At 69.6% G+C, this 57671-nt stretch carries 48 protein-coding genes and 2 pseudogenes (1 of these 50 only partly in view); 23 read left to right on the top strand and 27 right to left on the bottom strand.

Annotated features, from left to right (window positions below):
• The first annotated feature begins 295 nt into the window (after positions 1-295).
• The 5 genes from M2157_RS18080 to M2157_RS18060 all read left to right on the top strand — a co-directional run bounded on the left by M2157_RS18080 (position 296) and on the right by M2157_RS18060 (position 4296).
• Positions 296-979 carry a transglycosylase SLT domain-containing protein gene (locus M2157_RS18080; RefSeq protein WP_280862816.1) on the top strand — a complete coding sequence of 228 codons (684 nt, stop codon included), beginning with the start codon at positions 296-298 and terminating at the stop codon, positions 977-979.
• Between the two features lie 126 nt (positions 980-1105).
• Positions 1106-2449 carry an AI-2E family transporter gene (locus tag M2157_RS18075; protein ID WP_280862815.1) on the top strand — a complete coding sequence of 448 codons (1344 nt, stop codon included), beginning with the start codon at positions 1106-1108 and terminating at the stop codon, positions 2447-2449.
• A 154-nt stretch (positions 2450-2603) separates the two neighbouring features.
• Positions 2604-3422 (top strand): MarR family transcriptional regulator, encoded by an 819-nt coding sequence (locus M2157_RS18070; protein ID WP_280862814.1) that lies wholly within the window; start codon positions 2604-2606, stop codon positions 3420-3422.
• 42 nt (positions 3423-3464) lie between these two features.
• Positions 3465-3863 carry a roadblock/LC7 domain-containing protein gene (locus M2157_RS18065; protein WP_280862813.1) on the top strand — a complete coding sequence of 133 codons (399 nt, stop codon included), beginning with the start codon at positions 3465-3467 and terminating at the stop codon, positions 3861-3863.
• Between the two features lie 4 nt (positions 3864-3867).
• On the top strand, positions 3868-4296 hold the full coding sequence (locus M2157_RS18060) for a hypothetical protein (RefSeq protein WP_057609978.1): 429 nt from the start codon (positions 3868-3870) through the stop codon (positions 4294-4296).
• A 20-nt stretch (positions 4297-4316) separates the two neighbouring features.
• Here the strand turns inward: M2157_RS18060 and M2157_RS18055 are convergent, their stop codons facing one another.
• From M2157_RS18055 to M2157_RS18035, 5 genes are all read right to left on the bottom strand, one after another.
• Positions 4317-6659 carry an FtsX-like permease family protein gene (locus M2157_RS18055; RefSeq protein WP_280865725.1) on the bottom strand — a complete coding sequence of 781 codons (2343 nt, stop codon included), beginning with the start codon at positions 6657-6659 and terminating at the stop codon, positions 4317-4319.
• A complete protein-coding gene (locus tag M2157_RS18050; protein ID WP_280862811.1) occupies positions 6656-7342 on the bottom strand; it encodes an ABC transporter ATP-binding protein in 687 nt (228 codons plus the stop codon). Before M2157_RS18050 ends, M2157_RS18055 begins: the two co-directional genes overlap by 4 nt.
• Complete coding sequence (locus M2157_RS18045) at positions 7339-7863, bottom strand: PadR family transcriptional regulator (RefSeq protein WP_059204631.1); 525 nt, start codon at positions 7861-7863, stop codon at positions 7339-7341. Before M2157_RS18045 ends, M2157_RS18050 begins: the two co-directional genes overlap by 4 nt.
• Positions 7864-7968: 105 nt before the next feature.
• Positions 7969-8250: a hypothetical protein gene (locus tag M2157_RS18040; protein WP_280862810.1), complete on the bottom strand. Its 282-nt coding sequence runs from the start codon at positions 8248-8250 to the stop codon at positions 7969-7971.
• The gene (locus M2157_RS18035) at positions 8247-9164 is read right to left on the bottom strand and encodes an SPFH domain-containing protein (RefSeq protein ID WP_280862809.1); all 918 of its coding nucleotides are present in this window, start codon (positions 9162-9164) and stop codon (positions 8247-8249) included. Before M2157_RS18035 ends, M2157_RS18040 begins: the two co-directional genes overlap by 4 nt.
• Positions 9165-9398: 234 nt before the next feature.
• Between M2157_RS18035 and M2157_RS18030 the strand changes: the two genes are divergently transcribed.
• Positions 9399-11750, top strand: a complete 2352-nt coding sequence (locus M2157_RS18030; RefSeq protein ID WP_280865724.1) for a transglycosylase domain-containing protein — start codon at positions 9399-9401, stop codon at positions 11748-11750.
• Positions 11751-11809: 59 nt separating this feature from the next.
• Here M2157_RS18030 and M2157_RS18025 read toward each other — a convergent pair whose 3' ends face one another.
• From M2157_RS18025 to M2157_RS18010, 4 genes and pseudogenes are all read right to left on the bottom strand, one after another.
• Positions 11810-13939 carry a SpoIIE family protein phosphatase gene (locus M2157_RS18025; protein ID WP_280862807.1) on the bottom strand — a complete coding sequence of 710 codons (2130 nt, stop codon included), beginning with the start codon at positions 13937-13939 and terminating at the stop codon, positions 11810-11812.
• Positions 13940-14234: 295 nt separating this feature from the next.
• Positions 14235-14929: pseudogene (locus tag M2157_RS18020) on the bottom strand (DUF402 domain-containing protein).
• A 72-nt stretch (positions 14930-15001) separates the two neighbouring features.
• On the bottom strand, positions 15002-16405 hold the full coding sequence (locus M2157_RS18015; protein ID WP_280865723.1) for a class II fumarate hydratase: 1404 nt from the start codon (positions 16403-16405) through the stop codon (positions 15002-15004).
• A gap of 43 nt (positions 16406-16448) precedes the next feature.
• Positions 16449-17066: a hypothetical protein gene (locus tag M2157_RS18010; RefSeq protein ID WP_280865722.1), complete on the bottom strand. Its 618-nt coding sequence runs from the start codon at positions 17064-17066 to the stop codon at positions 16449-16451.
• Positions 17067-17413: 347 nt separating this feature from the next.
• Between M2157_RS18010 and M2157_RS18005 the strand changes: the two genes are divergently transcribed.
• Positions 17414-17743, top strand: a complete 330-nt coding sequence (locus M2157_RS18005) for a hypothetical protein (protein ID WP_280865721.1) — start codon at positions 17414-17416, stop codon at positions 17741-17743.
• A gap of 29 nt (positions 17744-17772) precedes the next feature.
• Here the strand turns inward: M2157_RS18005 and M2157_RS18000 are convergent, their stop codons facing one another.
• Complete coding sequence (locus M2157_RS18000) at positions 17773-18348, bottom strand: CGNR zinc finger domain-containing protein (protein WP_280862802.1); 576 nt, start codon at positions 18346-18348, stop codon at positions 17773-17775.
• An 88-nt stretch (positions 18349-18436) separates the two neighbouring features.
• On the opposite strand from M2157_RS18000, the gene M2157_RS17995 reads away from it, so the two are divergent.
• Positions 18437-19609, top strand: a complete 1173-nt coding sequence (locus tag M2157_RS17995; RefSeq protein ID WP_280865720.1) for an epoxide hydrolase family protein — start codon at positions 18437-18439, stop codon at positions 19607-19609.
• A 240-nt stretch (positions 19610-19849) separates the two neighbouring features.
• On the opposite strand, the gene M2157_RS17990 is transcribed toward M2157_RS17995, so the two are convergent.
• Positions 19850-21520 carry a fumarate hydratase gene (locus tag M2157_RS17990; protein WP_280865719.1) on the bottom strand — a complete coding sequence of 557 codons (1671 nt, stop codon included), beginning with the start codon at positions 21518-21520 and terminating at the stop codon, positions 19850-19852.
• A gap of 166 nt (positions 21521-21686) precedes the next feature.
• On the opposite strand from M2157_RS17990, the gene M2157_RS17985 reads away from it, so the two are divergent.
• The gene (locus tag M2157_RS17985; protein WP_280865718.1) at positions 21687-22403 is read left to right on the top strand and encodes a DUF1707 domain-containing protein; all 717 of its coding nucleotides are present in this window, start codon (positions 21687-21689) and stop codon (positions 22401-22403) included.
• 174 nt (positions 22404-22577) lie between these two features.
• Complete coding sequence (locus tag M2157_RS17980) at positions 22578-22952, top strand: WhiB family transcriptional regulator (protein ID WP_079072149.1); 375 nt, start codon at positions 22578-22580, stop codon at positions 22950-22952.
• A 92-nt stretch (positions 22953-23044) separates the two neighbouring features.
• Here M2157_RS17980 and glpX read toward each other — a convergent pair whose 3' ends face one another.
• Positions 23045-24079, bottom strand: coding sequence for a class II fructose-bisphosphatase (glpX, locus tag M2157_RS17975; protein WP_037719931.1), 1035 nt, complete (start codon positions 24077-24079; stop codon positions 23045-23047).
• 127 nt (positions 24080-24206) lie between these two features.
• Here glpX and M2157_RS17970 point away from each other — a divergent pair, with 127 nt between their 5' ends.
• Positions 24207-24728 carry a DUF4245 domain-containing protein gene (locus tag M2157_RS17970; RefSeq protein ID WP_280865717.1) on the top strand — a complete coding sequence of 174 codons (522 nt, stop codon included), beginning with the start codon at positions 24207-24209 and terminating at the stop codon, positions 24726-24728.
• Positions 24729-24787: 59 nt separating this feature from the next.
• On the opposite strand, the gene M2157_RS17965 is transcribed toward M2157_RS17970, so the two are convergent.
• From M2157_RS17965 to xseA, 3 genes are all read right to left on the bottom strand, one after another.
• Positions 24788-25378 (bottom strand): malonic semialdehyde reductase, encoded by a 591-nt coding sequence (locus M2157_RS17965; protein ID WP_057609993.1) that lies wholly within the window; start codon positions 25376-25378, stop codon positions 24788-24790.
• A gap of 138 nt (positions 25379-25516) precedes the next feature.
• Entirely contained in the window at positions 25517-25753 is a 237-nt protein-coding gene (locus M2157_RS17960; protein WP_280862797.1) for an exodeoxyribonuclease VII small subunit, read from the bottom strand.
• A gap of 9 nt (positions 25754-25762) precedes the next feature.
• Positions 25763-26971, bottom strand: a complete 1209-nt coding sequence (gene xseA, locus M2157_RS17955; RefSeq protein ID WP_280865716.1) for an exodeoxyribonuclease VII large subunit — start codon at positions 26969-26971, stop codon at positions 25763-25765.
• A 150-nt stretch (positions 26972-27121) separates the two neighbouring features.
• On the opposite strand from xseA, the gene M2157_RS17950 reads away from it, so the two are divergent.
• Together M2157_RS17950 and ppgK are read left to right on the top strand one after the other, a co-directional pair.
• On the top strand, positions 27122-28132 hold the full coding sequence (locus M2157_RS17950) for a 4-hydroxy-3-methylbut-2-enyl diphosphate reductase (RefSeq protein WP_280865715.1): 1011 nt from the start codon (positions 27122-27124) through the stop codon (positions 28130-28132).
• A 29-nt stretch (positions 28133-28161) separates the two neighbouring features.
• Positions 28162-28905 carry a polyphosphate--glucose phosphotransferase gene (gene ppgK / locus M2157_RS17945; protein ID WP_280862795.1) on the top strand — a complete coding sequence of 248 codons (744 nt, stop codon included), beginning with the start codon at positions 28162-28164 and terminating at the stop codon, positions 28903-28905.
• Between the two features lie 41 nt (positions 28906-28946).
• Here ppgK and M2157_RS17940 read toward each other — a convergent pair whose 3' ends face one another.
• Positions 28947-29465 carry a DUF6542 domain-containing protein gene (locus M2157_RS17940; protein ID WP_280865714.1) on the bottom strand — a complete coding sequence of 173 codons (519 nt, stop codon included), beginning with the start codon at positions 29463-29465 and terminating at the stop codon, positions 28947-28949.
• Positions 29466-29642: 177 nt separating this feature from the next.
• Here M2157_RS17940 and ychF point away from each other — a divergent pair, with 177 nt between their 5' ends.
• Positions 29643-30731 carry a redox-regulated ATPase YchF gene (gene ychF / locus M2157_RS17935; RefSeq protein ID WP_280862793.1) on the top strand — a complete coding sequence of 363 codons (1089 nt, stop codon included), beginning with the start codon at positions 29643-29645 and terminating at the stop codon, positions 30729-30731.
• A gap of 211 nt (positions 30732-30942) precedes the next feature.
• On the opposite strand, the pseudogene M2157_RS17930 reads toward ychF, so the two are convergent.
• Positions 30943-31534 (bottom strand): annotated as a pseudogene (locus M2157_RS17930) (ISAzo13 family transposase); the annotation flags it as partial.
• A 325-nt stretch (positions 31535-31859) separates the two neighbouring features.
• On the opposite strand from M2157_RS17930, the gene M2157_RS17925 reads away from it, so the two are divergent.
• From M2157_RS17925 to M2157_RS17895, 7 genes are all read left to right on the top strand, one after another.
• Complete coding sequence (locus tag M2157_RS17925; RefSeq protein ID WP_280865713.1) at positions 31860-32009, top strand: hypothetical protein; 150 nt, start codon at positions 31860-31862, stop codon at positions 32007-32009.
• 102 nt (positions 32010-32111) lie between these two features.
• Positions 32112-33479, top strand: a complete 1368-nt coding sequence (locus M2157_RS17920) for a helix-turn-helix domain-containing protein (protein ID WP_280865712.1) — start codon at positions 32112-32114, stop codon at positions 33477-33479.
• Positions 33480-33566: 87 nt separating this feature from the next.
• On the top strand, positions 33567-34655 hold the full coding sequence (locus tag M2157_RS17915) for a hypothetical protein (protein ID WP_280862777.1): 1089 nt from the start codon (positions 33567-33569) through the stop codon (positions 34653-34655).
• A gap of 65 nt (positions 34656-34720) precedes the next feature.
• Complete coding sequence (locus tag M2157_RS17910) at positions 34721-36346, top strand: condensation domain-containing protein (RefSeq protein WP_280865711.1); 1626 nt, start codon at positions 34721-34723, stop codon at positions 36344-36346.
• Positions 36343-37629 carry an ATP-grasp domain-containing protein gene (locus M2157_RS17905; RefSeq protein ID WP_280862775.1) on the top strand — a complete coding sequence of 429 codons (1287 nt, stop codon included), beginning with the start codon at positions 36343-36345 and terminating at the stop codon, positions 37627-37629. The genes M2157_RS17910 and M2157_RS17905 overlap by 4 nt, the downstream gene beginning before the upstream one ends.
• A gap of 99 nt (positions 37630-37728) precedes the next feature.
• Positions 37729-38604 (top strand): fumarylacetoacetate hydrolase family protein, encoded by an 876-nt coding sequence (locus M2157_RS17900; protein WP_280862774.1) that lies wholly within the window; start codon positions 37729-37731, stop codon positions 38602-38604.
• A gap of 20 nt (positions 38605-38624) precedes the next feature.
• Entirely contained in the window at positions 38625-39179 is a 555-nt protein-coding gene (locus M2157_RS17895) for a DUF2087 domain-containing protein (protein ID WP_280865710.1), read from the top strand.
• Positions 39180-39260: 81 nt separating this feature from the next.
• On the opposite strand, the gene M2157_RS17890 is transcribed toward M2157_RS17895, so the two are convergent.
• From M2157_RS17890 to M2157_RS17845, 10 genes are all read right to left on the bottom strand, one after another.
• Positions 39261-40751, bottom strand: a complete 1491-nt coding sequence (locus tag M2157_RS17890; protein WP_280862772.1) for an AMP-binding protein — start codon at positions 40749-40751, stop codon at positions 39261-39263.
• Between the two features lie 101 nt (positions 40752-40852).
• On the bottom strand, positions 40853-41050 hold the full coding sequence (locus M2157_RS17885) for an MbtH family protein (RefSeq protein WP_280862771.1): 198 nt from the start codon (positions 41048-41050) through the stop codon (positions 40853-40855).
• Positions 41051-41061: 11 nt separating this feature from the next.
• Entirely contained in the window at positions 41062-42360 is a 1299-nt protein-coding gene (locus M2157_RS17880; RefSeq protein WP_280865709.1) for a glutamate synthase-related protein, read from the bottom strand.
• The gene (locus M2157_RS17875) at positions 42357-43373 is read right to left on the bottom strand and encodes an asparagine synthetase A (RefSeq protein ID WP_280865708.1); all 1017 of its coding nucleotides are present in this window, start codon (positions 43371-43373) and stop codon (positions 42357-42359) included. The genes M2157_RS17880 and M2157_RS17875 overlap by 4 nt, the downstream gene beginning before the upstream one ends.
• A complete protein-coding gene (locus M2157_RS17870; protein ID WP_280868224.1) occupies positions 43370-44638 on the bottom strand; it encodes a methylaspartate mutase in 1269 nt (422 codons plus the stop codon). The genes M2157_RS17875 and M2157_RS17870 overlap by 4 nt, the downstream gene beginning before the upstream one ends.
• A gap of 95 nt (positions 44639-44733) precedes the next feature.
• Positions 44734-45240 (bottom strand): cobalamin-dependent protein, encoded by a 507-nt coding sequence (locus M2157_RS17865; protein WP_280862768.1) that lies wholly within the window; start codon positions 45238-45240, stop codon positions 44734-44736.
• Entirely contained in the window at positions 45234-46232 is a 999-nt protein-coding gene (sbnB, locus tag M2157_RS17860) for a 2,3-diaminopropionate biosynthesis protein SbnB (protein WP_280865707.1), read from the bottom strand. Before sbnB ends, M2157_RS17865 begins: the two co-directional genes overlap by 7 nt.
• Entirely contained in the window at positions 46225-47238 is a 1014-nt protein-coding gene (gene sbnA, locus M2157_RS17855) for a 2,3-diaminopropionate biosynthesis protein SbnA (protein WP_280862766.1), read from the bottom strand. Before sbnA ends, sbnB begins: the two co-directional genes overlap by 8 nt.
• An 87-nt stretch (positions 47239-47325) precedes the next feature.
• Positions 47326-54879, bottom strand: a complete 7554-nt coding sequence (locus M2157_RS17850; protein ID WP_280865706.1) for a non-ribosomal peptide synthetase — start codon at positions 54877-54879, stop codon at positions 47326-47328.
• Between the two features lie 36 nt (positions 54880-54915).
• Entirely contained in the window at positions 54916-55443 is a 528-nt protein-coding gene (locus M2157_RS17845) for a phosphopantetheine-binding protein (protein ID WP_280862764.1), read from the bottom strand.
• A 187-nt stretch (positions 55444-55630) separates the two neighbouring features.
• On the opposite strand from M2157_RS17845, the gene M2157_RS17840 reads away from it, so the two are divergent.
• Both M2157_RS17840 and M2157_RS17835 read left to right on the top strand, forming a co-directional pair.
• Positions 55631-56896 (top strand): MFS transporter, encoded by a 1266-nt coding sequence (locus M2157_RS17840; RefSeq protein WP_348541831.1) that lies wholly within the window; start codon positions 55631-55633, stop codon positions 56894-56896.
• A gap of 98 nt (positions 56897-56994) precedes the next feature.
• Positions 56995-57671, top strand: partial view of an alpha/beta fold hydrolase gene (locus M2157_RS17835; RefSeq protein WP_280862762.1) — the 5' portion only. 46 nt of this gene lie beyond the right edge of the window; 677 of the gene's 723 nt are visible here — the first part of the coding sequence; the start codon lies at positions 56995-56997; the stop codon falls past the right edge of the window.

Below are 57671 nucleotides of genomic sequence, written 5' to 3'. Positions count from 1 at the left end.
TGAGCTTTCACACGCAACTCAGAATTGCCACCCGGCGTCCGGTTACGGCAGAGTCTCATTCCTGTCAGGCCCCGCATACGACACACCTGTACCCCCAGCGGTACGGCACCACAGCAACACCACCCCAACTCCACAGCGTCGTCGTATGCCGCCCGCGCACCATGCGGCGCTCCCGCGAGGGAGTTGCCCACCGGGCCCGTGCCTCCCGTGACCCCGTTAGTTGGGAGGCCAGTGTCTAGGGGCACGATTGCGTCCGCCAGGGTCACCGAAGCGGGCGATGCTGGAAGGAAACCGTGTGAGCCCGATTTCGGTCCGGGGATTCGCAGTGGCCTCCGCCACCGCGGTCACCGCTGTAGGAAGCGTTGTCGGAGTTGCCTCCGGCAGTGTCGCGCAGCCGAACGACGCCGAGACGACGGCAGCCGACACGACGCTCCTGGCGGACATCCCCGCGGGTGAGCAGGCTCAGGTGCAGACCGCGTCCCTCACGCAGCAGGCCGACACCCAGGCCATCGCCGCGGACGCGAGCGCCAAGAAGATCGCGGAGGAGTCGGCGCGCAAGGCCGCCGCCAAGTCCGCGATCGAGAAGAAGGAGGCCGCCGAGCAGGCGGCCAAGGAAGCCAAGGAGCGCGCCGAGGCCAAGGAAAAGGCCAGCAGGAGCTCCTCCAGCTTCCCGGTCCAGAGCTCGTACACCATCGCGCAGATCCAGTCGATGGCTGCCTCGATGGTGCCGAGCGGGCAGTTCCAGTGCTTCAGCAACATCGTGGACCACGAGTCCAGCTGGAACTATCAGGCCGTCAACGCCTCCTCCGGTGCCTACGGTCTCTTCCAGGCCCTGCCGGGCTCCAAGATGTCGTCGGTCGGCGCCGACTGGCAGACCAACCCGGCCACCCAGATCAAGTGGGGCCTCAACTACATGGACAGCCGGTACGGCAGCCCCTGTGAGGCCTGGTCGTTCTGGCAGGCCAACCACTGGTACTGAGCGCGCCCGGCTCTCAACCTCGCGAAGCCCCTCCCCGTCCTAGGGGGAGGGGCTTCTGCCATGTACGGTCGGACCGGACGACTCCAGGGGGGAGTGGTGAGGAGAGACGGGGGAAGAGGACGGATCATGTCGCGAGTGCCAGGGTGGCTCGGTCGGATCGGAACCCGACTGACCGATATGGGTGAGCGCTTGGACGAGCGCCGCGCGGAGGTGGCCCGCGAGGAGGCCGAGGCCGACTCGGCCGAGCAGCCCGAGCGCCGGCCGAGGAAGCCGTCGAGCGCCGCCTCCCGCGCGCCCGTCGTGCTGGTCCCCCGCCCCGATCCGGCGCAGGCCGTGCCGTGGGGCGTACGGGTCGCCGCCGAGGCCGGCTGGCGGCTCCTGGTGCTCGCGGGCACCGTCTGGGTGCTGATGCGGGTCATCAGCTCCGTACAGCTCGTCGTCTTCGCCTTCGTCGTCGCCCTGCTCATCACCGCGCTGCTCCAGCCGACGGTGGCCCGCCTCATGCGGCACGGCGTCCCGCGCGGGCCCGCCACCGCCCTCACCGCGATCCTGGGCTTCGTCGTGATCGGCCTGATGGGCTGGTTCGTGACCTGGCAGGTCATGGAGAACATCGACGACCTCTCCGACCAGATCCAGAGCGGCATCGACGACCTGCGCAACTGGCTCCTGAAGAGCCCCTTCCACGTCACCGACAAGCAGATCAACCAGATCGCCAAGAACCTGCGGGAAGCGGTCGGCGCCAACACCGACCAGATCACCTCGGCGGGCCTGGAGGGCGTCCAGGTCGTCGTGGAGGCGCTCACCGGCATACTGCTGACCTTCTTCTCCACGCTCTTCCTGCTCTACGACGGCCGGCGCATCTGGGCGTGGACGCTGAAGCTGGTCCCCGCGGCCGCCCGGCCCGCCGTGGCCGGCGCGGGACCGCGCGCCTGGCGCACCCTGACCGCCTACGTCCGCGGCACGGTCCTCGTGGCCCTCATCGACGCCGTCTTCATCGGCATCGGCATCTACTTCCTCGACGTCCCCATGGCCGTCCCGCTGGCCGTCTTCATCTTCCTGTTCTCGTTCATCCCGCTCGTGGGCGCGGTCGCCTCCGGAGCGCTGGCGGTACTCGTCGCGCTGGTCACGCAGGGAGTGTTCACGGCGGTGATGACCCTCGCGGTGGTCCTCGCCGTCCAGCAGATCGAGGGCCACATCCTCCAGCCGTTCATCCTCGGCCGCGCGGTGCGCGTCCACCCGCTCGCGGTCGTCCTCACGGTCGCGACGGGTGGCATGGTGGCCGGCATCGGCGGCGCGGTGGTGGCCGTACCGCTGGTGGCGGTGACGAACACGGTGGTGAGCTACCTCAAGGCGTACGCCGAGGAACAGGCGGAGCCGTCCGAGACCGAGGACGAGGCAGTAGCGGATGAACAGGGTCCGGCGGAACCTCTCCCGGACCTTGAAAAACCTGTCTCGGATTCGGTCAAATGAGCGCCGAACACAATGATTTGAGCAGCCCGCGAACTCAACTTCCGTCAACTAGCGGCAGGTAGGAAACCAGCCCCCGGAATATGCGTCCGGACTGATACACATTCCCTCCTCAGCGCTACGCATCAGGCGTATGTGCGAGGCGGCGGGGGATGTGATGTCGGGCCACGAACACCTGGCACAGGCCCTGGCCGCGTGCGGCCGTGACGGCTTCACCGGAGAGCTGCGGATCACCGGGACACCCGGTGGCACCTTCCACTTCGGGGACGGCCGGGTGGTCGCCGTGGAGTCGCCCGGCGCCCCGGGTCCCGAGGCGCTGCTGCTGCGCTCCGGGCGGGTCAGCGGCGAGCAGTGGGCCGAGCTGGTGCGGGAGTCCGGCGGTTCGCGCTGGCCGGCCACCGCGCTCATCGCCCACGGCTACGCGGGGGCCGCGCAGCTGCGTGTGGTGTGCGCGCTGGCCCTGCACGACGCCGCGTTCGCGATGGCGGCGGGCCGGGTGGAGGACTGCGAACGCCACCCCACCGCGGAGCCGTTCGCGCAGGTCCCACTGGGTGAGCCGCCCCTGCGGCTGTTGCACGACGCGGTCCGCAGACTCACCGCCCTGGCCGCGCTGCCGCACCCGGTGCACCCCGACCGGGAACGGCCCGTGCGCTCGGGCACGGAGGGCGCATCAGGGGCCCTGCGGCGCGAGCTGCTCACCCTCGCCGACGGCCGCAGTACGGCCCGCGACCTCGCCTTCCGGGTCGGGCGCGGTGTCTACACCGTGACGGTGGAGGTCGCGCGCATGCTCGACGAGGGGCTCCTGGTGTGCGCCGGTCCGCCCACACCCGTCGCGGTCCGCTCTCTTCCCGACGGCCACGAACTGCGGCCTCGCACGCCCACGCCCGTGGAGCAGTCCCCGTCCCCGGCGAGAACCGATCTGCCCCGCCGAAAACCCGGCAGCTTCTTCCGACTCCGAAACGGAACACCCAAATGAAAAAGCCGATCAGACGTGACCAGAATTAGGGGAGTTGAGTAAATGGATCACAAAGCCCTGGCGCTCGAAATGCGTGGTCTGCGCGAACAGGTCACCGGAATCACCGACACCGCGGTCGCCGCCGCGGACGGACTGCTCATCGCCGCGGACACCGCCGACTCGATCGACCCGGAGGGCCTCGCCGCGCTCGCCGCGGCCGGCCTCGGCCTGGCCCGGCGCACCGCCGACGCGACCGCCCGCGGCACGCTGCGCCGGACGGTGACATACGGCAGCCACGGCTGCGCCGCCTTCTACGCCGTCGGTGACACCGCCCTGATGGTCGTGGTCGGCGACGAGGGCATGGACGTGGACCACCTGCACCGGGCGACCCAGCCGACCCTGAACCGGATCGGCTCGATCCTCACCGACAAGGCGACCGAGAAAGCGCCAGAAGGAGTCTGAAGGGATGGCGACGAAGCGTATGACCTCAGGTTTCTCCGACCAGGTGATGGGCCTGGTCAAGTCCCTTCGCACCGACGCCCCCGACTGTGTGGCGTCCGGTGTGGTCGACATGTCCACCGGCATGCTGCTGTCGTACGAGACCGTCGAGAACCACCCGCCGGAGGTCCTGGACCTCCTGGCGGGTGCGACCCTCGACCTGTTCCAGGGCCGTACGGTCGTGATGATCGAGGACGTCTTCAAGGAGCGCCGCGGGGTCAGCAGTGACAACCACTTCTTCCAGGAGATCCTGGTCAACAGCGAGAACCTCACGCACCTGTTCGTGCGGCTGAGCGAACAGCAGGACGTCGTGGCCGTCGTGGTCTGCCGCAAGTCGGTCAACGTCGGCATGCTGTTCGCCCAGGTCCGGCGGGTGGTGAAGGAGTACAGCCTCTAGTGGACCCCGGCTGCGGGCGGTTACTCCGTCCGCAGCCCGTCCGGCCGCATCAGCCTCAGCAGCGGCGGCAGGCTCAGCACCGTCACCACGATGACCACCGCGGCACCCACACCGGTCATCGACAGCACGCTCGGCCAGTCCACCCGGATCGTGGTGTCCGTCATCCGCAGCAGGACCGCGCCCAGCGTCAGCCCCACCACCGAGGCCAGCAGCAGCCCGAGCGTGACCGGGATCGCCGTCTGCCACAGCACCGACAGGCTCAGGGTGCGCCTGCGGGTGCCGAAGGCGACCAGCGCCGACAGCAGTTTCTTGCGCTCCCGCAGCTGCTCCAGCTGGGAGACCAGCAGGCTCGCCCCGATCAGCGCGAGGACACAGGCGGCGCCCACGAACAGGCCGGTGCGGATGGAGTCGTAGCGGTCGTTGCGCTCGAACGACACCCATTCCATCGGCTCTTCGAGCGGGTTGATGCGGACCGCCGTGTTGCGTACGTACTCGCGCGCGTCCGGCCGCGACTCGTCGAGCCGCAGATAGATCTGTCCGCGTACCCCCGGCGCGACCGTCGAGGACAGGGCGCTCGGGGTGATCAGGAGGCCGCCGCGTTTGTAGCCCGTCGGGTCCACGACGGAGCGGGCCTGCTTGACGTTCTTGGGCAGGGTCCAGGCGACCGGCTTGGTGTTCTCGGAGCCGTCGGAGGTCTCGGTCTCGAAGTAGAGTGTCCGGCCGGGCTCGGCGGTCAGGGCCCCCTCCTCGCCGTCGTCCCCGCCGCCCTGCAGGACGAAGGAGTCGCCCTCGCGGCACGAGGGCAGTGCGGCGATCTCGCGCAGCGACGCGCAGTCGGCGACGGTCACCCGGCTCCAGCGCGCCTCGTCGCCGGGCCCGTCGGCGACGTACCCCTCGCCGAACGCGTACACCTTCTCCACGCCCTTGGTCGCGGAGAGTTCCCTCGCGGTCGCGGCGAGCGTCTTCCCGTCCGGCACGCTCACCTGCATCTGCGCCCGTGAGACGTCGTAGCCGGTGTTCTTGGTGTAGTCGCCCTCGACACCCGCGAACAGCATCTGCAGCGCGATCGCCCCGGCCACCGCGACCGCGATGCCGTTGACCATCCGGGCCGCCGTGCCGCTGCTCAACTGGAGCCTGCGCACGGCCAGTTGCCAGGACAGTGCGCCCGCGCCCAGCCGGGCCACGACCGCCTCGACGATCCACGGCAGCAGCGCGGTCACGCCGACAAGGAGCAGGATGACACCGCCGGTGACGAGGTACTGGTTGAAGTCGCCCTCGTCGCGGCCCTGTCCGACCATCGGGTAGAGCATCGCGAGTCCGGCCAGCGGCAGCAGCAGCCGCCACCACAGCCGCCGTCGTGCGGGCTTCGCCGTACGCACCACGCCGAGCGGCTCGATCACCACGCCGCGCAGGGCGAACAGCGTCACCATGACGGCCGCGGCGGGCACCGCGAGACCGACCAGCAGGGCCAGTGCGGGGGAGGGGTTGAGGTAGCTCGGGAACACGCTCATCCCGAACACCTCGACGGAGCCCGCCACTTCGCGTCCGATCAGGAAGAACCCGGTGCCGAGGACCAGCCCCAGCACCGCTCCCGCGAGCGCCTCGCCGGCGGCGATCCGCCGGGTCGAGCGGCCGTCGGAGCCCACCAGGCGCAGGGCCGCGAGCCGCCGGTCGCGCCGCTCGCCGCCGAAGCGCACGGCCGCGGTGATGAACACGGCGACCGGCATCAGCAGGACGACGAAGACGACGAGGATCAGCAGGAGCATGACCGGGTCGGTGCGCTCCGGGGTCGGGTTCGGGTTCCCGAAGCGGTCGATCCGCTCGATCCGGCCGCCGTCGTTGCCCTGGGACGCGAGGCCCTCGGCGCCCCGGTAGTAGGCGAGTTCATGGGAACCGATGAGCCCGCTCTCGCCGATCGTGCCGACGATCCGCTCGGGCAACCGGTCCCGCAGGAGCCTGCCGTCGCCGGACTCCAGCAGCTTCTTCAGCGCGGGGGAGACGACCATCTCACCGGCCGCCGGGAACGCCCCGACCCCCGGCGGCAGTGGCGCCTTCGGTCCCTCGGGCTCCAGCTCCCGGCCGCGGACGCTCAGGTCCCGGAAGGTGGTTCCGGTGGCCGCGACCAGCAGGGTGTCGGCCGCCTTCGGTATGACCTTGTCGCTGAACGTGATGTCCGTACGGGCGTCCTCCCGGTCGTGCCGGACCGCCAGGGCGCTCGGCAGCGCGGTGGTCAGCAGCAGCAGCGCCACCCCCAGGCCCACGCCGACCGCGGTCAGCAGCGCCCGGACCCACCCCTCGCGTCCGCCCGCGAAGGCGAACCGGACCCCCATGGCGAGGTCTCGCCACCACTGCCTGAGACTCATACGACCCGCTCCATGTCCCGGGACTTCCCGTCCCGTACGACGATCTCGCGGTCGGAGTAGGCGGCCACCCGCGCCTCGTGCGTGACGAGGACGACGGCCGCGTTGGTGGACCGGGCGGCCTCGGTGAGCAGGTCCATGACACGCTCACCGTTGAGGGAGTCGAGCGCGCCGGTCGGCTCGTCGGCGAACAGCACGCGCGGGTTGGTCACCAGGGAGCGGGCCACGGCCACGCGCTGCCCCTGGCCGCCGGACACCTCACCGGGCCGCTTCTTCCTCAGGTCGTCGACCTCGAGGCGTTCCATCCAGGCCAGCGCCGCCTTCTCGGCCTCCTTGCGGGACGTGCCGTTGAGCCGCAGCGGCAGCGCCACGTTCTCCACGCAGGTCAGTTCGGGCACGAGCTGCCCGAACTGGAAGACGAACCCGAACTCGGAGCGCCGGAGCGCACTGCGCTCGGCGTCGTTCATCGTGGCCATCTCCCGGCCGTTGTAGGTGATCGAGCCCGAGTCGGGCGTGACGATCCCGGCGAGACAGTGCAGCAGGGTCGACTTGCCGGACCCGGAAGGGCCCATCACGGCGACGACCTCGCCGGGGTGGATGGAGAACTCGGCGCCGTCGAGCGCGACGGTCGGACCGTAGGTCTTGCGCAGCTCGTCGGCCACGAGCAGGGAACCGGCCGGGGTCACTTGACCACCACCTCCGCGAGCTTGTCGAGACGCGCGGCGGTGAGCTCCAGCCAGCGCAGGTCGGCTTCCAGATGGAACAGGGCGTGGTCGCAGATCAGCTGGTCGGCGAGGTCGCCCTTGCGTTTGCGGTCGGTGAGGATGCGCATCATCCGCAGGTGCTCGGCGCGCTGGTTGTCGAGGATGTCGCCGGCGTTGCGGTGCGTGAGCAGCGCGAGGACGACCTTGGTGTACAGCGTGGACTGGAGATACGGCTCGGGCTTCTCCGGCGTCGCGAGCCACCGCTGGACGTCGGTGATCCCGGCGTCGGTGATGGCGTACCGCTTCCGCTCGGGGCCGCCGCCGGGCTCGATCCCGTCGACTTCGACGAGCCCGTTCTTCAGCAGCCGCGACATCGTCGAGTAGACCTGGCCGTAGTGCAGCGGCCGGTCATGACCGAACTTCTCGTCGAAGGCCCGCTTGAGGTCGTAGCCGTGGCGGGGCCCGGACTCCAGGAGCCCTAGGAGGGTGTGACCGATGGACATGGAAGGGACTGTACATGCGGTGTATACCCGCCATGTATACGCAGGGTGTTTACGGCAGATCCCCACGTGAGGAGCCGCAGGTGGCGGCCGATTGTCACGGTTGTGCTACGGGCCTTCGGGTGGCCGTTCTTTGGAGGTTTGTTCTCTGGAGGGCTGTTCTTTGGGCGGCCGTCCCCGACGCGGCAGCGGCCCGGTGTCACCAGGAAGCCGGCCGGTCTCCTTCAGCGCCCGGCGCAGCAGGAACTCGATCTGCGCGTTCGCCGACCGCAGCTCGTCCCCGGCCCACCGCGCCAGCGCCTCGTACACCAGCGGGTCCAGCCTCAGCAGCACCTGCTTGCGCTGCTGAGGCCGCCGCTCGGGGGAGCCCCCCTCGGAAGGTGTCGTCACTGGTAAAGGGTCCCGGTGTTGAGAACGGGCTGCGGGGCGCGGTCGCCGCACAGCACCACCATCAGGTTGGACACCATCGCCGCCTTGCGCTCATCGTCCAGCTCGACGATGTCCCGCTCGGTGATCCGGGCGAGCGCCTCCTCGACCATGCCGACCGCGCCCTCCACGATCTGCCGCCGGGCCGCGACGACCGCGCCGGCCTGTTGCCGCTGGAGCATCGCCGAGGCGATCTCCGGCGCGTAGGCGAGGTGGGTGAAGCGGGACTCGATGATCTGGACGCCGGCCGACTCCACGCGCGCGTGCAGCTCGGTGGCGAGCTTCTGTGTGATCTCGTCGGCGTTGCCCCGCAGGGAGAGCCCGTCCTCCTCGTGGGCGTCGTAGGGGTACTCGATGGCGATGTGCCGTACCGCCGTCTCCGTCTGTGTGGCGACGAACTTCACGAAGTTGTCCACCTCGAAGGTGGCCTGCGCCGTGTCCTCCACCTTCCACACCACGACCGCAGCCAGCTCGATGGGGTTGCCGTAGGCGTCGTTGACCTTGAGGACGGCGGTCTCGTGGTTGCGGACCCGGGTGGAGACCTTCGTGCGGGAGGTGAAGGGGTTCACCCAGCGCAGGCCGTCCTGGCGGATCGTGCCCTTGTACCGCCCGAAGAGCTGGACCACCCGGGCCTCGCCCGGCGCGACCGTGTTCAGACCGCGCAGCGAGATGAGCGCCACTATCAGGACGAGGGCGCCGCCGACCGCGAAGCCGGGGCTCTCCCCGCTCGTGGCGAACAGGAAGACGGCCAGCAGCAGCCCGACCAGGCCCAGCAGCAGCGCGAGCGCGCCGCCGATGCTGTGCGCGGCGAACTCCCGCACGCGCGGAGCGGGCATGTCGGGTGCGTCGGCTATGGGTGCGGAGTCTTGCGCGGACATGGAGGTCCCCCGTTTCGGCTAACTCAATGCTTACTAAGTGATAACACTTTACCCTGTCCCGGCAACCTTGACACCCTCTCGGAGGTCTGGTTCCGAGGGGGCGGGTGCTGATTCTCACGCCCCCCGAAGACCCGAACGAAGGCCCTGTGTCATATGGACCGGTGTTAGCTTTCTGAGCTGACCTGTGCCACGAACCTGTGTGGCCGCCGATGAGGAAGCGGAGCGAGTCGACCCATGGGACGAGCGGAAGAGAGAAGAGCACGTCAGCGCGGTGGCCGCCGCGCGGCGCCGCCCGCGCGCTCGTCCGGGACGCCGAGCGAGGGTGTCGCCCCCGGCGGCAGGGCCGCGGCGCGCAAGGCGGCCGCCCGAGGTAAGAAGGGGACGAAGAACGGTAAGAGCGGTATACGCCGGCTCTTCACCTGGAAGAAGATCCTCGGCACCTTCCTCGGTTTCTGCCTGCTCGGCATCGGCGCCTTCATCGTGATGTACATGATGATCGACGTGCCCAAGGGCAACGCCAAAGCGCAGGAACAGAGCAACATCTACAAGTACAGCAACGGCTCGGTCATGGCCCGCGAGGGCGACACCAACCGCGAGATCGTGGACCTCTCCGAGGTGCCCAAGCCGGTCCAGCGCACCTTCGTGGCGGCGGAGAACAAGACCTTCTACACGGACTCCGGCGTCGACCTCAAGGGCACCGCCCGCGGTCTGCTCAACACGCTCTCCGGCAAGGGCAAGCAGGGTGGCTCGACGATCACCCAGCAGTACGTCAAGAACTACTACCTCGACCAGGACCAGACCGTCACGCGCAAGCTGAAGGAACTGGTCATCTCGTTGAAGGTGGACCGCACGACGTCCAAGGACAAGATCCTCGCGGGCTACATCAACACCAGCTACTACGGCCGCGGCGCCTACGGCATCCAGGCCGCCGCCCAGGACTACTACCGCGTCGACGCCAAGAAGCTCAGCGTTGCGCAGGGCGCGTACCTCGCCGCGCTGCTCCAGGCGCCGAGCCAGTACGACTGGGCGGTCGCCAGCCCGACCGGCAAGAAGCTGGTGCAGGCCCGCTGGAACTACGTCCTGGACAACATGGTCAAGCAGGGCTGGCTGGACCAGACCAAGCGCGCGGAGATGACGTTCCCGAAGCCCGAGGAGCCCAGGGCCGCCCCCGGCCTCGAGGGGCAGAAGGGCTACTTCATCAAGCTCGCCAAGCAGCAGCTCGAGAAGCAGCTGATGGCCAAGGAGAACATCACCCAGGACGAGGCGGAGGCCCGCGTCGAGAACTCGGGGTGGACCTTCACCCTGAACATCGACAAGAAGAAGCAGGCTCAGCTGGAGAAGTCGGTCAAGGACCAGCTGACCAAGCAGCTGGACCCGAAGAAACGGAACGTCGACAGAAACGTCCAGGCCGGCGCGGTCTCCGTCGACCCGAAGACGGGGAAGATCGTCGCTCTGTACGGCGGCACGGACTACACCAAGCATTTCTACAGCAACGCCAACCGCACCGACTACCAGCCCGCGTCGACCTTCAAGCCGGTCATCCTCGCCGCCGCTCTGGAGAACGCCTCCGAGACGCAGAGCGGCAAGGCGATCGGCGCGAACACGACCTACGACGGCACCAGCAAGCGTCAGGTCGTCGACAGCAACGGCAACAAGGTCGGATTCGCCCCCGAGAACGAGGACGACCACAACTACGGCAAGCAGGTCACCGTCCAGACGGCGATGAACCAGTCCATCAACTCCGTCTTCGCGCAGATGGGCGTGGACGTCGGCATGGACAAGGTGCTCGCGACGGCCACCAAGCTCGGCATGGACACCGGCAAGCTCAGGCCGCTGCCCGCGTACACCCTGGGCACCATGGGCGCGAGCCCGATCCAGATGGCCGGCGTCTACGCCACCCTCGACAACCACGGCAAGCAGGTCACGCCGACCATCATCAAGTCGGCCGAGCAGGGCGGCACCGAGTTCCAGATGCCCGACCCGATCGGCGAGCAGGTCATCAGCCGGGAGGCCGCCGACACGGTCACCTCGGTGCTGACCGGCGTGGTCAACGACGGTACGGCCGAGAAGTCCGTGCAGCAGAACCCGGCCCGCGACGGCCGCAAGGTCGCCGGCAAGACCGGTACCTCCGACGACAACAAGTCGGCCTGGTTCACCGGCTACACCCCGGACCTCGTCACCTCGGTCGGTCTGTTCGGCGAGAACTACAAGACCAAGGCGCAGGCCAAGATGTACGGCGTGGGCGGCGAGCCGCGGGTCAACGGCGGTGGCTTCCCGGCGGAGATCTGGGCCGAGTACACCTTCGGTGTCGCCGGCAAGAACACCAAGTTCGACCTGGACACCGACCAGGGCGCCGCGGTTCAGCCCACCTGGACCCCGAGCCCCACCCCGACCCGGTCCGAGACGCCGTCGTCGACCCCGACCACGGAGGAGCCGTCGGAGACGCCTTCGGAGACGCCGTCGGAGACCCCCTCGCAAACCCCGTCGCAGTCGCCGTCGCAGTCTCCGCCGACCGGCGAGCAGAGCACTCCGGTCGAGATATCGACCTCACCGGAGAATCCGTTCGACCCGAACGACGACCAATAGCGAAGCGGAAGGGGCGCCCGGTGACCACCGGGCGCCCCTTCTCGCGTGTCAGAGGAGCTTCAGCTCCTGTTGAGCTCGAACCACACCACCTTGCCGGTGCTGAGCCGGGTCGCCCCCCACCGCCGGGCCAGCCGGTTGACGAGGTACAACCCCCGCCCACCCTCGTCGGTGGCCCGGGCCTGCCGCAGCCGCGGCAGTTGCGGCACGTCGTCCCCGACCTCGCACCGCAGTACATCGGTCCGCAGCAACCGAAGCGTCACCGGCCGGGTCGCGTACCGCACCGCGTTGGTGACGACCTCGCTCACCAACAGCTCGACGGAGTCGGTGAGATCCTCCATGCCCCAGCGGGACAGCGCCCGCCGCGCGAGCCTCCGCGCACGCCCCGGCGCCGCGTCCTCCGGCTCCAGGAACCAGTACGCCACATCACTGGGCGCGATCCCGTCGAAGCGGGCCGCGAGCAACGCGATGTCGTCGTCCCGGTCCCCCGGTCCGAGCATGTCGAGCACCTCGTCGCACAACGCCTCCAGCGGCGGCGGATGATCCGGCCCGGTGAGTTGCGCGGTCGCGGCGAGCTTCTCCCGAAGCTGCTCTATCCCGGTCCACACGTCCCGCAGCCGGGACTCGACGAGCCCGTCGGTGTACAGCAACAGCGTCGCCCCGGCCGGCGCGTCCAGCTCCACGGCCTCGAAGTCCACGCCCCCGACACCGATCGGCGCGCCCGGCGGTACCCGGAGCACCTCGGCACGGCCGCCCAGGTGCAGCAGCACCGGTGGCGGATGACCGGCGTTGGCGATGGTGATGCGGTGCGACACCGGGTCGTACACGGCGTAGAGGCAGGTCGCCATACGGTCCGTACCGAGCCGCTGCGCCTGCTCGTCGAGGTGGTGCAGCACCTCCTGCGGGGGCAGGTCGAGCCCGGCCAGTGTCTGTGCCGTGGTCCGCAACTGGCCCATGATCGCCGCGGACGTCATGGAGTGGCCCATCACGTCGCCCACGACCAGGGCGACCCGGCTGCCCGGCAGTGGGATCGCGTCGTACCAGTCACCGCCCACCCGGGCCGTCTCGGCGGCGGGCAGATAGCGCGACGCCAGCCGCACTCCCGTCGGCCGCGGGAGCGTCTCGGGCAGCATGGTGCGCTGCAGCTCGTCGGCGATGTACGCCTCACGGCCGTACAGGACGGCCTTGTCGATGCCCAGCGCGCTGTGCGTGGCGAGTTGGGCGGCCACGAGCAGGTCGTCCGGGTCGAAGGGGATGCGGTCGGGGCGGCGCAGGAACAGCGCGGCACCGATGACCCGGCGCCGGCCGCGCAGCGGGGCCAGGATCGCTCGCCGGCCGGCCGGTACGGCGAACTCGCCGCCCTCGCCGAGCAGCTCCGGCAGCGCGGCGCGGGCCGCGGGCGTGTCCGTGAAAACCGGACGCACCCCGCGCAGCACCTCGGCGAGCGCACTGCCGGGCTGCACCTCGCACAGCTCGGTGCCGAGGGCGTCCAGCTCGGTCGGGTTCTCCGGCACCGGCACCGGCAGGATGCCGTCCTCCAGGTCCCGCTCCTGCTGGGGAATCCGGTCACTGCGCCGCAGCCGGAGCACGAGGGGGCCGGTGGGCCGCTCGTCGCCGACGGGCAGCGGGTCGCGCAGATAGACCAGGATCGCGTCCGAGAAGGTCGGCACGGTCGCCCGGCACAGGCCCATCACGATCTCGTCCAGGTCGATGCCGCGCGCGATCCGGCGGGTCGCCGCGCCCACGAAGCGCAGCCGGTCGCCGTCCCGCCGCATGGGCGTGGGCCGGCCGGGGACCGCGCCCTGTCCGGTACGGCGTTCCTCGCCGCCCACGCCGCTCTGGGGCCGGTCGTCCTCGGCGCCCGGCTGGACCGGGACACCTTCGGGTACGGGCCGCGGGCGATGCGTGTCCTGCTCGGCGGCGGCCGGCTGGGAGTGCTCGGGGCCGGTACCGGCCGGATTCATGCCCATGTCCTTGTGGTTACCGGTCCTGCCGGTCGTGCCGCTGCTGCCCTGGACGACGGGTGCCGCGTCCGGCGCGGGGTCACCGGAGCGGGCCTGGACGGGTAAAGCCGCCGGCGCCTCGACGCCCTGCGTGGACGGTGGCGCCGGGGAACGCAGGAGCGCCCCGCGGGGGTCCGTGGGGTCGACGCCCGGCTGGGGGCGTTCGAAGGAGGTCGGGTGCTCCGTCACGCGTGTCGAATCCGTCCGTCCGGGGCTGCACGCCGTACGCGCAGTTGGTCCCGCCGAAATCCCGATACCCGGAATGCGTGTCCCAGGAACGAAATTCCCGCGTGGTCAGGGGCTGTTCCTGCGTTTTTGGTCAACCTTCCGCGGCCCGTACCGGTGTTGCCCTCGTACCCCACGCTCACGTCCTGCCGCCCCTCGGTGACGATCGGTCAAGCCCAGTGCCCGCTCCGGTAGTTGCCGCTGCGCACTCTTGCGGAGGACGATCCTACGTTTGCAGCCCGGGGGCGCATCAAGGGTCTCATGAGGACAAGTGCGCGGGCGTACGGTCCCAGTCTTCCGGAAGAAGCGGCACAGTCCAGGACGGATCGGGCCGCCAGTCGGGCCAGCCGTCCGAGAACGGCGGGCCCCAGGCGCGGATCACCTCCACCGCGGACCGCCCCGCCTCCCTGACCTGTTCGGCCAGGTCCGGGCCCATCAGCCCGTCCTGCTGGGCCTGCGCGAACTCGTCCTCGTCCCGCGCCACTGCCAACTGCGGTCCGGATCCACGGTGATGTCCAGGAAGTGGTCCTCGGAGTCCACACCCCGGGTCCAGCGCGTCAGCGGCTCCTCGAGGTTCACATACCAGTTCTTGAACCGCCAGCCCGGCTCCCAGAACAGCCACACCGACCACGGCAGCCCCGGCCGCGCCAGCTTCAGCACGCCGGTGCCGAACCAGCGGTCCCGCTGCACGGAACGCGGCTTGGTGTAACGCGACTCCAGCGGCTCGGCATGCACCGGTGTCCCGTCGGCCAGCACCGGCCGCACACACTCGGTGCCCGGTGCCAGCCACACGGCGAGCAGGTCCTCGTCGTCGCGTACGACGGTGACCGGACGGGCGATGTGGACGTGCGCGCCGGCGTTCTCCCGGTAGCGCCACAGGATCTGGCTCCCGGGCTCCCAGAAGTGCGCCGACGTACCCGCTTCCACCGCTCTCACCGCTCCACCGTCTGCCATGACCAGATATTAGGTGCCATAGGCATACGACGCTGCGGTGCGCGTCACGGTTCACCCCGGGGCGGGGAAAGGTTACGGCCGTGTCATCCGCAGGACATCCAGCGCCTCGTCGAGCTGCTCCTCCGTCAGATCGCCGCGTTCGACATAGCCGCTCTCCAGTACGACCTGGCGGATCGTCTTCAGCTCCGCGAGGGCCTTCTTGGCGACCTTCGCGGCCTCCTCGTACCCGATGTACTTGTTGAGCGGGGTGACCACGGAGGGCGAGGACTCGGCGTACTCCCGGGCGCGTTCGCGGTGCGCGACGATCCCGTCGACGGTCCGGTCGGCCAGCAGCCGGGAGACGTTGGCGAGCAGCCGGACCGACTCCAGGACGTTCTTGGCGATGACCGGCAGCATGACGTTGAGCTCGAAGTTGCCGGCCGCACCGGCGGTGGCGACGGTCGCGTCGTTCCCGACGACCTGCGCGGCGACCATGAGGACGGCCTCCGGGATCACGGGGTTGACCTTGCCGGGCATGATCGACGAGCCGGGCTGGAGGTCGGGCAGGGAGATCTCCGCGAGCCCGGTCCTGGGCCCGGAGGACATCCACCGCAGATCATTCGCGATCTTCGTCAGGCCGACCGCGATGGTCCTGAGCTGCCCGCTGGTCTCCACGATCCCGTCCCGGGCGCCCTGCGCCTCGAAGTGGTCCCGCGCCTCGGTGAGCGGCAGCCCGGTGGTGCGGGCGACCTCCTCGATGACGGCGGCGGAGAAACCGGGCGGGGTGTTGATGCCGGTGCCGACCGCGGTGCCGCCCAACGGCAGCTCGGCGAGCCGGGGAAGAGAGGCCTGCAGCCGCTCGATGCCGTACCGCACCTGCGCCGCGTACCCCCCGAACTCCTGGCCCAGGGTCACCGGGGTGGCGTCCATGAGATGGGTCCGCCCGGACTTGACGACGTCGGCGAACTCCTCGGACTTGCGGGCGAGGGCCGTGGCGAGATGGTCGAGGGCGGGGATCAGATCCCGGGTGACGGCGGCAGTGGCGGCGATGTGGATGGAGGAGGGGAAGACGTCGTTGGACGACTGGGAGGCGTTGACGTGGTCGTTGGGGTGCACGTCACGGCCGAGCCGCTCGGTCGCCAGCGTCGCGATGACCTCGTTGGTGTTCATGTTGGACGAGGTGCCGGACCCGGTCTGGAAGACGTCGACGGGGAAGTGCGCGTCCCAGTTCCCGCGGGCCACCTCGTCGGCCGCCTCCTGGATCGCCTCCGCGACGTCCTTGTCGAGCACCCCCAGCCGCGCGTTCACCTTCGCGGCCGCCCCCTTGATCCGGGCGAGCGCCTCGATGTGCGCCCGTTCGATCCGCTGCCCGGAGATGGGGAAGTTCTCCACTGCCCGCTGGGTCTGGGCCCGCCACCTGGCGTCCACCGGGACACGGACCTCGCCCATGGAGTCGTGCTCGATGCGAAACGCCTGTTCCTGCTGCTCGTCGGCCACTGCCGATCACCTCCGTCGTGGTCAGCGTCCGTGACTGCCGAGGCTATTCCTGGCGCAGAACCTGGCCCGGCAGGCTCGGCCGCTCGGGGGGCGGGAACAGAGTGGCCAGGTAGCGGTGCAGTTCGTCGGCGCGGGACTGGACCTGGCGGGCGTGCTCGGCCAACTCCCGTGCGCGCAGGTCGGCCTGCTGCGACTCCGCTCGCAGCCGCTCGGCCTCCTGCTCGAACCGGACGATGTGCCGGCGGATCTCCGTCAGCCACTCCGGCTGGTCCGCCTCGCGCCCGGAGGGGTGCCCGAAGTACAGAGTGGCCTCGGGGTCGGAGGGCCGACCGCGCTGTAACCCGGCCAGTTCGGTGGTGAGGGACTGCAGTGTCTGTTCGAGGCGGTCGGTGCGGTACGTGTGCTGGTCGAGCCGCTCGACGATGTCGTTGAGCCGCGAGGCCACATTTTCCTCGGCGGCGTGGACCTCCGCCTCGGCCGCACGGTATCTGCGCCGCCAGTAATCGAGGGTTTCCTGCTCCTTGTCCTCCGGATACTGGCAGATCTCACAGATCGCCCTGACCACGTCCTCGATCAGTTTCCAGGAGGCCAGCTCCGTTTTGCACCACGCCCGGTAGACCCCCGTCTTGCTGCGAAAACTGACTTCCGCGATGCGGGCCATGCTCACATTCGAGTCCAGGCAGAATGCGTTGAGCTCCTGGCCGAACTGTTCGATCGGGGATCTGCGGTGCTTTGACAACGTCGATCGCCCCCGGGGCCCCCGTACTCTCAACGATCTTGAGCGTGGCGGGGGCGGGGGAGGCCCTCCCTTCCCTTTCTGCCCGACAAGTGTGGCAGTCCGCCGAAGATCCAATTGCCGTTGCCCTTCTCGGTTTTTAGCGGAGAACTGAAGAGGCGGGTGAGTGGCGAGAGGCGGAACGTGGTCAGTGATACATATGAGCAGACGGCTGGAGAAGGGGCCAAACGGCCGCCGCCGCAGGCGTGTTGTACGACCGAAAGGCAATATCCATGCACGGACCGTGGCGGGACCCCCACGACGACCGCGATTCCCACCTGCGTTTCCAGATGATCGAACTGGCCGCCAATCTCCTGGCGCTGCTGTCCATCCTGGCGACCATGCTGGTCATCGTGCTCGCTGCGGACACGGGCCCGACCCTGATCGCCGCCCTCGCCACGGCGGTGTCGGTGTCATTCCGCGGCTGGCTGGCCTACCGCCACCGCCACCCGAGAAACCCGACGCCCTTCCCCGCTCCCCACCGCCCCCGACTGCCCGGCCCCCGCCGGTCGTTGGACCAGCCGGCGGACTCGACCGCAGAGAACGGCAACGAGCCTGTGTGAACCGGCGTAGGAGGCTGCCGAGGTAACGATCATTCCGCTGATCCGGTGTTCTTGCGCTGGTTGGCGTTGAAGCGCGCCTTCTTCTGGCGGTTCCCGCACGTGTTCATGTCACACCATTTGCGGGTGCGGCTTTGGCTGGTGTCGAAGAAGGCGGCTTGGCAGGTCGGTGATGCGCACAAGGCCAACTTTCCGTCTCGTTCGCCCGCGATGATGCTGATCGCGTCGGCGGCGATCACCCCGAGGGCGTCTTCCACACGGGAGGGCGAGCTGAGCCGCCATCGCCGCTTGCCCTCGGGCGTCAGGATCGCCGCGGCCCGGCCCTGAGCGCTGCGGTCATTGATGACTTGGACAGCGGACGCAGGCAGAGCGTCCTGGAGCGCGGCCGCTGTCGCGGCGGCGTGAATCGACTCCCGCAGTTCCCGAGCGAGGTCGAGCTGGGCAGGGGTGCAGGAGTCCACGGCGAGGCCGTACACGGCCAGCCAGTCGACGAGTCGGTGGGGCGTGGGAATGCGCTCCACGGCGTCGCCGTGACGCTCCGACAGAGTCCCCGTGAAGCTGGTCGCCAGCACGGTACCGAGGCGGAAGTCAGGGAAGCCGGCACGCATGGAACCACCTTAGCCGGTTGCTCGCAGGCATGAAGACATGCCACGCTGGAACCGCCTTAGACGGTTCCGCGACCGGCCAGGAGGTCTCATGCCCCGTCTGACCAGCGACGTACAGCCCTTTGAAGCCCGCGCGACTGACGCCGACCTCGACGATCTGCGCGCGCGGCTGGCCGCGGCGCGACTGCCGGAGGCCGAGACGGTCCATCGCGCCGCGCCCGACCCTCGCCGATGGGAACAGGGCGTTCCGCTCGCCGACCTCGTCGATGTCGTGAACTACTGGCGCACCGGCTACAACTGGCGGTCGTTCGAAGAGCGCCTGGACCGTATCGGCCAGTTCCGCACGAAGATTGACGATCTGGGAATCCACTTCCTGCACCGCCGATCGGCGCGCGCAGATGCCACTCCACTGATCCTGACGCACGGCTGGCCGGGCAGCATTGCCGAGTTCATCGACGTGGTGGACGAGCTGGCAGATCCGAAAGACGCAGACGCGCCGGCTTTCCATGTCGTGGTCCCGTCGCTGCCAGGTTTTGGTTACAGCGACAAGCCGGCCACCACCGGGTGGGGAACCGAAAGGATCGCGGCCGCGTGGGTGGAACTGATGGGAAGGCTCGGCTACGGCAGGTTCGCAGCCCACGGCGGCGATTGGGGAGGCAATATCACCACGGTGCTCGGCGGCAGGTTCCCGGAGCACGTTCTCGGCATCCACACATTGTTCGCGGAGGCGCCGCCCGGGTTGACGACGGACGGGCTGACGGCGGTCGAACGCGAGTGGACCGAGGAGACCCGCGATTTCTGGCGCCACCGCGCGGCGTACGCGAAGCAGCAGGCGACCCGGCCGCAGACCATCGGCTACTCGCTCGTCGACTCACCGGTCGGGCTTCTCGCCTGGATCCTCGACAAGTTCGCCGAGTGGTCGGACACCGAGGACAGCCCCTTCGAGGCGATGTCCATCGACCGCGTTCTTGACGACGTCACCCTGTACTGGCTGACGCGGACCGGCGCATCGGCTGCCCGCATCTACTACGAAAGCCACAACTCGCTGGACCCGGAACTCCGGGTCGACGTCCCGTCGGCCATCACCATGTATCCCCGCGACATCGAGAAGTCCCCACGCCCCTGGGCACAGGAGCGGTACCGACAGATCGTCCGATGGAGGTCACCCGAAGCCGGGGGCCACTTCCCGTCGCTGGAGGTCCCCGACTATTTCGTCAAGGACCTGCAAGAGGGCCTCACGGCAGTGCTGACCGCCCATCGGTGAACACGCAGCAACAGGCCCCCCGGCGTCGCCGAGGGGCCTGGAGGCTTTACCGGGGCCACCGGTCGTCGGGCAGCGGATCCAACGTCGTCCAGATCCTGACAGCCGCGGCAGGCGCTGCCATGGTGCCGGGCGCGGGCTCTTGACAGGCGATCACCATGCTCCGTGGCAGTTGCTGATCCATGTTGCAGTAGCCCCGAAGCCGCGAGGCAATCGTTGCCTGACGCGGCCCCGGACGGCGGCTCAGCCCAGGCCAGGACCCCGCACCGGGATGCTGGTGAACGTCGGCTGCTCGGGTTCCGGTGAGGTGAAGAAGTCGTTGCCCTTGTCGTCGACGACGATGAACGCCGGGAAGTCCTCGACCTCGATCTTCCAGACAGCCTCCATGCCGAGCTCCTCGTACTCGACGACCTCGACCTTCTTGATGCAGTCCTGGGCGAGCCGGGCGGCCGGGCCGCCGATGGAGCCGAGGTAGAAGCCGCCGTGCGAACCGCACGCGTCGGTGACCTGCTTGCTGCGGTTGCCCTTGGCCAGCATCACCTTGGATCCGCCCGCCGCCTGGAACTGCTCGACGTAGGAGTCCATACGGCCGGCCGTCGTCGGGCCGAAGGAACCGGACGCGTAGCCCTCGGGCGTCTTCGCCGGGCCCGCGTAGTACACCGGGTGGTCCTTCAGGTACTGCGGCATCTCCTCGCCCGCGTCAAGACGCTCCTTGATCTTGGCGTGCGCGATGTCACGCGCGACCACGAGCGGACCGGTCAGCGAAAGCCGCGTCTTCACCGGGTACTTGGTGAGCTCCGCGAGGATGTCGTCCATCGGCTGGTTGAGGTCGATCTTGACGACGTCACCGTCGGACTCGAGGTGCTCGTCCGTCGTCTCGGGCAGGAACCGCGCCGGGTCCGTCTCCAGCTGCTCCAGGAACACCCCCTCCGCGGTGATCTTCGCGACGGCCTGGCGGTCGGCCGAGCAGGACACGGCGATGGCGACCGGGCAGGACGCGCCGTGGCGGGGGAGGCGGACCACGCGGACGTCGTGGCAGAAGTACTTCCCGCCGAACTGCGCCCCGATCCCGATCTTCTGCGTCAGCTCGAAGACCTTCTCCTCCAGCTCCTTGTCCCGGAAACCGTGCCCGAGTTCCGAGCCCTCGGCCGGAATCTCGTCCAGGTAGTGCGCGGAGGCGTACTTCGCGGTCTTCAGCGCGTACTCGGCCGACGTACCGCCGACGACGATCGCCAGGTGGTACGGCGGACAGGCGGCCGTACCCAGCGAACGGATCTTCTCCTCCAGGAACTTCATCATGGAGGCCTCGTTCAGGACGGCCTTCGTCTCCTGGTAGAGGAACGACTTGTTGGCCGAACCGCCGCCCTTCGCCATGAACAGGAACTTGTACGCGCCGCCGTCGGTGGCGTACAGCTCGATCTGCGCGGGGAGGTTGGAACCGGTGTTCTTCTCGTCCCACATGGTCAGCGGGGCCATCTGCGAGTAGCGCAGGTTGAGGTTCAGGTACGCGTCGTAGATGCCCGCCGACAGCGCCGCCTCGTCACCGCCCGCCGTCAGTACGTTCTGGCCGCGCTTGCCCATGACGATCGCGGTGCCGGTGTCCTGGCACATCGGGAGGACGCCCGCCGCCGCGATGTTCGCGTTCTTCAGCAGGTCCAGCGCCACGAACTTGTCGTTGCTCGACGCCTCGGGGTCGTCGATGATCCGCCGCAGCTGGGCCAGGTGCGCGGGCCGCAGGTAGTGCTGGATGTCGTGGATGGCCTCCGTGGCGAGCTTGCGCAGCGCCTCCGGCTCCACCTTGAGGAAGGTCCGCCCGTCGGCCTCGAAGGTGGAGACACCCTCGGAGGTCACCAGCCGGTAGGGGGTGGTGTCCTCTCCCATGGGGAGCAGATCGGTATATGCGAACTCAGGCATCTCAGCCCATTCCTCACTCGAAAGACGGCCACCCACCTCCGTCGGCGGGCCGCACCAGCGTAGAACCTGTCCGAGGGCGAGAGCTTGTGAGGTAAGGCTCAGTCGGTTCGCCAAGAGTTGTCCACAGGCCTAGTCGCGATCTATCGCGTTTCGGTACGCTGCTGCCGTGGACCTTCAGAAGCCCGACCTTCAGAAGCACGCGGGCCCCGCACCCGCGGTGGCCGACCTGCGTGCCTCGGACGCCGACCGCGACCGTATCGCCGACATCCTGCGCGAGGCCCTCGGCGAGGGCCGCCTCACCGCGGACGAGCACGCGGAGCGGGTCGAGGGGGTGCTGAGCGCCAAGACGGTGGGCGAGCTGGAGGTCTTCATACGGGACCTGCCGGCGGCCCACGAGCGCCGTGCCGCCCCGGCCTGGACCCCGGCTCCGGACCGCCCGACCGACGCGATCCCCCACGACCCCGACGACAACGTGGTGGCGGTCCTGAGTGCCGCCGTCCGCAAGGGCCGCTGGCGCGCGGGCCGTCGCATCCACGCCTACGCGATCTTCGGCAGCGTGGAGATCGACCTCAGTGAGGCGATCTTCGAGTACCGCCAGGTCGTGATCAAGGCGTTCTCGCTGTGCGGCAGCGTCGAGGTGCGCGTCCCCGAGAACATCTCGCTGCGCGGCACGGGAGTCGGTGTCCTCGGCGACTTCCAGGTGGACACGCTCGACTCGGCCGAGCAGGACGCGCCCGTGGTGTACGTCGACGGCTGGGCAGTCCTGGGCAGTGTCGACGCCAGGCCGAAGCGGGGCAAGCTCGTCGCGGACATCCTCGACCGGGTTCAGCGCGCGGTCGATCGCAAGGTCGACAAGAGTTTGCGCAAACACCTGGATCGTTGACGGTTGTGAATCCGGGCGCATCCGAGGAGAACGGATCCGCCCGTGGTGGGCTCCGGGAAGCGCACGCGACCGCCCGCGATCCAGCGGTTCGGGACTCAGTGCATAGGCGTGCGCACAGCGGGTAGGGCTTGCTGCATCGTCTCTCGCTCGCGAAGCCGTCGTCAGGAGTAGACCGTGCTGCAACCGCCGCATTCGTCCCTGCAGGTAGCTGCCGTTCCGGCCCAGCGGGTGCCAGTGCGGGACAGGGACCAAGACGCTCCATGGCACACCGAGGCGGTGTGCCGGCGCGACGAGGCCGGCCTGTTCTTCGCCCCGTCCAAGGAACCCACCGCCGCCAGGCTTTCCCGCGAGGAGGCCGCGAAGCGCGTCTGTGCCCGCTGTCCCGTCATGGTCGAGTGCCGCGAACACGCCCTGCTCCAACCCGAGCCCTACGGCGTCTGGGGCGGCCTGACCGCAGCGGAACGCCGGGTGGTCCTGGCCCGCAGGCGCCGCCGCGACCTGGAACTGCAGAAGGCGGCGAGGGCGGCGCGCATAGCCCAGGCGGGCTGAAGCAAGGGCGACAACAAGGGCAGGGCGACACCAAGGGCAAAAGGAAAGGGCGCCCCCTCCGCACCGGGGGCGCCCTCTCACTCAGGTGCGAGCTACTTCGCGCGGTCGAAGTCGATCGCGCTGTAGGCCCGCAGCTTGCTGAGCCGGTGCTCGGAGTCGATCCGCCGGACCGTCCCCGACTTCGACCGCATCACGATCGAGTCGGTCGTCGCGGTCTCCGACCGGTACCGCACACCACGCAGCAGCTCGCCGTCGGTGATCCCGGTGGCCACGAAGAACACGTTCTCCCCGGACACCAGGTCGTCGGTCATGAGCACCCGGTCCAGATCGTGCCCGGCGTCGATCGCCCGCGCCCGCTCCTCGTCGTCCTTCGGCCACAGCTTGCCCTGGATCGTTCCCCCGAGGCACTTCACGGCACAGGCCGAGATGATCCCCTCGGGCGTACCGCCGATGCCCAGCAGCATGTCGACGCCGGTGCCTTCGCGCAGCGCGTAGATCGACCCCGCCACGTCACCGTCGGAGATCAGCTTGATCCGCGCTCCGGCCTCCCGGATCTCCTTGATGATCCCTTCGTGCCGGGGCCGGTCGAGGATGACCACGGTCACGTCCTCCGGAGTGGACCGCTTGGCCTTGGCGACCCGCCGGATGTTCACGGAGACCGGTGCGTTGATGTCGACGAAGTCCGCGGCCTCGGGACCCGTGACCAGTTTGTCCATGTAGAACACGGCGGACGGGTCGAACATCGACCCACGGTCCGCCGCGGCCAGCACGGCGATCGCGTTCGGCATGCCCTTGGCCGTCAGCGTCGTCCCGTCGATCGGATCGACGGCGATGTCGCACTCGGGCCCGGTCCCGTCGCCCACGCGCTCTCCGTTGAAGAGCATCGGGGCCTCGTCCTTCTCGCCCTCGCCGATGACGACCACGCCGTTCATCGACACGGTGGAGACGAGGGACCGCATGGCGCGCACCGCGGCGCCGTCGGCGCCGTTCTTCTCGCCCCGGCCGACCCAGCGGCCCGCGGCCATCGCGGCGGCTTCGGTCACCCTGACGAGTTCCAGGGCGAGGTTGCGGTCGGGGGCCTCGGAGGGGACTTCGAGTTCGGACGGCAGATGATGATGCTCGGTCATCGGAGCGCACCTTTCTGATACGACGACGGCCGGATGAGGGTTCGACCGTCGACTCTATCCTCAGTCCGACAAAATGAGCAGGGGACCCCACGGATGAGCGGACCGGGCACCTGCGACGATAGGGGGCGTGGCAGGTTCGAACGGCAAGCAGAAGACGGTCCGGGACATGATTCTCTCCCTGGGCCTGATCGGGATCGCGGCGGCGGTCATCTACGTGTTCATCCCGCACGACGACTCCGCTCCCGACATCAAGACGGTCGACTACCGCGTCGAGCTGCTCACGGCCCGCCGCGCGGCCTCCTACCCGGTCGCCGCGCCCGAGGGCCTGCCGGGCGGCTGGAAGGCGACCTCGGTGCGCTTCCAGGGCGACCAGTCCGACGCCTGGCACCTGGGTTTCCAGGCCCCTGGTGATCAGTACGTGCAGGTCGAGCAGTCGACTCAGAAGCCGTCGACGTTCATCGACGAGGCCAGCCAGGGCGCAGAGGTGACGAAGCAGACCCAGCAGATCGCGGGCCGCACCTGGACGCGGTACACGGGCGGCCGCTACGACGCCCTCGTGCACACCGGCGACGGGGCGACGACGGTGGTCGCGGGCACGGGATCGTTCGCCCAGCTGGCCGAGATGGCGAAGTCGCTCAAGACGGCGTGAGACGCACGAGAGGGCCCGGCTGCCAGGCAGCCGGGCCCTCTCGTCGCGTGTCAGCCGTCTCAGACGGTGGTGACGACCTCGTCGTATGCCAGGCGCGGGGAGCGCGGGAACCAGGCGTCCTCGCCCGGCTTGCCGATGTTGACGACCATCAGCGGGGTGTGGTCGTCGTCCAGGAACTCCTTGCGGACGCCCTCGAAGTCCAGACCGGTCATCGGGCCGGCGGCGAGGCCCGCGGCACGGACGCCGATGATGAAGTACGCGGCCTGCAGGGCGGCGTTCAGCCCGGCGGCACCCTCGCGGGCGGGGCGCTCGCTGAAGAAGACGTCCTTGGCCTGCGGGAAGTGCGGGAAGAGCTCCGGCAGCTCCTCGTGGAACTCGTTGTCCGCGGAGAGGATCGCGACCAGCGGGGCGGTGGCGGTCTTGGGCTGGTTGCCCTCGGCCATGTGCTGGACCAGGCGCTCGCGGGCCTCGGCGGAGCGGACCAGGGTGATGCGCAGCGGGCTCTGGTTGAAGGCGGTCGGGCCGTACTTGACCAGGTCGTAGATGGCCTGGAGCTGCTCGTCGGTCACCGGCTCGTCGGTGAAGGTGTTCGCGGTACGGGCCTCGCGGAACAGCAGGTCCTGGGCGGCGGGGTCAAGAACGAGAGACATGGGAAACCTTCTCGGGGGGTGCGTCGACCCCGGAAACGGACCGGGGACCGGTTGACGCTCTCGACCGTACGCGACTGAAGTTCAACCTTCAACAAAAACCGGGGCGTGGTGATCCGCTTCACAGATCACCCAGGTCTCCTACTCGGCGGCGCCCTCGGTCCCGGCCTCTTCCTCCTCGGCCAGCGCCGCGTCCAGCCGCGCCCGCGCCCCGTCCAGCCAGCGCCGGCACACCTTGGCCAGCTCCTCGCCCCGCTCCCAGAGCGCGAGGGACTCCTCGAGCGTCGTACCGCCCGCCTCCAGCCGCCGAACGACCTCGATCAGCTCGTCCCGTGCCTGCTCGTACCCGAGCGCCTCTTCCGCCACCTTGCTGGTCATCCGCCCACCCTATGCATCGACTCGGACAACGAACTCACCCTCGGCGACCCGCGCCCGCAGGGTCTCCTCCGCAGTCACCTCGTCCGGCGCCCGCACCACATGCCCGTCGGCCTTCTGGAGCACGGCGTACCCGCGCTGGAGGGTCGCGGCGGGGGAGAGGGCCACCACGCGTGCGTGCGTGTGCGTCAGCTCGGAGTCGGCGCGGTCCAGCAGATGGCCCAGGGTGCGGCGGCCGCGGTCGGTCAGGGAGGACACATGGTCGGCGCGCTCGTCGATCATCCGGTGCGGATCCTCTATCGACGGCCGCGCGAGGGCCTGCGCGAGGCCCCGCTCCTCCCGCTGGAGGAAGGACTCGACGCACCGCCGCGCGCGGTCCTGCAGCGCCCGCACCCGCTCGTACTCCTCACCCACGTCCGGTACGACCTTCTTGGCCGCGTCCGTGGGCGTGGAGGCCCGCAGGTCGGCGACGTAGTCGAGCAGCGGGGTGTCCGGCTCGTGCCCGATCGCCGACACCACCGGCGTACGACAGGACGCGACCGCCCGCACCAACTGCTCGTCGGAGAACGGCAGCAGATCCTCCACGCTGCCCCCGCCGCGCGCCACGATGATCACGTCCACGTCGTCCAGCGCGTCGAGCTCCTTGACCGCCTGGACGACCTGCGGGACGGCGTGCACGCCCTGCACCGGGACGTTGCGCACCTCGAAACGGACGGCCGGCCAGCGGTGCCGGGCGTTCTCCAGGACGTCCCGCTCGGCGGCCGAGGCCCGGCCGCAGACCAGCCCGACGAGCTGCGGCAGGAACGGCAGCGGCTTCTTGCGCTCCGGCGCGAACAGCCCCTCCGCGGCGAGGGACTTCTTCAGCTGCTCCAGCCGGGCCAGCAGCTCGCCGACCCCGACGGGCCTTATCTCGGCGGCCCGCAGCGAGAGCTGGCCCCGCGGCGCGTACCACTCCGGCTTCGCCAGTACGACGACTCGGGCGCCCTCGCTGACGACGTCGGCGATCTCGTCGAAGACCTGGCGGAAGCAGGTGACGCTCACCGAGATGTCGTACGACGGATCGCGCAGCGTGAGGAAGACGACGCCCGCGCCCGGGCGCCGGGACAGCTGGGTGATCTGGCCCTCGACCCACACGGCACCGAGGCGGTCGATCCAGCCGCCGATCAGGCGCGACACCTCGCCGACGGGCAGGGGCGCTTCGGGAGTCGAGTTCACAGCCATGCCGCGAGCGTAACGGCCCGGTACGACAACGCACCGTCACCGGCCGTCACTTACGCGGCCGGTTCCGGCCTTGAGTTCAGCGCGATACCGGAGAACAGACCGGCGTCGTCACCGGCACGCGATCTTCGACCGGCCGAACGCGGCCTTACGATGGGACGCATGACTGCTTCGCCTGGCCGCCGTGTCCTGCTCGCCGCCCCCCGTGGCTACTGCGCGGGTGTGGACCGCGCCGTGATCGCCGTCGAGAAAGCCCTGGAGCAGTACGGCGCTCCGGTGTACGTCCGGCACGAGATCGTCCACAACAAGTACGTCGTACAGACCCTGGAGAACAAGGGCGCCATCTTCGTCGAACGGACGGAGGAGGTCCCGCCGGGCAACATCGTCATGTTCTCGGCCCACGGCGTCGCCCCCGTCGTCCATGACGAGGCCGCGCGCGGCAAGCTCGCCACCATCGACGCGACCTGCCCGCTCGTCACCAAGGTCCACAAGGAAGCCGTCCGCTTCGCCAATGAGGACTACGACATCCTCCTGATCGGGCACGAGGGCCACGAGGAGGTCATCGGCACCTCCGGCGAGGCCCCCGACCACATCACGCTGGTCGACGGCCCCTCGGACGTCGCCAAGGTCGAGGTCCGCGACGAGTCGAAGGTCGTCTGGCTCTCCCAGACCACGCTGTCAGTCGACGAGACGATGGAGACCGTCGACGCCCTCAAGGAGAAGTTCCCGCAGCTCATCTCCCCGCCCAGCGACGACATCTGCTACGCCACGCAGAACCGTCAGCTCGCGGTGAAGCAGATGGGCGCCGAGGCCGAGCTGGTCATCGTGGTCGGTTCCCGCAACTCCTCCAACTCCAAGCGGCTCGTCGAGGTCGCCAAGCTGGCCGGCTCCCGCGAGGCCTACCTCGTGGACTACGCGAGCGAGATCGACGAATCCTGGCTGGAGGGCGTGACCACGGTCGGCGTGACCTCGGGCGCCTCGGTGCCGGAGGTGCTGGTCGAGGAGGTCCTGGAGTGGCTGTCGCAGCGCGGTTACGGCGACGTGGAGCTCGTGAAGGCGGCCGAGGAGTCCATCACCTTCTCGCTGCCGAAGGAACTGCGCCGCGACCTGCGCGAGGAGGCGGCGGCGCTGGTCGCGGAGCGTAAGGGGACCTCGCAGGCGTGACTGTCAGTCGTCCGTCGTAACGTAGGGCCATGCAGATCTTCGGCTTGGACATCGGCGGATCCGGGATCAAGGGCGCCCCTGTGGACCTGGACAAGGGCGACCTCACCCAGGAGCGCCACAAAGTGTTCACCCCGCACCCGGCGACGCCCGACGGCGTGGCCGACGGGGTGAAGCAGGTCGTGGACCACTTCGGGTGGACGGGACCGGTCGGCCTGACCTTCCCGGGCGTGGTCACCGGCGGCTCGACGATCCGCACGGCGGCCAATGTCGACAAGAGCTGGATCGACACCGACGCGCGCGCGTTGTTCAGCGAGCGGCTCGGCGGACTGCCGGTGACCGTCGTCAACGACGCGGACGCGGCGGGCGTCGCCGAGATGAACTTCGGCGCGGGCAAGGACCGCAAGGGCACCGTCATCCTGCTCACCTTCGGCACCGGCATCGGCAGCGCGGTCTTCGTCGACGGCGTCCTCGTCCCCAACACCGAGCTCGGCCACCTGGAGCTGCACGGCCACGACGCCGAGAAGAAGGCCTCCAGCAAGGCCAGGGAGGACGAGGAGCTCACCTGGGAGCACTGGGCCCACCGCGTCCAGAAGTACCTCGCCCATGTGGAGATGCTCTTCTCGCCCGAGCTGTTCATCGTCGGCGGCGGCGTCAGCCGCAAGGCCCAGAAGTTCCTGCCGCACATCGAGGGCATCAAGGCCGAGATCGTCCCGGCGCAGCTGCAGAACAACGCGGGGATCGTGGGGGCCGCGATGCGGGCGGCGGAGGGTTAGAGAGGCGCAGCCGCAGGTCCGCTTCGTGCCGCCGGTCCTCGTCAGCGCGAGCGGCGCCGCACCAGCCGGATCCTGCGGACCAGCGCGATGATGCCGGCGGCCATCGTGCCGGCGTAGAGCCAGCCGGCCTGTGTGGCGAGCGCGGTGAACAGTCCCATCAGGCGGCCCGAGGTGCCGCCGCTGCTGTCGGCGACCGGGACGAGCCCGGCGGCGAAGGCGATCGGGACGATGATCGGGGCGGTCAGCGGATCGCCCCGGCGCATCCAGACCGCCGTCAGCACACTCACCGGCACGAACAGCACCCCGTACACCGTCAGCGACGAGCCGAACAGCAGCGAGACGAGGAAGCCGAGCGCGACCATCAGCCCGGCGCAGAACAGGCCGCCGCCGAGCCCGGTGAGCCGGGGGTTGGGCAATCGTCGCAGTGTCTGGACCACGGGCGGCGGGGGGCGGCGGGGCGGCGCCGGCCGTCGCTCACCGCGGGCCTGCGAGGGCAGCGGTGCTCCCGGGGCCGGGCGTCGCGTTCCGTTGTGCGGGGGGCGGGTCCTGTGTTGCTCCACTGGACCAACCTAGGTCTGTTTATGTGTGGAATCGCTCCTCGGACACGCGGTGGGAAAGACCTTGGCCATGCGTTCGAGAGGTCAGCCGGAGCGTGTTGCGGCACGCCGTAGACTGGTGGATCGGCCCCCTGGCCGCCAGTCTCCTCACGTCTCCTCTCACGTACGGGAAGTCGCAACGTGTCGCTCACGATCGGAATCGTCGGTCTGCCGAATGTCGGCAAGTCGACCCTGTTCAACGCCCTGACCAAGAACGACGTGCTGGCGGCCAACTACCCGTTCGCCACGATCGAGCCGAACGTCGGCGTGGTCGGCGTCCCGGACCCGCGGCTGGCGAAACTGGCCGAGATCTTTTCCTCCCAGAAGATCCTTCCGGCGACCGTCGACTTCGTCGACATCGCGGGCATCGTGCGCGGCGCGAGCGAGGGCGAGGGCCTGGGCAACAAGTTCCTCGCGAACATCCGAGAGTCGGACGCGATCTGCCAGGTCATCCGCGCCTTCAAGGACGAGAACGTCGTGCACGTCGACGGCAAGGTCTCGCCCAAGGACGACATCGAGACGATCAACACCGAGCTGATCCTCGCCGACCTCCAGACCATCGAGAAGGTCCTGCCCCGCCTCCAGAAGGAGTCGCGGATCAAGAAGGACATCGGCCCCAAGGTCGCGGCGGTGGAGGCCGCGCAGGAGATCCTGGAGAAGGGCGACACCCTGTTCTCGGCGGGCATCGTCCAGGGTTCCGGCAACGAGGAGCTCCTGCACGATCTGCACCTGCTGACGACGAAGCCCTTCCTGTACGTCTTCAACGTCGACGAGGACGAGCTGGTCGACGAGTCGTTCAAGGACGAGCAGCGAGCCCTGGTCGCCCCCGCCGAGGCGATCTTCCTCAACGCCAAGCTGGAGGCGGAGCTCGCCGAGCTCGACGAGGAGGACGCGATGGAGCTGCTGGAGTCGGTCGGCGCCGAGGAGCCGGGCCTCGCCACCCTCGCCCGCGTCGGCTTCAACACCCTCGGCCTGCAGACCTACCTCACGGCCGGCCCCAAGGAGTCCCGCGCCTGGACCATCAAGAAGGGCGCCACCGCCCCCGAGGCCGCCGGAGTCATCCACACCGACTTCCAGAAGGGCTTCATCAAGGCGGAGGTCATCTCCTTCGACGACCTGGTGGAGACCGGTTCGGTCGCCGAGGCCCGCGCGAAGGGCAAGGCGCGCATGGAGGGCAAGGACTACGTGATGCAGGACGGGGACGTGGTGGAGTTCCGCTTCAACGTGTAGCGGGTGACGTGCCACCACGTCGCTGATCTGGCAAATGTGCTGGTCAGGAAGGGTCCGGCTTTTCAGGGTCGGGCCCTTCGTTTTTTCCCGTGCTGGGATGGTGGTGGGAAGGGACGAGGCTGCCCGTGCTGGGCCGTGTTCTGGTCAGAGCCCGGAGCCGGGAGGCAGGCTGTCCTGCGGGCCGCCATTGGCACCCGGTGTTCATGTAGTCGCCGATCAGCTCCTTCTTCTTGCCCGTCGCTGATCACCGGGTCACCGGCGTCCCTGTGGTCTCGTGCCTGCTCATTGAGGTAGCGGAACTGGGCGTCCCGGGCGGGGTGCTGAGCGCCCTCGCTGGTCTTGGTGTTGGCCTGCAGGCTGAAGTCTTCCCCCCGCAGCAGGCGACCGTGTCGGCGCAGACCCCGTGGCCCTGCCGGGTACAGCTCCGCTGCCAGCGTCCGGGTCAACTTCGTCGGCCAGAGCAGCGGCGACATCGGGCCGCCCCGCTCGTCGGGCTCGACCAGCGCAAGTAGCGTCGGCCGCAGTCCTGGATCAAGGTCCACAGCCTTCTTCCGGCCCCTGCCAGGACGACGGACTCGCCCCAACAGAGCCCGACCAGACTTCAGTTCAGCCGCTCCGCGAGAGACCGTGCCCTCCCGCACCCCCGCCGCGACAGCAACAAGCCTGATCCCACCGTGCCCCAACGACCGCGCTTCCGCCCCTATGGCCAGCCGACGCTGACGCTCGTCCAGATGAGGCAAGACACCTGGAACCTCGCTGCCATGACGGCCTTGATCCCCTCCGGTCTCCCCATACCAGAACAACGAGCCCCACAGCCGGAAGCGACGACTTGTTTCTCGGCAAGGCCTTGGTGCGGAGTACCGCGGAGGCGGTTCAACGGTCGGTGAGAAATGTGAGGGTGGGGAGACATTCCCCGTCGACACCGGCACGAGGGGGAACGTCGGTCTCGCCTGGCGGCCGCGCACCCTTGTGTGAGGGCATGATTCTCCCCGTCTTCGCAGGTCATTGGCTATGTGACTGGAGTCTGTCCCGGTCAGGTATCGCATCGGGAATGGTTCAGGAACGCCGCCCGGCACGATGCGTGTTGTCCGGAAGACCTCCGGGCAACACCAAGGATCGGGGCGGGACATGCGGCACAAGCTGGCTGGGTTGATCGGGTTCTTCAGCGCTCTGCTTGTCATCGGGGTCGGTGTGATCGAGGTACAGCACCTGGGCGAGACACCTGCTGGCCACCACATGTTCGCGGAGGACAAGGGCCCGGCGACCATCGAACCGTGATCCGGGCGACGCGGGCGACCAGGTCCTCCGGATCACTCCGGGCGAGGGGCCGCCCTGAGCACGGAGTCAGTGGCGGGATGGACCCAGGAAACGGAGAGACAAATGAACGCCGACGTCTGGGCGCCGGGGCTCGGAGCGATGCTGCGGAACGCCCGCAGGAGGGCCCGGCTCACCCAGGAGCAGCTTGCCGGGCTGTCCACAGTCAGTGTGCGGGCCATCCGCGACCTTGAGCAGGAACGCGTGACCCGCCCTCGCAAGGAAACCCTGACGCTGCTCGCAGATGCCATGCGTCTGGACGGCACGCAGCGCGCGGCACTCGAACTGGCTGTCGACGGTGTTGCCGGGGAGTCCTTGCTCGGCGACGTGTACGGGGCGGACCTCGCGCCGCCGCCGACCGCCCTGCACCCGCTGGCCGGCCGCCGCAGCGAACTGCACACCCTGCTGACCCTGCTGGGCACCGGGAAGGAACGGCTGCTGACCGTTGTCGGCGTACCGGGCGTCGGCAAGTCGCGGCTTGTGCAGGAGGCAGTGACCGTCATCCACGACCGGGACCGCACCCCCGTGCTGTGGGTGACCGGCGACCGGCTTTCCGCTCCGGGTGCCGCCCGGGTCGCGGTATCCAGGCCCACCGGGCCGCAGGCGACCCTCGTGCGCTGGGTGCGCTCCTCCCTGGACCAGCGGCCGGGTCCGGACGGTGGACGCCACGAGGAACTGGTCTCCGTCATCCGGGACCGACCCACCCTCCTCGTGCTGGACGGACACGAGGAAGCGGCGGCCACCTCGCCGGCCCTGCTCAGTCTGCTGCGCTCCTGCCCGCGTCTGGTGGTGCTGATCACCGCCCGACGCCCGAACCCTGTCCCCGGCAGTCGGCTCTTCCCGCTGGCCCCGCTTCCGGTGGCCGACCCTGAAGACGAGTCGGCACTCGGCCTCATGCTCCTGCACGCCAGCCACATGCGTCCCGATCTGGCGCCGGACGACGAACTCGTGCAGACACTGGCAGAGATCTGCCACACACTGGACGGGCTGCCGGGAGCGCTGGAGGCGGCTGCTTCGTGGCTGCTCCTGTACTCGCCCGAACAATTGCTGAGCGTCGCGCGCAAGGACCCGCTCGCCCTCGTCGACGCGCCCGCCTCCGCGCCGGCCGGTGACGATTCCTGCCTGTCGGCGGCGCTGAGGGATGCGGTCCGGGACCTGCCGGCACGGCTGTTGCCGCTGCTGGAGACGACCGCCGCTCTGCCGCGGCCGTGGACCACGGACGAGATGTCGGCAGTGCCGTTCGCCCAGCCGCCGAGCGCCCACGACCTGCACGCTCTGCTGCTTCGCGGCCTGATCCGGCAGGTGCCGGTAGCTCCCGGGCGGCCACCCAGGTTCTGTGTGCTGAACGTCGTGCGCCGGCTCGCCGGGAGCACCTCGCTCCCGCACGTCTCGGGGCGGCAGCGACGTCCGATTCTCGACACCCAGGCGGCTTGAGGCACCCGACGGTTCTGATGAAGGTCGACGGAATTCCACCGTCTCCGCACGGCTGCCGTCCGACCGCAACGGCCGCCCCCAAAAGCCATGATCACGCCCCATCGTCAGACGCAACCCAGGATTTCCGAGGAAGCCATGACCACCTTTCAGCGCGGTATCCCTGAATTTCCGTTCCGTGGCCCCGTCGAGATTCTCGACTGCACCCTTCGCGACGGCAGCTATTCCGTGGACTTCCAATTCAGTGAGGAGGTCATCACGAACGTATTGTCCGGGCTGGAGATGTCCGGCGTCCGATATGTCGAACTGGGGCATGGGCTCGGTCTGAATGCTGGTACCTCCCTCAACAAGCCGGCGTTGGTGTCCGACGAGCGCTGCTTCGAGATTGCTGCGTCCACCCTTCGCGAGGCCCGGTGGGGGATGTTCTGCATCCCGGGCATCGCCCGTACCGAGCATCTACGGCAGGCCGCTGCCGCGGGTATGCGGTTCGTGCGGGTCGGCGTCGACATCACCGACGTGACTCCGGCACAGGAGTTCATCGAACTGGCCGGTGAACTCGGCCTCATCACGTTCGCCAACCTGATGAAGACCAACGTGCTGGACACCGACGGAGTGGCTACCGCCGTCGCGCGCTGTGCGGGCTTCGGAGCCATCGGTGTCTATCTCGTGGACTCCGTCGGTGGCTACCTGCCGACCGAGGTCGAGCCCCTGTTCCGTCGCATCGCAGAGACCGTTGACGTGCCGCTGGGCTTCCACGGCCACGACAACCTCGGCCTGGCCAACGCCAATGCCATCGCCGCCATGGAAGGGGGCGCGCACTTCGTGGACACCACTCTGGACGGCATCGGCCGCGGTGCCGGCAACGCCAACACCGAGGTCTTCGCGGCCATCCTGCGCAGCCGCGGCACAGGAAGCTACGACTATCGGGCCCTCGGCCGGCTGAGCGAGGACAGGATGCGCCCCCTGACCCGGCTGCACGACGACCGCCTCTACCAACTGGTGGGTGCCCTGACCCAGACGCATTCGAGTTTCTTCCCGCTGATCACGCGGTGCGCCGAGTCTGTGGACATCGACGTGTTCGAGCTGATGGAGGCGGTCGCCGACATCAACCGGGTCAACCCGACCGAGGAACTCGTCATGCGGGCCGCGAGTGATCTCGCCGCCGCCTGCGCGGCATGACCACCTTGTACAGCAAGCGGCTGCCTTCTTCTCCTCACTACGAACGTCGAAAGGACTCGGCAGGCATGGACACTCTGGCGGCCCCACAGGCCGACCTGGCCGACACTCTCCTGGCAGTGCTCCGCGAGGCGCTGGCCGTCCCCGACATCGACCTGGACAGCGGCTTCTACGCGCTCGGCGGGGACTCGCTGACCGCGGTGAAGGTGGTGGGCGCGGCTCGCGCCCGGGGTATTCCGCTGACCCTCCGGGACCTGATGGTCTTCCAGACGCCGCGTGCCCTTCTCGGCTCTCCCAGCCTGCGGGCGGCACGGGCAGCCACCACCGAGGTGGACTTTGCTGCGGCCCTGCCGCCGTTGACCGCACAGGATCTCGCCCTGGCGCCGGAGGGTGTCCAGGAGGTGCTGCCCGCGTCCGCGTTGCAGACCGGAATGCTCTACCTGTGCCAGACCAGCGGCGACCCGCGGCTGTACCACACTCTGGAAGGCTGGGAGGTCTGCGCCCCGTTCGACGAGGACACCTTCCGTGACGCGGTCACCGCCCTCGGCCGCAGGTACGCCGCTCTGCGCACCTCCTTCGACCTCGGGAACTTCTCCGCCCCGGCGCAACTGGTATGGGAGGAGGCCGCCATCACGGTGACCGTCGACCAGGCCCGGACACCCGCCCAGGTACGGGAACTGGTCGAAGACTGGTGCGAGAAACGGGCGGGCCTGCCGTTCGACTGGATGAGTGCCCCGCTGCTGCGCTGCCATGTGGTGAGTGAACCGGACTCCTTCCATGTCGTCCTCGCCTGCCACCACGCCGTCCTCGACGGATGGAGCCTCAGTCGTCTGACCGTCGACCTGATGGACCTGTACCGGGCGGCCTCGGCCGGCCAGGAGGTACGTCTGCCCGCGGTCTCCCGGCAGACCCAGCGGGCCTTCCTGGTCAACGAGCACGCGGCCGCCTCGTCCTCGGACGCCGCCGCCCACTGGCTCGCTCAGGCCGAAAATTCCGCCCCGCTCTTCGACGGCCCCTTGCCTGGCAGGGTCGCCGACGTGGCAGGGCGGCACGTCCTGGCGCTGGAGTCATCGCTGGTGACGGCGATACGCTCGACCGCCCGGATGCTCAGCGTTCCTGTCAAGGCCATCGCACTGGCCGCCCACGCCCGTGCCCTGGGTACCTGGGCCGGCCGGGAGCGGGACGTCGTGACCGGAGTGGTTTTCCCCACCCGCCCCGAGACCGAGGGCGCGGATCTGGACGTCGGCCTCTTCCTCAACACCCTGCCGGTACGCTTCGCCACCGTCGACGACACCTGGACCGGCCTCGTCAGAGCCGCCGCCGCGGCTGAGCAGGAGGGTGCCCAGTACGCGGCCTACCCGCAGGCCCTGCTGGTGGAGCGGCTCGGACGGCCCGCCTTTGACGTCTCCTTCAACTTCATGGACTTCCGTGCCTACGAGGAACTCGACCGGGCCGACTCCGCCCGGTGTCGAGGCCGGTGGGTGAAGGGCAAGCTGAGCTTCCCGTTCTGCGTCAACGTCGACATCACCGGCGTGGAGGGGCAGATCCGCGTCGCCCACGACGCCGCGCTGGTTCCGTCGGAGGCCGTCAGGCGGTACGCGGATCTGCTGAGGCAGGCCCTCACCAGCCTGGTCGCCCACCCCGTCAGTCCCGCCGCGGAGTCCCTTCGCACCCTCTCGGAGGTCGCCCGATGACCCGGCAGCGCCCGTTGTTCGCCGTGCTCTACGATCTGGGCGCGGTCCCGGCCGGCGAGATCGGCGCCGGCCTCGCCGACCTCGGCGACGTGGTCTTCCTCGTGCCCCGGGAGTCCGCGCACGTGGCGCAGCTGCGGCCCGTCATGGAGATGCTCGGCGAGGTGCGCACCCTCACCGGGGACACGGCTGCCGACGTGCGCCTGCTGCGGGAGATATCGCCCGACGCGGTGCTGAACTTCTGCGAGCACCTGGTCCGGCAGGCCGCCGAGTTCGCTGCCGCTCTGGGGTTGCCCGGAAACTCCTCGCACACGGCGCGGCTGTTCACCGACAAGGCCCTGCAACGCCGCACCCTGCGGGAAAAGGGCGTGGAGAAGACCGTCGCCCACCCGCTGGACACCCTCGGTGACTGGGACGCCGCTCTGGCGGCGGTCGGCCTGCCCGCCGTGGTCAAGCCCGTCGCCGGAGCGCTCAGCCGTCAGGTGCACGCCCTGCGCGACAAGGAGGAGGCAGCCGCCGTGCACGCACGGCTGGCCGCCCTGGAGGCCAAGGGCGCGTGGGTGCCGTTCGTCGTCGAGGAGTATTTGGAGGGCCGCCCCTGTGCGCCTTTCGGTGACTTCGTGTCCGTGGAGAGCCTGTGCCTGCCCACCGGAATCACCCACCTGGCGGTGACCGGGAAGACGCCGGTCATGCCGCCGTTCCGCAGCACGGGCCGTATCTGGCCCAGCCCGCTGCCGCAGGAGGAGGAGCAGGAGGTCGCCGACCTCGTCACCCGAGCCCTGGAGGCCATCGGCGCTGAGCGAGGGTTCGCCCACACCGAGGTGAAGTTGACCCCCGACGGCCCTCGCATCATCGAACTCAACGGCAGACTCTCCGGGTTCGTGAACATGATGTCGCGTGAATCCTGCGACCTGGACCTCGTGCGCATCGGTGCTCTCGCGGCCCTCGGTGAACCGATGGCCCTGGCGCCGTTCTCCTTCGGCGGGCGAGTGCACTTCCAGTACAACAACCTGGCTCCGCTGCGGCCGTGCCGACTGGAGGCGGTCCACGGTGCCGCAGCGGTCCGAGCGCTTCCCGGGGTCACTACCTACCGCGCCTTCGCCCACCCTGGCGACGATCTGCCCGGCGGCACCATGACCTCGTTCCTCGACGCCGTATCGGGGGTGTGCGACAGCCACGAGGCCGTGGTGCGCACCATCGAGGCGGTCCGCTCCGCGCTCACCTTCGACCTGCGCTTCGACGATGGCGTTCGCCCGGTCAACGGTATGGACCTGCCGCATTACTGACGCCCCACCACCGACGGCCGGACGGGCCGGATCGGACCAGACACCGAAGGAGAGAACATCGTGCGGCTGTGCACTGTACGTTCCGCGGACGGAGACGACGTGGGAATCGCGACCGGGAAGGGCCTGGTCCTGCTGAGCCGCGTCAACGAGGTCCGCGGCACCGCCTACGGCCCGACGCTGCTGGATGTCGTCGTCGAGGGGCAACGGGCCGCCCTGGAGGAGGCCCTGGCCGATCCGGCGGTGCTGGCGACCGCGGTCCCCGCCGAGGGAGCCGACCTCGGCCCGGTCCTGCGTGATCCGCCGAAGCTGTGGGGCGTGGGTCTGAACTACGCGGGACACGCGGGCGACCTGGACGTACGGCAGCCCACCGGTGCGCCCGGCTCCTACCTCAGGCCGAGCTCCACGGTGATCGGGCACGGTGACGACATCCTGCTGCCGGCCCAGTCGCAGCGGGTCACCGCCGAAGCGGAACTGGGCGTGGTGATTGGTACCACCTGCAAGAACGTGGACCCCGCCGACGCGCCCTCGGTCATCTTCGGCTTCACCACGGTTCTCGACATGACGGCCGAGGACGCCATCCGCGTCAACCCGCGCTACATTCCCTGGTCCAAGGCGTTCGACACGTTCTGCAGCCTCGGTCCGTGGATCGTGACACCGGACGAGGTGCCGGACCTGTCATCGGTGCGGATCTCGACCGTGGTCAACGACGAGGTCATCGCCTCCAACGAGGTGTCCGCGATGATGCGCGACCCCTATTGGATCGTCGGATACTTCTCGGGGGGCATGTCTCTGGAGGCGGGTAGTGTCATCGCCACGGGGACGCCCGGCGCGGGGGTCATACGCGACGGGGACCGGGTGGAGGCCCGCGTCACCGGTGTCGGCGACCTGTGCAACGAGGTCCGCCTGGCGGCCGCGGTCCCATGGGAGACCGCCGCAGACCGCCCGCAGGACGGGCCTGTCCGCATCAATTCGTGAGAGACATGGAAGACAGTGTTATGACACCAGAGTCTGTGGTTGGCCTTCTCGCCGAGCCCGTGCGGCTGCGTGTGTTCTCGGCCGTCGTCCTGGGGGCGGCCACTCTGCCGGAGGTCGTCGAGGCCGCCAACGTCTCCCCGAAGGAGGCGGCGGCCGCGCTGCGGCGTCTGACCGACGGCGGCCTGGTCGAGGAGACGAGCGAGGGGCTGCGGTCCCGGCACGAGGAGTTCAAGGAGATCGCCCGTGCGGCCCGGCCCGAGCGCTCCTCCGAGGAATACGGCTCCGGTGACGAGCAGACGGAGGCGCTGCTGCGTACTTTCGTACGCGACGGCCGGTTGGCCCGCCTGCCCGCCCAGTTCCGCCGCCGGGAGGTGCTGCTGCGGTACTTCGTCGAGCGTTCCTTCGATCCGGGTGTCACCTACTCGGAGAAGGACGTCAACGACAAGCTGCGTGAGTGGTGCGACGGGACGGAGATCGACCATGTGACGATCCGCCGCTACCTCATCGACCTGTGCCTCCTCGGCCGCGACGACAGCCGGTACTGGCTGCGCGAAGACGTGAAGCCCACGGTGTGAACCCTGCCGGTCGGGGGCCGTGCCGGACACTCGGGGCGGCCCCCGACCGGTTTCCGACACCAGGCCACGGCGGACCGGCCTTCAACGTCCCGCGTCGAGTAGGGCCAGCAGAGCTCGGCTGTCCACCTTGCCATTGCCGGTGACCGGGAAGCGGTCGACCCGGGTGACCACGTCGGGCACCGCGTAGGACGGCAGTCGGCGGCCGAGAAGCGCCCGGATCTCGGTGCATTCCCCGTCGTCGGCGGCCGCCGATGGGCCGTCATCACCGGTGTAGAACAGGGCGATTCCGTCGTAGGTGCCCAGTTCTCCGGGGATGGGTACGACCGTGCTGCGCGTGACCGGCGCGAGTGTGGCCGCGCAGCTCTCGATCTCCTCCGGCTCCAGGCGGTGCCCGCGTACCTTGAACTGGCGGTCGGAGCGCCCGGTGAAGCGCATCCTTCCCCGTTCATCGGCGTACCCCAGGTCACCGGTGCGGTAGACCCGCACACGCTCCCCGTCACGCAGCCGCACCCGGGAGAAACACGCCTCGGTGAGGGCGTCGTCGGCCAGGTAGCCGACGGCCAGTCCGTCACCGCTGACGCACAGTTCCCCCACCTCGCCGGGTGCGGCCTCCGCGACGCCGTCGAGCACGTGCACCGCGGTCGCCGGCACCGGGCTGCCGAGGGGAATGCCGTCCGGGGCGAGGCAGTCCTCCTCGCGGATGCGGTGCACCGTGGCGAACACACAGCTCTCCACAGGCCCGTACCCGTTGTACAGGGCGATGTCCGGGTGCGCCCGCAGGAACCTTGAGACATGGGAAGGGGAGAGCCGCTCGCCGCCGATGTACAGGCGCTCCAGGCCGGTGAAGCTCTCCGGGGCGTCCTCCACGAACAGGTTGAACAACGACGCCGTCAGCCATGCGGTGTTGACCCCGTGGCAAGCGGTCAGCTCCTCCAGCGTCGGCGGCAGCAGGTAGTCCGACTCCACCAGCACCCCGGTGCCACCCGTGGTCAAGGCGCCCCACAACTCCAGCGAGAAGGCGTCCCAGGGGGTGGCCGCGGCGACCGGCAGTACAGCCCCCGGCCCGAAGGCCAGCGGCCCGTCGGGGGCGAACAGCCGCATTGTGGCGCGGTGTGGCGAGACCACTCCCTTCGGAGCGCCCGAGGTGCCGGAGGTGAAGAACACACAGGCCGGCGACCCCCCGTGCAGTTGCGAAGGCTCCGTGTCTCCGACGCCGGGGTGTGCCGCGGCCGGTTCGGGGAGCCGGTCCTGGGTGATGACCCGTACAGGGGCGAGCCTCTCCAGTACCGCCGCGGTGCGTTCCGCAGGCCAGCGCGGGTCCAGGGCCGCGTAGGCGGCGCCCGTGGTGAGCACCGCGAGGAGAGCGGTGACCAGGTCTGGGGAACGTGGCAGACACACCGCCACGTACTGGCCGGGCCCGGCGCCCTCCTGTCGCAGAGCCCTCGCCCACTGTTGCGCCCGGTCGGCCAGCTCCCGGTAGGTGACGGTGCCGTTGCGGTGGACCAGCGCCGTGGCGTCCGGCCGGATCGCTGCGTGGCGGGCGACCGCCTGGTGGATGAGTTCTTCCGCCATGGGTGTCGTTCCCTTCGATGAGGAGGTGCGGTGTCGCGGGCGGGTGGCCCGGTGCGACCCGGGAGAAGCGGACTGCCAGGAGACGTCGTCTCTGAGAGAGCTCACGCGGAGCGGCGCCCGGGGGTCAGGGCGGTCCAGTGCTCCTCGACGTGGTCCAGACAGCCGCTGCGGGTGTCCGGGCCGTGGGCGGTGCGCCATCCGGCCGGTACGGCTGTGGCAGCGGGCCACAGGGAATACTGGCCGAGGTGGTTCACGAGCGCCAGGAACGTTCCCTCGTCGTCGAACGGGTTGCCGGTCATCACGGTCTCCTTCAGGCGGTGGTGTCGGGGCGGGCGGCAAGGGTCGCGGACAGAGCCGGCAGCGGCTCAGGCGGGTACGGTTCGGGCAGCGGCCACAGATCCTCCGGGCCCAGCTCAGTGGTGCGGTATTTGCCCAGGGCGCTGGTCAGCAGGCTGATCTCCAGTGCCAGGCAGTCCACCAGGCGCTCCAGCCCGTGCTCGGGGTCCTCGTCGGCGGCCAGGAACGCGGCGCGCCCGAGTCCGGCGGCGCGGGCACCCAGGGCCAGGGCCTTGACGACGCGGCTCCCCTCCCACATCCGGCCGGACGCCAGCAGGCAGGACGCGCCGGGCGCCACCCGGCGCAGGCACTCGGCGAGCGGCAGGCCGACGTGGTCGAGGAAGGCGGTGGGAGCCCAGCCGGAACCGCCTTCGGCGCCGTCCACGGTGACCGCGTCAGCACCCGCGGCCCAGGCGGTGGCGGCCGCCAGGCCCACGTCCCGGCCGGGGTGAAGCTTCACCCAGACCCGGGCGCGGGGATAGTTGTTGCGCATCAGCCGGATCTGCTGGCGCAGGATCTCCTCGGTGAACGTACCGGCACTCGCGCACCGCAGTACCTGCTCGTCCGTGTCCCCGAACAACGGGACAACGGCGAAGGACCGTCGGTCCACGCCGTCGCGGGCGGTGAGCGCCATGCCACCCAGGCCGGGCTTGGCGCCCTGGCCGACCTTGAGTTCGAACGCCAGCCTGCCGCTGTCCAGCAGCGGCCGCGCCGCAGGGTCGCTGTAGACGGCGTTCCACACCTCGGCGTCGGCGTCCTCGGTGCTCTGCTGCACGACGACGCCGCCGCTGCCGTCCGGCAGGTCGGCGGAGTAGGCGCCGATACGGGCCCGCAGCGATCGTTCGACGTTCGTGTCGAGATGGCCGTAGCCGTGTGAGGGGACGACGTTCTCCCCGATGACCATGGGCAGGCCGAGCCGTCCGGCCTGCCGGCTGAGCGCTTCCGCGAGGCCGCCGGCGGACACCTGGGTGGACCCCAGCGCGGAGACGTACAACGGTAGGGGTGAGGAGAAACCGCCGATGCCGCAGGCCAACCGGACGTCACCCGGTTGCGGTTCGCGGCCGAGATCGATGAGCTTCTCCAGCCGTCCGGGCATGAACACCGGTGGCACCAGGCGCAGACCGTCGATGGCGTCGCCGCCGGGCGCGACCCCGGCCCCGTAGACGGAGTGCCCGTACTCCTGACGGGGCGGGAACGCGCGGGCCGCGCCATGGCGGGCCCGTTCTCGCACCTCCCGTTCGGGGAACCCGGGTGCGCGCAGAGCTGTCCTCACGGCGAGACCACCCCCGGCAGCTTCGGGAAGGCGGATGCCTGCCACACCTCGTCCAGACCGGCGAGGTATCGGGTGAAGCGCTCAAGTCCGAGGCCGAATCCGGCGCTGGTCGGCAGGCCCTGCCGCATGAGGGCCAGGTACCAGGCGTACTTCGCCGGGTTCTCGCCGGTCTCCCGCATGCGGGAGACGACGGTGGCGTAGTCGTTCTCCCGCTCGCTGCCGCTGCACAGTTCCCCATAGCCCTCAGGGGCCAGCAGGTCGAAGCTGCGCAGCGCGCCGGGCTGTTGCGGGTCCTCCTTGTCGTAGAAGCCGCGGGAACCCTTGGGATAGCCGGTGACGAAGAACGGCTGCTCGTGGTCGCGGGACAGCCGGGCCTCGGCCTCCCAGCCGATCTCGGCGTCGGGGCTCTGATCGTGTCCGAGGGCGCGCAGCCGCTCGCCGGCCTGCCGGTGGGTGGTGTGGCCGAACGCGCCGCGCAGCGCGGCGGCCAGGGCGGCGGTGTCCCGGCCCAGCAGCGCCAGTTCGGCGGGGAAGGCATCGAGTACGTGCCGCGTCACGTGCTTGACCAGGTCCTCGATGATGCGCAGGATCTCCTGCCGGTCGGCCCCGGCGACCTCGACGTCGATCTGGTGGAACTCCACCAGGTGGCGGCTGGTCGAGGAGGTCGCGGGCGGTTCGAGCCGCACGTTGGGGGCGACGTAGAAGAATCGGTCGAAGGCGAGCAGCGAAGCCTGCTTGTAGAGGATGGCGGAGGACATCAGCTTGTAGCGGTGTCCGTAGAAGTCGACGTCGACCTGCTTCGAGCCGCGCGCGCCGGGGTCGGTGACCGGTCCGATGACCGGTGGCAGCAGTTCGGTGAAACCCCGCCCGGCCAGGTGGGCACGGGCAGCGGTAAGCATGCCGTTCTGGATTCGCAACACCGCGCGGGTGCGGGGCGAGGTCAGGTGCTCGCGGGGGTCAGCGGGCGGCAGCCCGGACGGCGCAGCGACGACGGGTTCGGTCAGTAGGGTCATCTGGTGAGCTCCAATGGGTCCAAGGTGCGGGTGGTGTGGTCGGCCGGGCTGAGGACGGGGGTGTCGAACCGCGAGGCCATGTATGACAGGGACGCGAGCAGTTGGGAGGCGGAGAGGCGGTCGGCTGAGGGGCGGCGAGCGCTGCGCGGCAGCGGCAACGCGCCGAGGTCGGCCCAGCGCAACCGACCGTCCCCGTCGACGAATCCGCGGGCCCGCCCGGCGTTGTCGGGATGAAGGCAGTAGGGGACGTCGAGGTAGCCGCGGGCGAAGGCACGCTCCAGCGCCGTCCCGATGTCCGTGTGCAGTTCCAGTACGGCCTCGACGAGGGCGCGGGCCTCCGCCAGCACACCTGTGTCCTGGGCGGTGGCGGGCAGGCCGGCGGCCCGTTCCCGGGCTGCCGCCGCGCTCGCCACCTCAAGCGCCGTCACGTTCTCCGCGACGGTGGGGATGCGGTGGGCCTCGGCGGTCGTCTTGACGATGAGCCTGGCGGCCCCGGTGCGCACCGCCAGCCGGGCACTGAGCGCGAGCAGTTCGGTCGCGCCCTTCTTGGTACGCGGGAAGAGGCCCATGTACGTGTACAGGACGATGTGCCAGGCGGTGTCGGGGAGCAGTTCCGTGGCCAGGCTCCTCAGCGCGGCCACCGCCTCGGCGTCCTGCTCCGGGCTGGTCTGCTGGGCATAGCTGAGCGAGATGCTGCGCAGGCCGTGCTGGTGGAAGAACATCGCCTCCAGCACGCTGATGGCCACCAACATGCTCGGTGGGCACAGTTGCCCGAGCATGCACCCGCCGAAGGTCTCCAGGTGCGGATCGGCGCCGGCCGCCCGGGTCTGGGCGAGGAGACGGCAGCAGCGGGCCCAGTCGCGGACCGAGTCGCGCAGCGGCCGGCGGCTGTAGGGGAGGCAGTAGGAGACCGGTCCGCCCTCGGTGGCGACCAGACCCAGGTCGATCGCCGACCGCACGATGGCGTAGGGGGACGCGGAGCCGTGGCGCACCTGGACGGGGAAGGAGTCGTCCCACACCCCGTCCAGCAGGGCGCGAGTAGTGGCGCTCGGGTGGGCCGGCAACGGGTACCCGTTGAGGTCCTGGCCCCGGTCGAGGGCGGCGCGGGCCGCGTCGTGCCGTCCGACCCGCGTGTAGCTGTCGATGGTCAGCGTGCCGACGGTGTCCGCCGCGGCCCCTTTGACCGCCAGCAGGCCGGCCCGCATGGCCGCCGCGTCGCCCATGCCCATGCGGGGCTGCACCACGAGTCGTCCTCGCGCCCGCATCCGTTCCACAGCCGCGCCGAAGGACGGGCCCGCATCCGGCCGGGGTGCCGCGGGCTGCGGGGCACGGAGGAGGGTGCGGTGCGCCGCCGGCCCGGTCACAGGGCGACCCGCAGGGGCAGGTCACGTATCGACAGGGCCCGAACGAACGCCTGGAAGGACGGCACGCTCCCGGCGCTGTCGTCGAAGACGGCGTCGAACCCGGCGGCCAGCAAGGCGTCGTGCGCGTCGTCCCCGAGACCGGCGCTGATGCCGAGCTTCCCGCCGATCACCGCGGTGATGCCGCGCAGCGCGGGCTCGGCGCGCAGGGCCCACACGGCCCGCGTCCCGTCCTGGTGCCCGTGGCCGTTGACGCTGGAAATGACCACCAGGTCGGGTTGGTGGCGCAGGCACTCGTCCACCAGCAGTTCCTCGGGTACGCAGGCTCCGATGTTGTGCACCCGGTGGCCCGCTTCTTCCAGCAGTAGTTGCAGGAAGACGAGGTTCCAGGTGTGGGCGTCGGAGGCGGTTCCGGACACCAGGACGCGGAGCCGGGCCCGCTTCCCGGCCGGGCCGCGGCGTCGCGGGGAGCCGGGTGCAGTCGCCCGCGTGCTCGCCGTCACCATCGCCGGGTCTCCCCGAAGAAGTCCGGCAGGCGGGTCAGGCGGCCCTCGGTCTCAGCCCGCCGATAGAGGTGGTACCCGACGGCGAGATCCAGGACGCCCAGGCCGAAGGGGGAGAAGACGGTGTGGCGCGCCGGGTCGGTCAGTACGTTGCCCCGCATTACCTGGGCGAGTGTCCCTGTGACGAAGTCCCGGTGGCCGGCGAGTTGTTCGGCCAGATGGGGCGAGGTGTCGGCCTTCAGGCAGTGGTCGACGTCGTCGAGGACGTTGTTGGCGGTCAGCAGCAGCTCGGGGGCCAGGTCCCGCAGGGAGATGTTGAGGATCAGCTGCCCCGGGCGGAACGTCCGGGTCGGCGGTATGTGCGGGCTGAGCGCGGTGGTCGCCAGGACGACCAGGTCGCTGTCGAGGGCCTCGTCCACCCCGGTGCTGCGGGCTTCGGCGCCGCATTCCTCCCCCAGCCACGTGCGCAGTGCGGTGGACGAGGCGTCGTCGATGTCGTGGCAGCGCACGTCGGTCAGCGGCGTCTGGGTGGCGTGCAGGTACCGGGCGATGGTGCGGGCGATGACTCCTCCGCCGAGGAAGCCCACGGACGCCGGCGGGGTGGCGGCCAGGACGCCGGCGGCCAGGGCGGCGGACGCGGCGGTGCGTGCGGCGCTGATGCCGGCGGCCTCCAGCAGCGCGAAGGGGTAGCCGGTGGTGTAGTCGTTGAGCACCAGCACGGCCGAGGCCCGGGGCAGCCCGGAGCCGACGTTGCCGGGGAAGCTGGATATCCACTTGATGCCGGCGATGTCCGCTTCGCCGCCGAGGTAGGCAGGCAGGGCGATGATGCGCGAGTCCGGCTTGTCGGGGAAACGCAGGAAGTAGCTGTCCGGGTTGACGCTGTCACCGGACTCGTGGGCCAGGTACGCGTCGCGCACGCACTCCACGACGTCCTTCTCGTGGCCCGCCAGCAGTGCGGTGATGTCTTTGCCGCTCAAGGTCGAGAAATCAGGCATGTTCAGTTTCCAGGAGAGTCGGGAGGTATTCGGCCGCGTCGAGGTCGGGCCCGGCCGTCAGGGCCGAGGCGCCGTAACGTTCGACGACCCATTGGTCGTTGTAGATCGTGTCGAGGTATGCGTCGCCCATGTCGGGCGAGATCGTCAGGACCCGGCTGCCCGGCGCGATCGTGTGGCGCATCGCGGACACCGCGGACAGCACGCTGCCCGACGAACCGCCGAGCAGCAGCCCGTACTCGCGGGCGATCCTGCGGCAGGTGCGGATGGTGTCCGGTTCGGTGGCCAGCGTCTTGAGGAACGAGCCGTCGTCGACGAAGAGTTCGGGCCGACGACTGGCGCCGATCCCCGGGATGCGGCGCCGCCCCGACGGGAAGCCGAAGGTCACCGACCCGGCCGCGTCGACCGCGACCACCGTGGTAGGCGCTCCCAGCTCGCGTAGCCCCCGTACACAGCCCATCAAAGTGCCCGACGTGCCGGTGCCGACGAACAGCCAGTCGGGGAAACCGAACCCGTCGACGATCTCCCGCACGGTGTACTTGCGGTGGGCGTCGGCGTTCCCTGGGTTCGCGTACTGGTTGAGCCACACCAGCCGCGGGTCGGCGGCCGTGCGCTTCGTGATGTAGTCGATCCGCGTGTTGAGGTAACCACCGATGCTGTCGCGTTCGGTGACGGTGACCACTTCGGCGCCGAGGGCCCGGATGAAGCGCACCGTCCGCTCGTTGGTGTTGGGGTCGATCACCAGGGTGATGTGGTAGCCGCGGGTCGCGCAGATCGACGCGAGAGCCACCCCCAGGTTCCCCGAGGTGGATTCGATGATCCTGCTGCCCGGACCGATTCTGCCCTGGGCCTCGGCGCTGCGGATCATCTCCCGTGCGGGCTTGACCTTGATCGACCCGGCTGGATTCAGGCCCTCCAGTTTGAGGTAGGTGGTGAACGTCGGCTGGTATCCCGGCAGTTCCAGGAACTGGTCACTGGCCAGGACGTCACAGGCCCTGTCGTGGATCATTCGGCCTCCACTCGTGTGCGGCGTACGCCGCGATGTCGGCTAAGAGGTGTGGGCGCCGCCTGGCGCCCGCGGCGGTTGACAGCGCGTTCAGCCGACGGGGGGCAGGAAACCGCTGTTGACGAAGTGACGGAAGTAGAGATCCAGGAGGTCGGCGTCCACCGGCGGGCAGACGATGTTGGAACCGGTCAGGCCGCGCTCGGTGTGCTCCCGGGAGAACTCGGGGCCGACCGACCCGGCGGACTCGCTCATCCCGCTGTTCAGCACGGCCACGGCCGGCACGGAACTGTCGGCGTCGGGCGGGGTGTCCGCGGCCCGCTCGGCGAGCAGGGCCGTCCATTGCTGGTACGGCACCGGCTGTACCCTGTATCCGAGGGCCCGAGCACGGTCCAGGACCGCGTGGATGTGGGTAGCGCGGGGGTTGAGGAGGCTGAATGCCCTGCCGTCCGGTTCCTCGTGGAAGACCAGGTGCAGCAGCGCGTCGACCACGTGGTCGACCGGCACGAGGTTCTCCTCCAGGCCCGACCAGGCGCCGGTGGCCGCGTCCGGCGCCGCCCCCAGTTCGATGCACGCCCGCACGTAGTGCCAGAAAGCGTCCTGCTGGCCGACGGCACCGGTCCGGGAGTGGCCGGCGATCCGCCCCGGTCGGTAGACGGACGTCGGGATCCCCCGGCGCAGCGCCTCCTGCGCCATGCGCTCCGCCACCCATTTGGTGCGCACGTAGCCGCTGCTGCCGAGTTCCGACGCGGGGGTCTGCCAGTCCTCCGGCAGAACGTCCGGCCCACTGGGCTGCGGCACCAGGGTGGAGATCGTCGACACGTAGTGCACGGGCACCACCCGGTGCTGGGCGGCGAGCCGGTACACCTCGTGGGTACCGCCGACGTTGGCGGCCTTCAGTCGCTCGTACGGATCCATCAGGTTCACCCGCGCGCCGTTGTGGACGACGGCGTCGACCTGCTCGGCCAGGGCGTCGAAGGTTTGCGGGGCGAGCCCCAGCAGCGGCCGTTCCAGGTCACCGGGCAGCGCGGTGACACGCACCCCGAAGTCGTCGCTCCGCAGGCCGTACCCGGTCAGGGCGTCGTGCAGCCGCTGCCGGGCTCCGGCTTCGTCGTCCGCCCGCACCAGGCACGACACATGGATCTCGGCATCGCGGTCGAGCAGGCTCCGCAGAAGGAAGGAACCCAGGAATCCAGTGGCGCCGGTGAGCAGCACATGCCGGGGCGGGGCGGGTTCGTACGGCTTGCTGTCGGTGGTCGCGACGGCGGCTTCCAGCCGGGCGTCGTCGGCGAGGTCACCGGTCGCGTCCGGCTCCGGGCCCTCGGCCACCCGGTCCAGCGCGGCGCACAGCCCCGCGACGGTGCGTCGTTCGAAGACCGCCGTGAGCGGCAGGTCCACACCGAGTCGCTGCCGCACGCCGCGCACCAGACGGATCGTGAGCAGGGAGTGGCCGCCCAGCTCGAAGAAGTTGTCGTCGATTCCGACACCGCTCACCCCGAGGACCTCTTCGAACAGGGCGCACAGGGCCTTCTCGCGTTCGGTGCGCGGCAGCCGCCCGACCGGCTTGACGGTGAAGTCGGGAGTCGGCAGCGCCTTGCGGTCCAGCTTCCCGTTCGCGCTGAGCGGGAAGGCGTCCATGGGGATGAGGACGGCCGGCACCATCGCCTCGGTGAGGACTTCCGCCAGCCGTGCCCGCACCGCCGCGGGATCGGCACCGCCGACGTAGTGGGCCACCAGCACCTTGTGGTGGCCGGGTCCCGGCGCGGCGGTGACCACGGCGTCGCGAACCCCGTCGAGGGTGCGCAGCGTGTGCTCGACCTCGCCCGGTTCGATGCGCTGCCCGCGGATCTTGACCTGGTGGTCACGCCGGCCGAGGAACTCCAGCATCCCGTCCCGCCGGTGTCTGACCACGTCTCCGGTGCGGTACATGCGGCGCCCCGGCTCGGGGGTGAACGGGTCGGCGACGAACGTGCCGGCGGTACGTCCCGGGTCCCCCAGATAGCCGTCGCCCACGACCAGGCCGCCGACGTACAGCTCGCCGGGAATCCCGGAGGGTGCCGGCTGCAGGTGGTCGTCGAGGACGTAGAGCCTGCTGCCCCGCACGGCCCGGCCGATCGGTGTGCGGGAGGTGGCCGGCAGGGTGCCCGGCCCGATCAGCGCGTGGGTGACGTCGTCGGAGCACTCGGTGGGCCCGTAGCAGTTCACCAGGGGAGTGCCGGGGAACCGGGCGAGCCACCGCTCGCACAACGCGGCCGGCAGGGCCTCTCCGGTGACCGCGAGGCGGCGCAGTGGCAGGTCGCGGGGGGCGTCGCCGCCCGCGTCCCAGTCATCGAGTGCGGCCTGCAGCAGGCTGGGCACGATCTGCAGCACCGTGAGCTGTTCGTCCCGGACCAGCCGGAACAGGGCACGGGGGTCCTTGGCCACGTCGTCGGACACGGCGCGCGTGGTACCGCCGAAGATCAGGGGGACGAACATCTGCCAGATGGAGATGTCGAAGGTCAGGGGGGCGGTGGAGGCGATGGTGTCGGCACCGGTCACGCCGAGCGCCTCGGCTTCGCAGAACAGGTTGTTCAGCATGCCGCGCCGGTTGACGAGGGCGCCCTTGGGACGGCCGGTCGAGCCGGAGGTGAAGATGACGTAGGCGCGGTCGTCCGGCCCCCCGGCGACCGGCACAAGGTCGTCCAGGTCATCCGTCTCCTCGCCCATCACGAGGACCTGTACGGGGTGCGGACAAGCCGCGGCCAGCTGCCTGGCGGTCTGCTCGTGGGAGGTATCCGCCAGCAGGTGGCGTGCACGGGTGTCCGCCAGCAGGGCGGCGCTACGCGCTAGTGGGGCGTGGGCGTCCAGCGGCAGGTAGACGCTGCCGGTGGTGAGGCCGGCCAAAACGGCGCTCACCACTCCGGCTCCGCGGTCCGCCAGAACAGCGAGGGTGTCGCCATGTCCCGCCCCGTGCGCGCCGAGGGTGCGTGCGAGCCTGCTGGCCCGGCCGACGAGGGTCCGATAGTCGGTGGACCGGCCTTGCTCGACGACCGCTGTCGCCAGCGGGTCGGCGGCGGCGTGCCTCCTGATCCGCTCAACGACGCCGAGTTCGAGGTCGGCGGGCTGGGGCCGGTAGTCGCCGGTGGCAAGCCGGCGGTGTTCGTCGTCGGCGAGGAGCGGCAGCCGGCTGACGGGCGTGTCGGGCGAGGCCGCGGCTGCCGACAGGAGGCGCGACAGCCACTCGCCGATGCGCTCCACGGTGTCGTGGTCGAAGAGGTCGGTGGCGTAGACGAGTTGTGCCGTCAGCCCGGCTCCCGCACCGGGCTCGCCGACCTGGACGAACTCGAAGTCCAGGTCGAACTTGGCGGTACCGGTCTCGTAGGGCTCGAAAGACCACTCCAGGCCGTCGGGGTTGCGGTGGGACTCGTTGTTGTGCAGTTCCACCATGACCTGGAAGAGGGGGTGGCGGGAGAGTGACCGAGTGGGGTTGAGGTGTTCCACGAGCCGCTCGAAGGGCAGGTCCTGATGAGCGAAGGCGGCCAAATCCGTCTCCCGTGCCCGTGCGACCACCTCCCGGAACGAAGGATCGCCGGACACGTCGGTGCGCAGCACCAGTGAGTTCACGAAGAACCCGACCAGCTCATCCAGAGCATCATCCGTACGACCGGCGACCACGGTCCCCAACGGAATGTCCGAGCCCGCCCCCAGCCGCGACAGGAGCACCGCGACCGCCGACTGCAACACCATGAACAAGGTCGCCCCGGACGCCCGGGCCACCTCCAGCAGCCCTGCATGCACGCCCGCCGGTATCTCCAACTCCACACAACCACCGCGGAAATCGGCCACCGCCGACCGCGCCCGGTCCGTCGGGAGACTCAACTCCTCCGGCGCATCCCGCAGCGCCCGCGACCAGAACGCCAACTGCCGACCCGCCAGACTCTCCGGATCCGACGCCTCCCCCAGCAACTCCCGCTGCCAGAGCGCATAGTCCGCATACTGAACCGGCAACTCCGGCCATCCCGGGGCACACCCCGCCACCCGCGCCCCGTAGGCCACACCCACATCCCGCAGCAACGGAACCAACGACCAGCCGTCCGACGCGATGTGATGCAGCACCAACACCAACACCGACTCGTCCGGGCCCGTCACCAACAACCGGGCCCGAACCGGAATCTCACACGACAGATCGAAACACCGACTCGCCACCTCACCGACCAGACCACCGACCTCGTCCGGCCCGCACTCCCTCACCTCCCAGTCCAGACGGAACTCACCCTCACCCAGAACCCGCTGCACCGGCACGCCGCCCACCTCGGGAAACACCGTCCGCAGACTCTCGTGCCGCCCCACCACATCAACCAACGCGCACTCCAGCGCACCCACATCCACCCGCCCCGAAAGACGAAGCACCAACGGCGCGTTGTACGCACTCCCGGTGGACTCCACACCGTTCAAAAACCACAAACGCTGCTGAGCAAAAGAGAGCGGAACGCTCTCGGGGCGGCCGAGAGCCTGTAGTGGCGTGCGGGCTGGGCCGGCGGCCGCGAGGCAGGGGGAGAGACGGGCGACACTGGAGGCGTCGAACAGGTCGGCCAGGCTCACCTCGGCCCCCATAACGGTCCGGATGCGGCTGACCAGGCGGGTGGCGAGCAGGGAGTGCCCGCCCAGGTCGAAGAAGTCGTCGTCGACGGTGACCGAGGGCACGCCCAGCACCTCGGCGAAGAGCGAGCACAGTACCTCTTCGCGGGCGTCGCGGGGGGCGCGGCCGCCTGCGGAGGCGTAAACGGGGGCAGGCAAGGCGCGCCGGTCGAGTTTGCCGTTGGCTGTGAGCGGCACGGTGGCGATCACGACGCAGGCGGCCGGGACCATGTGGTCCGGGAGGGTGGTGGTGAGGTCCGCGCGCACCTCTGCGGGCACCGGCGGGGAGGCGTCGTTCGCTGGGGTGATGTAGGCGACCAGGCGCTTGTCACCTGGGCGGTCCTCGCGCACCACGACAACCGCGCGGGCCACGTCCGGCCTGCGGGTGAGGACGGCCTCGACCTCACCGGGCTCGACGCGGAAGCCGCGCAGTTTGACCTGGTCGTCGGCCCGTCCGACGAACTCCAGGTCGCCACGGGCGTTCCAGCGAACCAGGTCGCCGGTACGGTACATGCGGTCGCCCGGTTCCCCGAACGGGCACGCGACGAAGCGCTCCGCGGTCAGCGCGGGCCGGCCACTGTAGCCGTGCGCCAGGCCGGTGCCTGCCAGGTACAGCTCGCCGACCGAGCCGCGGGGCAGCAGGTGCAGTCGTTCGTCGAGGACGTAGGCGCGTTTGCCCGCCAGTGGAACCCCGATCGGGATGGACGAGCCTTCGGCGTCGGCTGGGGTGATCTCGTGCGCAGTGGTGAAGCCCATGCTCTCCACCGGCCCGTAGCCGTTGGTCAGAGCGGGGGCGCCGGGCATGCGCAGGGCGGCGGCGGCATGTCGCGGCGAGGCGGCCTCCCCGCCGGGCATGCAGCGGCGAACAGTGGCGACGACCTCGGGGAACTCGTCGACGAGATGGTTGAAGAGACTGGAGGAGATCTCCAGCACGGTGACTCCGTGTTCGGCGACGAGGGCGGCCACCGTGGCGGGGTCGGGCTTCTGCCCCGGGTGGAGCACGCACACGGCCCCGGTCAGCAGGGGGTAGAACAGTTCCGTGTTGAAGGCGTCCCAGGAGACGGGAGCGCACTGCAGCCACACCTGTTGGTCGTCGAATTCGGCGAAGTGCTGTTCCAGGACGGTGGTGGTGAGCGCGCGGTGCGGTGCGGTGACGCCCTTGGGGGATCCGGTGGAGCCGGAGGTGAACATCACGCACAGGGTGTCCTCGGGGTCCGAGGGCAGGCCGAGGTCGGTGGCCGCCAGGGCGGCGACGGCCGAGGCGTCTTCGTCCAGGACGATCTCGATGCCGGTGTGAGTGAGTCTGCCGGCCCGGGCGCCGGTGGTGATCACGCCGACGGCAGCGGCCTGAGCGAGAATGCCCTCGAGTCGCGCCGTGGGATGGTCGACGTCGAGCATGGTGTAGGCGGCGCCTGCCTTGGTGACGGCGAGCAGGGACACGACCATGTCCACGCTGCGTTCGATGTGGACGCCGATGACGTCGCCGCGGCGCACTCCCCGGTCGTGCAGGTGGCGGGCGAGGCGGTTGGCCCGCTCGTTGAGCTCCATGTAGCTGACGGTGTGGTTCCCGAAGACCAGAGCAGTGCGGTGGGGAGTGTCGGCGGCCTGCCGCTCGAATGAGTGGTGAACGCAGTTGGCGGCTGGCCGTACGGCGGCGGCGCCACTCAGTTCGTGCAACAGCTCGTGGCGTTCGGCTGCGGAGAGCAGGTCGATGGTGCCGACAGAGGTGTCGGGTTCGGTCGCCACGGCCGTCAGCAGGCGGACCAGACGCCGCCCGAGGGAGTCGGCGTTCGCGTAGTCGAAGAGGCTGACGAGGTACTCGACTTCGAGGGCCAGCCCGGCGGGTGCGCCGTCGGAGCCGGTGCGTTCGTGGAACGCGAACATGAGGTCGTTCTTCGCGGTGCCGGTGACGACCTTCTCCTGGCGGACCTCGACACCGGGCAGGTCCAGGTGCGCACCGGCGTTGTTCTGGAGGAGCACCATGACCTGGAAGAGGGGGTGGCGGGAGAGTGACCGAGTGGGGTTGAGGTGTTCCACGAGCCGCTCGAAGGGCAGGTCCTGATGAGCGAAGGCGGCCAAATCCGTCTCCCGTGCCCGTGCGACCACCTCCCGGAACGAAGGATCGCCGGACACGTCGGTGCGCAGCACCAGTGAGTTCACGAAGAACCCGACCAGCTCATCCAGAGCATCATCCGTACGACCGGCGACCACGGTCCCCAACGGAATGTCCGAGCCCGCCCCCAGCCGCGACAGGAGCACCGCGACCGCCGACTGCAACACCATGAACAAGGTCGCCCCGGACGCCCGGGCCACCTCCAGCAGCCCTGCATGCACGCCCGCCGGTATCTCCAACTCCACACAACCACCGCGGAAATCGGCCACCGCCGACCGCGCCCGGTCCGTCGGGAGACTCAACTCCTCCGGCGCATCCCGCAGCGCCCGCGACCAGAACGCCAACTGCCGACCCGCCAGACTCTCCGGATCCGACGCCTCCCCCAGCAACTCCCGCTGCCAGAGCGCATAGTCCGCATACTGAACCGGCAACTCCGGCCATCCCGGGGCACACCCCGCCACCCGCGCCCCGTAGGCCACACCCACATCCCGCAGCAACGGAACCAACGACCAGCCGTCCGACGCGATGTGATGCAGCACCAACACCAACACCGACTCGTCCGGGCCCGTCACCAACAACCGGGCCCGAACCGGAATCTCACACGACAGATCGAAACACCGACTCGCCACCTCACCGACCAGACCACCGACCTCGTCCGGCCCGCACTCCCTCACCTCCCAGTCCAGACGGAACTCACCCTCACCCAGAACCCGCTGCACCGGCACGCCGCCCACCTCGGGAAACACCGTCCGCAGACTCTCGTGCCGCCCCACCACATCAACCAACGCGCACTCCAGCGCACCCACATCCACCCGCCCCGAAAGACGAAGCACCAACGGCGCGTTGTACGCACTCCCGGTGGACTCCACACCGTTCAAAAACCACAAACGCTGCTGAGCAAAAGACAAGGCGACCATGGGGACCGGTACTCCAATTCCAGGCAAGCGGGACGACTACGGACGACGGGCGAGCTTCGGGCGGGCCGGCACGGCCGGGGCCTGGTGAATACGGGCCTGCAGACCTTCGACAGTGGGGTGATCGAAGATGTCGGACATCTCGACGGCGCGGCCGAAGGTGCTCCTGATGCGGCCCCACAGCCGGATGGCGAGGAGCGACTGACCGCCCAGGTCGAAGAAGCTGTCGTCGTCCGTCACCGTCGGGCGGTTCAGGACTTCGGCGAACAGCGCGCGCAGGGTCTCCCTCCGGGACGGCGGGGCGGGCACGGCGGCCAGGTCAACGCCCGCGCCGGAGGTCATCGGCAGTACCGGCAGCCGGACGAACACCGGCGGCTCCGCGTCAACGGGGAGTGCGGCTGCGGTGGCCCTAGAAAGCTCGGCGTCGGTGACGGCAGGGCCGCTCGTGTCGGGCACCACATAGCCGACGATCCGGTGCCCGCCGTCCGGGTCCGGGTATTCGGCTGCGGCGGCCGCGACAATTCCCGGGCATTCTCCCAATGCCTTTTCCATATCTGAGAGATTCATTTCCCTCCCTCTCCACGATTCGCTTTCCGACCTTAGGCGAGTGCGGCACCACAGTTCGGCAATCACTCCAGCAGTCCACAGGCAGTTCCCCGGCATTACGTGTCGAAGGGCGCCGCAACGGCCGCATACTGACGCCGAGACGGAACAGCAGGCTACGAATCCGAGTGGAGTTCCCGTGAGTGATGTGATGGCGCCGCAAGGAGCACCACCTCAGAGGCGGCCGAAGCCGGTCTGGACGCACCGGAACTTCATGCTGCTGTGGGCCGGTCAGACGGCCAGTGAGATGGGCACACGCGTGTCGAACATCGCGTTGCCGCTCCTCGCGGTCACCACTTTGCATGCGTCGGCATTCCAGGTCTCGCTGATCACCGCGTTCACTTGGCTGCCGTACGTGTTCTTCGCCCTACCGGCCGGGGTGATAACCGACCGGGTCCGCACACGCCGCTTGATGGTCTGGTGCGACATCCTGCGCACCGTGCTGGTCGCGTCGATCCCGGCGAGCGCGCTGTGGTGGCGGCCTTCGCTCGGCTATCTGTACGTTGTGGTGGCGGCCTGCGGCGTCCTGACGGTGTTCTTCAATGTCGCCTACCGGGCCCTTCTGCCCTCACTCGTCGACGAGGATCAACTGATCTCCGCCAACGGCAAGATGGGCATGTCCCAGTCGCTGGCCGAGCTGGCGGGGCCGGCCGTGGGTGGTCTGCTCACCGGGGTGCTGGGGGCGCTGCGGACGATGTGGGTGGACGCTTCGTCGTTCCTGTTGAGCGTGGCCACCCTGGTGATGATCAAGACCCGGGACCCGCGAACCGAACCGGGCCCTCCGGCGGAGCGGCAGTCGTTCCGCAAGCAGGTGAGCGAGGGGCTGCGGTACGTCCTGAAACATCCGATCCTGTCCCGGCTGCTGCTGTGCAGCAGCACCTCCAACTTCTTCGTCATGGGGATGTCGGGCATCGAGATCGTGTACTTGGTGAAGGGGCTGCATGCATCGCCAATGGTGGTCGGCCTGGTCTTCAGTGTCGGCACCGTCGGTGGCCTGATCACCGGGATGCTGGCGTCGCGGATCTCCGAGCGGGTCGGTACCGCCCGGGTGATCTGGCTTTCCATGGTCGTCCCCGGCCCGCTGTATCTGTTGATTCCGCTCTCGTTCCCCGGCTGGGGCATCGTGCTGTACGCGCTCGGCCTCACCGCTTTCTCCGCGAACGCCGTGCTCTACAACGCGGCGGAGTCCTCGTACCGGCAGCGAGTCTGCCCGCCGGAGATGCGCGGCCGGATGAGTGCCTCGATGCTTTGGATCGCCTACGGGACCATCCCGCTCGGAGCCCTCTTCGGAGGTGCCCTCGCGTCCTGGATCGGCATGCGGCCGGCCCTGGTGGTCTTCGCCCTGGGCATGTGGGCTGCCTCGCTTTTCGTGGTCTTCTCCCCGCTGCGCGGTCTGCGCGACATCCCGACGACCTGAGCGCCGTACGGCACCGCCTGAAACGCGAAGCTCCGCACTGCGGGGCCCGGCCCAGTCGGCCCTCGCGCACCGGCGCTGTGGCGCCAGAAAGGTCCACCATGAACCCCACCACCTTGATCTGCCTTCCGTTCGCCGGCGCCGGGGCGTCCTTCTACCGCAAATGGGCCCCGCTGGCGGCAGAAGGACTGACCCTGCTGCCCGTACAACTCCCCGGCCGAGAGGAGCGGTTCACCGAAACCCCCTTCACCGAAGTCGGCGCCGCGATGGACGAGGCGTGTCCATGGGTGTGCGACCGGCTCGACGACGACGCGCGAGTCGCCCTGTTCGGGCACAGTCTCGGTGCCGAACTCGCCCATGAGCTGACCCGTCGTCTGGTGGCACGCGGGGTGCGCGTCACCAGGCTGTTCGTCAGCGGTGCTCACGCTCCCCGGGGCCGCTCGGTGGAGCGGATCAGCGCCCTGGACGACGCGGGCTTCGTCGCAGGGCTGCGCCGGGTCGCCGGCTTCAGCCACCCGGCCATGAACGACCCGGAGATGCTGGAGATCATGCTGCCCCTCCTGCGTGCGGACTCCCAGATGCACGAGGAATACCGCTCCCGTCACCCCGACCTGCTCAACGTGCCGGTCACCTCCCTGCGCGGTCGCGACGACACGTTGATCAGCGCCGCGGAGGCCGCTCGGTGGGCCGACGAGACCAGCGCGGGATTCGACTACGCGGAAATCGACGGCAGCCACATGTATCTGACGGATCACGCCCCCGACCTGCTGGCGGTGAT

Source organism: Streptomyces sp. SAI-127 (assembly GCF_029894425.1).
Lineage (GTDB): Bacteria > Actinomycetota > Actinomycetes > Streptomycetales > Streptomycetaceae > Streptomyces.
Note: the sequence above shows the minus strand (reverse complement) of the source record. Positions and strands in the feature narration are given on the sequence as shown.

Coding starts and splice junctions, on each gene's coding strand:
- M2157_RS17965 (WP_057609993.1), bottom strand. CDS start 25,378: ATGTCTCTCGTTCTTGACCCCGCCGCCCAGGACCTGCTGTTCCGCGAG.
- M2157_RS17870 (WP_280868224.1), bottom strand. CDS start 44,638: ATGCGGGCGCGAGGACGACTCGTGGTGCAGCCCCGCATGGGCATGGGC.
- M2157_RS18035 (WP_280862809.1), bottom strand. CDS start 9,164: ATGTCCGCGCAAGACTCCGCACCCATAGCCGACGCACCCGACATGCCC.
- M2157_RS17925 (WP_280865713.1), top strand. CDS start 31,860: ATGCGGCACAAGCTGGCTGGGTTGATCGGGTTCTTCAGCGCTCTGCTT.
- sbnB (WP_280865707.1), bottom strand. CDS start 46,232: ATGCCTGATTTCTCGACCTTGAGCGGCAAAGACATCACCGCACTGCTG.
- M2157_RS17960 (WP_280862797.1), bottom strand. CDS start 25,753: ATGACCAGCAAGGTGGCGGAAGAGGCGCTCGGGTACGAGCAGGCACGG.
- M2157_RS17885 (WP_280862771.1), bottom strand. CDS start 41,050: ATGACCGGCAACCCGTTCGACGACGAGGGAACGTTCCTGGCGCTCGTG.
- M2157_RS18030 (WP_280865724.1), top strand. CDS start 9,399: ATGGGACGAGCGGAAGAGAGAAGAGCACGTCAGCGCGGTGGCCGCCGC.
- M2157_RS18005 (WP_280865721.1), top strand. CDS start 17,414: ATGCACGGACCGTGGCGGGACCCCCACGACGACCGCGATTCCCACCTG.
- M2157_RS17850 (WP_280865706.1), bottom strand. CDS start 54,879: ATGGTCGCCTTGTCTTTTGCTCAGCAGCGTTTGTGGTTTTTGAACGGT.
- sbnA (WP_280862766.1), bottom strand. CDS start 47,238: ATGATCCACGACAGGGCCTGTGACGTCCTGGCCAGTGACCAGTTCCTG.
- M2157_RS18045 (WP_059204631.1), bottom strand. CDS start 7,863: ATGTCCATCGGTCACACCCTCCTAGGGCTCCTGGAGTCCGGGCCCCGC.
- M2157_RS17840 (WP_348541831.1), top strand. CDS start 55,631: ATGGCGCCGCAAGGAGCACCACCTCAGAGGCGGCCGAAGCCGGTCTGG.
- xseA (WP_280865716.1), bottom strand. CDS start 26,971: ATGGCTGTGAACTCGACTCCCGAAGCGCCCCTGCCCGTCGGCGAGGTG.
- M2157_RS17910 (WP_280865711.1), top strand. CDS start 34,721: ATGGACACTCTGGCGGCCCCACAGGCCGACCTGGCCGACACTCTCCTG.
- M2157_RS17905 (WP_280862775.1), top strand. CDS start 36,343: ATGACCCGGCAGCGCCCGTTGTTCGCCGTGCTCTACGATCTGGGCGCG.
- M2157_RS18075 (WP_280862815.1), top strand. CDS start 1,106: ATGTCGCGAGTGCCAGGGTGGCTCGGTCGGATCGGAACCCGACTGACC.
- M2157_RS18070 (WP_280862814.1), top strand. CDS start 2,604: ATGTCGGGCCACGAACACCTGGCACAGGCCCTGGCCGCGTGCGGCCGT.
- M2157_RS17920 (WP_280865712.1), top strand. CDS start 32,112: ATGAACGCCGACGTCTGGGCGCCGGGGCTCGGAGCGATGCTGCGGAAC.
- M2157_RS18065 (WP_280862813.1), top strand. CDS start 3,465: ATGGATCACAAAGCCCTGGCGCTCGAAATGCGTGGTCTGCGCGAACAG.
- M2157_RS17865 (WP_280862768.1), bottom strand. CDS start 45,240: ATGGTGACGGCGAGCACGCGGGCGACTGCACCCGGCTCCCCGCGACGC.
- ppgK (WP_280862795.1), top strand. CDS start 28,162: ATGCAGATCTTCGGCTTGGACATCGGCGGATCCGGGATCAAGGGCGCC.
- M2157_RS17995 (WP_280865720.1), top strand. CDS start 18,437: ATGCCCCGTCTGACCAGCGACGTACAGCCCTTTGAAGCCCGCGCGACT.
- M2157_RS17990 (WP_280865719.1), bottom strand. CDS start 21,520: ATGCCTGAGTTCGCATATACCGATCTGCTCCCCATGGGAGAGGACACC.
- M2157_RS17890 (WP_280862772.1), bottom strand. CDS start 40,751: ATGGCGGAAGAACTCATCCACCAGGCGGTCGCCCGCCACGCAGCGATC.
- M2157_RS17950 (WP_280865715.1), top strand. CDS start 27,122: ATGGGACGCATGACTGCTTCGCCTGGCCGCCGTGTCCTGCTCGCCGCC.
- M2157_RS18055 (WP_280865725.1), bottom strand. CDS start 6,659: ATGAGTCTCAGGCAGTGGTGGCGAGACCTCGCCATGGGGGTCCGGTTC.
- M2157_RS18060 (WP_057609978.1), top strand. CDS start 3,868: ATGGCGACGAAGCGTATGACCTCAGGTTTCTCCGACCAGGTGATGGGC.
- glpX (WP_037719931.1), bottom strand. CDS start 24,079: ATGACCGAGCATCATCATCTGCCGTCCGAACTCGAAGTCCCCTCCGAG.
- M2157_RS17845 (WP_280862764.1), bottom strand. CDS start 55,443: ATGAATCTCTCAGATATGGAAAAGGCATTGGGAGAATGCCCGGGAATT.
- M2157_RS18010 (WP_280865722.1), bottom strand. CDS start 17,066: ATGGCCCGCATCGCGGAAGTCAGTTTTCGCAGCAAGACGGGGGTCTAC.
- M2157_RS17915 (WP_280862777.1), top strand. CDS start 33,567: ATGATCACGCCCCATCGTCAGACGCAACCCAGGATTTCCGAGGAAGCC.
- M2157_RS17895 (WP_280865710.1), top strand. CDS start 38,625: ATGACACCAGAGTCTGTGGTTGGCCTTCTCGCCGAGCCCGTGCGGCTG.
- M2157_RS18000 (WP_280862802.1), bottom strand. CDS start 18,348: ATGCGTGCCGGCTTCCCTGACTTCCGCCTCGGTACCGTGCTGGCGACC.
- M2157_RS17875 (WP_280865708.1), bottom strand. CDS start 43,373: ATGACCCTACTGACCGAACCCGTCGTCGCTGCGCCGTCCGGGCTGCCG.